Here is a 57,671-nt window from a genome sequence, read left to right as displayed (position 1 = left end):
TCGGCCAGCCCGGTCCACCGATCCTCCGACCTCGGCATCGGAACGAAGGACTCCGCGGACTTCAGCCCGTTCTTGCCAAGGGTCACCTGCAGTTCGTAGCGCCACCGGGTGCCGAACGCCTGCCGCCAATCCGGTGGAACCGATCTGCCCCACGCCCGGTCCGGGTCCACGATCAACTCGACGCCGAAAGTCATCCTGTCGGTCCGGGACCCATCTCCGAGCTGCCTGAACAGACCCACAGCATCGCCGCGTACCGCATCGACCGCGTCGTACACGTCCCCACGCACGTGCGCGGAGAGAAATCGCAACGCATCGAACAGATTGGACTTGCCGCTGGCGTTCGTGCCGATGACCGCGAGGAACGGCGGCAGATCAATGCTGAAGTCCGCGAAGGACTTGAAGCCGTCGATCTCGATTCGGGTGATCATGCCGCCGTTTCCTCCTCTCGGTTTACAACGTGGGCGCCTTGGACAGCAGGCCGCCGCCCCAGCGCTCTTCCAGGGCCCGCTCGACGGCGGCGCCGACGCGGTAGCAGCGGTCGTCGCCGAGGACCGGGGCCATGATCTGCAGGCCGACCGGGAGGCCGTCCTCGTCGGCGAGGCCGCAGGGGACGGAGATGGCGGCGTTGCCCGCGAGGTTGGCCGGGATGGTGCACAGGTCGGCGAGGTACATCGCGATCGGGTCGTCGGCGCGCTCGCCGATCGGGAAGGCGGTGGTCGGGGTGGTCGGGCTGACCAGCACGTCCACCTGGTGGAAGGCGGCTTCGAAGTCGCGCGCGATGAGGGTGCGGACCTTCTGGGCCTGGCCGTAGTAGGCGTCGTAGTAGCCGCTCGACAGGGCGTAGGTGCCGAGCATGATGCGCCGCTTGACCTCGGGGCCGAAACCGGCGGCCCGGGTGAGCGCCATGACCTCCTCGGCGCTGCGGGTGCCGTCGTCGCCGACGCGCAGGCCGTACCGCATCGCGTCGAAGCGGGCCAGGTTGGAGGAGCACTCCGAGGGCGCGATCAGGTAGTACGCCGGGAGGGCGGTGGTGAACGACGGGCAGGAGACCTCTACGATCTTGGCACCGAGGGATTCGAGCAGTTCGACCGACTCCTGGAACCGGGCCAGTACTCCCGGCTGGTAGCCCTCGCCCGCGAACTCCTTGACCACGCCGATCCGCAGCCCCGCCACGTCACCCTGCCTGGCCGCCTCGACGACTCCGGGAACGGGAGCGTCGATCGAGGTGGAGTCCATCGGGTCGTGTCCGGAGAACGCCTCGTGCAGCAGCGCCGCGTCGAGCACGTTGCGGGCGAACGGGCCCGGCGTGTCGAGGGAGGAGGCGAAGGCGATCAGCCCGTACCGCGACGAACCGCCGTAGGTGGGCTTCATGCCGACGATGCCGGTGACGGAAGCCGGCTGACGGATGGAGCCGCCCGTGTCGGTGCCGGTGGACAGCGGCGCGGCGTATCCGGCGACCGCGGCGCTGGACCCGCCCGAGGAACCGCCGGGGACCCGGCTCAGATCCCACGGGTTGCGCGTCACGCCGTACGCCGAGTTCTCCGTGGAGGAGCCCATCGCGAACTCGTCGAGGTTGGTCTTGCCGAGGATCACCAGCCCGGCCGCGCGCAGCCGGCGGGTCACCGTCGCGTCGTACGGCGGGCGCCACCCCTGGAGGATCTTCGAGCCGGCCGTGGTCGGCATGTCGATGGTGGTGAAAACGTCCTTGTGCGCGATGGGGACGCCGGCCAGCGGGCCGAGGTCGTCGCCCGCCGCGATCCGGTCGTCGATCGCCTGGGCCTGCTCGATCGCCGACTCGGCGCCGACGTGCAGGAACGCGTGGAGCTTGCCGTCGACCTCGGTGATGCGGTCGAGATGGGCCTGGGCGACCTCGACCGCGGAGACCTCTCCGCTGCCGATCAGCGAGCCCAGTTCGGCGGCGCTCTTGTGGATCAAGCTCATGCCTCCTCCCCGAGGATGCGCGGGACGCGGAAGCGTTCGTCCTCCACGGCCGGAGCGCCGGAGAGCGCCTGTTGCGGTGTGAGGCCGGGCCGTACCTGATCAGGGCGGAAGACGTTGGTGAGCGGCAACGCGTGCGACGACGGCGGGACATCCTCAGCGGCGATCTCGGCCACCCGGGCGACAGAACCGATGATCACATCGAGCTGCGTGGCGTAGTGATCGAGTTCGTCGTCGGACAGCGCCAGCCGGGACAACCTGGCCAGGTGTGCGACCTCGTCGCGGGTTATGGCGGACATGAGTCGTTTAACCCGTTTCATCAATGGCGATTGGACACTGCCATCCTAGGGCGCTCCCCCCAGCCCAGCCGAACGCATAAGCACGCCGACCGCACAGCGTCACCTCGCACCCGCCGGCGCGGACATCGACGCCGGAGCCGCCATTCGGCGCGCGCGTCCACCCGACGGGTCGCCATCCGGCCTCGCCGTACCGGTCCCGGAGTCCGAAGGTGCGGACATCCGGCCGTTCGGCGAGCACCGGGCTGAAGCCCGCACCCCGCCAGCGCGCTCCTACATTCTGGTGTCGACCATGGCCAGGTCGTCCGGCAGGCCGGCGGCTTTGGGGCCCGCCGCGGTGTAGACGCCGAGCGGCCCCTGGGCCGGGGCGAGGAGGGAACGGCGGGCGTTCAGCCAGAGGGTGGCGTCGGCGGACGGCATGGCCTCACAGAACCACCAGCCCTGGCCGACGTCGCAGCCCATCGCGGACAGCGACCTGGCCACCTCGTCGGTCTCCACTCCCTCGGCGACCGAGCGCAGGCCGAGCGAGCGGACCAGGTCGACGATGGAGCGCACGATGCGGTCGGCGTCGCCGGACTCGCCCAGCCGACGCACGAACGAGGCGTCGATCTTGACTTCGGAGACCGCCAGACGCTGGAGCCTGACCAGGGAGGAGTAGCCGGTCCCGAAGTCGTCGAGGGCGAGGGGGACGCCGAGCGCGGCGAGCGCCCTGACGGTGTCCGCGGTGTACGCCTGGTCGGTCATCAGGATGCGCTCGGTGACCTCCAGCTGGATGGCGGTCGGGGGCAGGTCGTGACGGGTCAGCCCGGCGGCGAGGCGTTCGGGGAGGGCGTTGTCGAGGAGGTCGCGGGCCGAGACGTTGACGGAGACCGGGGTGCGCAGGCCGGCGTGCCACCACTGGGCGGCCTGTTCGAGCGCGGCGTCGATGACGTACTGGGTGAGCTGGCGCATCAGGTACGACTGCTCGGCGAGGGGGATGAAGTCGTCAGGGGGAATCATCCCGCGGACCGGGTGCCGCCAGCGCAGCAGCGCCTCCAGCCCGACCACTCGCCCGGTGCCCAGACCGACCTTGGGCTGGTAGTGCAGGGTGAGCTCACCCGCGTCGAGGCCACGCCGCAGGTCACCGAGGAGATGCAGCCGCTCGGGCGAGTTGCGGTCCTTGCCGGCGACGTAGAGCTCCACGCCGGTGCGGCCTTCCTTCGCGAGGTACATCGCCACGTCGGCGCGCTGGAGCAACAGCTCGAAGTCGGGGGCGTGGTCGGGATGCAACGCGATGCCCACGGAGGCGTCGAGGTCGAAGGTCATCCCCTCCAGGCGCACCGGCTCGGTGAGCGCCACCCGGAGTCTGGCGGCCACCTCGCGCGCGGCGACCGCGTCCCTGATCGAGGGCAGCAGCACGGCGAACTCGTCGCCGCCCAGCCGGGCGACGACGTCGCCCGGACGCACGCTGTGGGTGAGGCGGTGCGCGACGATCTGCAGCAGCCGGTCGCCCACCGCGTGGCCGAGGGTGTCGTTGACCTCCTTGAACCGGTCGAGGTCGAGCAGGAACAGCCCCACCCGCTCCGCGCCGCGCGACTCCTCGAGCGCCTCCTCGGTGCGCAGCACCAGCAGCTTGCGATTCGGCAGCCCGGTGAGGCCGTCGTGCATGGCCTGGTGGTCGCGGCGCATGGACAGGGTGGCGGTGAAGTAGACGGCCACCAGCGGCGCCACGAAGAGGGGCACCAGGGCGGGGGTGTGCGCCATGACGACGACGACCAGCGGGGCGAGGCCGAGCAGCCCCGCGTAGACGAAACTCTGGTGGGCGATCGTGGTCCTGATCACCCGGAACATGGAGCGGCGCTCGTGCAGCGCCACCGCCGCGCACACCAGCATCGCGCGCGCCACGAAGTAGGCGCCGCCGGCGAGGCAGATCGCCAGGAGGTCGCCGCCCGTGGGCACCCAGGGCGTGACGGGACCCGGCCGGATGTCGAACAGTCCGAGCACCACCGTGCTCGCCGTACCGGCCAGGGTGACCTGGGCGATGTTGAACATCACCCGGTGCCACGCCTTCCTGGTCACCACGCCGTTCACCACCACGGCCACGGCCTGCAGCAGCACCGCGACGGAGAGCCCGTAGTGGAGCAGCGCCGCGAAGGCGAACATGGCCGAGGGATAGGTGCCGCCGACCACGGCGGAGGAGGAGACGACGACCGGGCGCAGCTCACCCAGCACGACCAGCACACCGATCACCCAGAACAGCGGCATCGCGGCGAGGCCCGTCAGCTCGTCTGCGCTGAGGACCAGCAAGGCCACGATCAGCACGGTGAAGCCGATCGTGGTGACGCCCGCTAGATAGGCCCACAGGGGTGAGCCGATGCGAGGTCCGGTATCGCGTGTATCGGTCGGGTCGGTCATGAGTAACGAAACCCCCAGGAGGTCACTATGGGAGAGTACGACCTTTGTGCCACTTCGCGAAACCGTTTGGGTACGTTGCGTCACTGGCGATTTGCCGCGATCATCACTGTTGAGTTGACAATGGTCACACACCGTGCTCGCGCCCCGGCAATCGGGGGCATCAGATCACGCAGGGTGTCTACCGGAAATATCAGACTTTGACGGCCAGCTCGGCAGCCGCCTCGGGACCTTCGTCGAGCAGCACCCGGAAGCCGTCCCCATCGAGGATCGGCACGCCGAGCTGGGCTGCCTTGTCGTACTTCGACCCGGCGTTCTCCCCCGCCACCACGAAACTGGTCTTCTTCGAGACCGACCCGGCGACCTTGCCGCCACGGCTGGTGATCTCCTCGCCGGCCGAGTCGCGGGTGAATCCCTCCAGCGTGCCGGTGACGACGAAGGTGAGGCCCTTGAGGGTCTGCGGCCCCTGGCCCGCGGGCGGCTCCTCCGTCATCCGCACGCCCGCCCGCCGCCAGCGATCGACGATCTCCCGGTGCCAGTCGACCGCGTACCACTCCTTGATGGAGGCGGCGATCGTCGGGCCGACCCCCTCGACCTCGGCGATCTCCTCCTCGGTCGCCTCCAGGATCCGGCCGAGGTCGCGGAACTCGGCGGCGAGCTCCTGCGCCGCCTTCGGCCCGACATGCCTGATCGACAGCGCCACGATCACCCGCCACAACGGACGCTGCTTCGCCATCTCCAGCTCCGCCAGGAGGGTCTCCGCCGTCTTCTTCGGCTCGCCCTTGAGATTGGCGAACAGGGTGACGACAGTCTGCTCCCCGGTCTCCGGATCGGTCTTGGGCAGGCCGGTGTCGAGATCGCGGACCACGGTCCTGATCGGCAGCAACTGCTCCATCGTCAGGTCGAACAGGTCGGCCTCGGTGCGGATCGGCGGCTGCTCCGGCGGCAGCGGCTGGGTGAGCGCGGTCGCCGCCACCTCGCCGAAGGCGCCGATGTCGAACGCCTTCCTGCTGGCCGCGAAGAACAACCGCTCACGGAGCTGCGCGGGACACGACTTGGCGTTGGGACAGCGGATGTCGACATCCGCCTCCTTCATGTGCCGCAACTCGGTGCCGCACCCCGGACAGTGCGTCGGCATCTCGAACGCCCGCTCGGACCCGTCGCGCAGCTCGGCCACCGGCCCGACGATCTCGGGGATCACGTCGCCCGCCTTGCGCAGCACGACCGTGTCACCGATCAGCACGCCCTTGCGGGCGACCTCCGTGGCGTTGTGCAGGGTGGCCCGCTCGACCGTGGAGCCGGCGACGATCACGGGCTTCATCACCGCGTACGGCGTGACCCTGCCGGTGCGGCCCACCCCCACCTGGATGTCGAGCAGCTTGGTGTTGACCTCCTCCGGCGGGTATTTGTAGGCGATCGCCCAGCGGGGCGCCCTGCTGGTGGACCCCAGCTCGCGTTGTACGGCGATGCGGTCGGTCTTGACCACCACACCGTCGATCTCGTAGGCCGGGTCGTGGCGGTGCTCCCGGTAGTACTCGATGTAGTCTGCGACGCCGGCGAGATCGTCCACCACCCGGTAGAGCTCGCTGACCGGCAGGCCCAACTCCCGCAGCCGCCCGTAGACCGCCGACTGGGTCTGCGGCGCGCCGCCACCGCCCTGCCAGACCCCGACCCCGTGAGTGATCATCCGCATATCCCGCTGGGCGGTCACCCTCGGGTCCTTCTGCCGCAGCGAGCCCGCCCCGGAGTTGCGCGGATTGGCGAAGGGCGCCTTCCCTGCCTCGACGAGCTGCTCGTTGAGCCGCTTGAAGCCCTCGATCGTGAGGAAGACCTCTCCCCGCACCTCGATGAGGTCGGGCACGTCGGGCCCGCTCAGCCGGTGGGGCACGCCGTCGATCGTGCGGACGTTGGGCGTGACGTCCTCACCCGTGGCGCCGTCGCCCCGGGTGGCCGCCCTGACCAGGCGGCCCTTCTCGTAGACGAGGGCGATCGCCAGGCCGTCGATCTTCAGCTCGCAGAGGTAGGGCCCCGCGTCGCCCTCGGCCAGCTTCTCCGCCCGTGCCAGCCAGGCGGCCAGCTGCTCCTGCTTGAAGGCGTTGTCGAGGCTCTCCATCCGCTGCAGGTGGTCGACGGGGGTGAACTCGGTCGAGACGGGCGCGCCGACCCGCTGCGTCGGCGACTCGGGCGTACGCAGACTCGGGTGCGCCTCCTCCAGGTCGTGGATCTCCCGCATCCACCCGTCGTACTCGGCGTCGGTGACCGTCGGCGCGTCGTGCACGTAGTAACGCCAGTTGGCCTCGTCGATCAGCTCGGTCAGCGTCGCGTGCCGCTCCAGAGCCGCCACCGGAACACCTTCGACCTCGGCGCTCATCGACCCACTCCCCTCTACTCACCCAGGGAGAACGCTATCGCCGACCACCGACATTCGGCCGCCTTGGGAACCCCTGTTCACGGTCGGGGAGCACCTCTCCGGCACCGGGGACGACGGCTCGCGGGCCGAGCGCGGTCCCGATCCGCAGGACGAACTCCCCGGTTCACCCCGAGAACGGGCACGGCTCACCCGAGCGTTTCTTGACGGTTCCCTTACCCCGCCGCCCCCGCGCTCCGGGGATCGGCACGACGCGACGACTACCGCTCCTCCGGATCGTCCCGCAGCACGACGGCCGACTCGCGGCACCTGGCAAGGGCGTCCCTGACGTAGCGGGGCGAGGCGCCGGCCAGCCCGCACGCCGGGGTCAGCACGACCTGCCCGGCCAGCGTCGCGGGCGGGAACCCGAGCCTGCGCCACAACTCCAGCGCCGGCTTGGCGACCACCCCGACGTCGGGCAGCCGGGTGTCCACACCGGGCACCACACCCAGGAACAGCGCGATCCCGGCCTCCACCGTCTCACCGATGGCGTCCTCGTCCCGCCGCCGCAGCAGGCTCGCGTCCAGCGACACACCTCTCGCCCCCGCCTGGCGCAGCACGCCGTACGGCACGCCCGGCGCGCAGCAGTGCACGATCGGGAACACGTCCGCCGCGCTCAGCACTGTGCTCAGCCGCTCCACCACGACGTGCGGCTCGACGGCGGGCAGGCGGCCGAACCCCGAGGCGGTGGGCACAGAACCCGCGAGTACTCCCGGCAGGCCCGGCTCGTCGATCTGCAGCACGATGGCGCTCGCACCGGGCACGCGCCGCCGTACGTCGGCGACGTGCTCGGCGATGCCCTCGGCCAGCGACGCCACCAGGTCACGCACCGCGCCCTCGTCGGCGAGCGCCTTGTCGCCGTAGCGCAGCTCGATCGACCCCGCCAGCGTCCACGGCCCGCAGACCTGGATCTTCAGCGGCCCCGCGTACCCCTGCGCCGACTCCTCCAGCCCGTCGAGGTCCCTGATCAGATGGTCACGCCCCCGGCGCGCGTCGCGGCCCGGCCGGTCGGCGAACCGCCACCCGGACGGCTGCACCTCGACGGGCAACTCCACCAGCAGCGAGGCGCTCCGCCCGACCGTGTCGGCGCCGACGCCACGCCCGGGCAACTCCGGAAGGTACGGCAGGGCGGGCAACTCGCCGAACACGACCCGCAGGGCCTCGTGGTGGTCCTCGCCAGGGTGCGACCCGATACCGGTCGCCGCCGCGTCACTCCAGGGATACTCGCTCACCCGGCTAGCGTATGACCCATGGAGCTCACCAAATTCGGACACGCCTGTGTGCGACTGGAGCAGAACGGCAGGGTGCTCGTCATCGACCCCGGCGCGTTCAGCGAGGAGTCGGCCCTCGACGGGGCGGACGCCGTGCTCATCACGCACGAGCACTTCGACCATCTGGAGCCCGGCCGGCTCGCCCGGCTCCCCGCCGACGTCGAGATCTGGACCTGCCAGGCGGTCGCCGCCCAGCTCGGCGACGTCACGGCCAAGGTCCAGACGGTACGGCACGGCGACGGCTTCGAGACCGCCGGTTTCCGGGTGGACGTGGTCGGCGAGTGGCACGCGCACAACCTGCCCGACGTGCCCGTCGTGCAGAACGTCGGCTTCCTGGTGGAAGAGGATGTCTTCTACCCCGGCGACGCCTTCACCCCGCCGGGCACCGAGATCGGCACCCTGCTCGTGCCCACGGGCGCGCCCTGGCTGAAGGTCTCCGAGGTGATCGGCTACCTCCGCGACGTACGACCCGCCCGCGCCTACTCGACCCACGACGCCCTCTACAGCGAACTCGGTCTGAAGCTGGTCGACAACTGGCTCGACATGGAGGCCGGCAAACAGAAGGCCGAGATGCGCCGCCTCGCCGTGGGCGAATCGGTCACGGTCTGACGACCACCTGGACGATCGCCACACCGCCATCGCAAAGGCCCAGCCATCCCAGACGATCCAGCTGAACCGCTCACCATCCTTGACCACCGGCCACCCCGGTAACGGACGGCCGAGCCGTCGGCAACCGAACCGCTCACCATCCTTGAGGACCGCCTGACCAGCGGTCATCCCAGTGACGGGAAGGCCGAGCCGAACTCGGTCTTTAACCACCGCCGCCTGACCACCGGCCACCCCGATGACGAACAGCCGAGCCGCTCACCGTCCTTGAGCGCCGGTCCCCGTGGTGAATGGTCGAGCCGGCTCAGGCGGCTGAGGCGATCGTGGCCGAGCCGATCACCGTGTCACCGTCGTAGAGGACGGCCGCCTGACCGCCGGCCACGCCTGTGGCGGGCGAGTCGAGCTCGATGTGCAGGGTCTCGCCGGAGAGCTGGGCGCGGCAGCCGTACACCTCGCCGTGCGCGCGGAGCTGCACCATGCAGGACCGCTGTTCGCGCAGCTCGGCGACCGGGCCGTTCCAGACCGGGCGCTCGCACGTGACGGAGGTGACCTCCAGGGCCGAACGCGGGCCGACGGTCACCGTGTTGGACACCGGCTCGATCGACAGCACGTATCGGGGGCGGCCGTCGGCGGCCGGGCGGTCGATGTGCAGGCCCTTGCGCTGCCCGACGGTGAACCCGAAGGTGCCCTGGTGGTTGCCGACGACCTCGCCGGACAACGCGTCGATGATCGGTCCCTCGGCCGCGCCGAGCCGCTCGGCCAGGAAGCCCCGGGTGTCGCCGTCGGCGATGAAGCAGATGTCGTGGCTGTCGGGCTTGTCGGCCACGGCCAGCCCACGCTCGGCGGCCTCGGCCCTGACCTCGGCCTTGGTGGACCCGCCGAGCGGGAAGATCGCGTGCGAGAGCTGCTCGCGGGTGAGCACGCCCAGCACGTACGACTGGTCCTTGCCCTCGTCGACGCTGCGGCGCAGCACGCCGTCGTCGAGGCGCGCGTGGTGCCCCGTCGCGACCGCGTCGAACCCCAGCGCCAGCGCCCGGTCGAGCACCGCCTCGAACTTGATCTTCTCGTTGCAGCGCAGGCACGGATTGGGCGTACGGCCCGCCGCGTACTCGTTCACGAAGTCTTCGACCACTTCGCGGTGGAACCGCTCGGCCATGTCCCAGATGTAGAAGGGGATGCCGATCACATCGGCCGCTCGCCGGGCGTCCCGCGAGTCCTCGACCGTGCAGCACCCTCGCGCGCCGGTCCGGTAGGACTGCGGATTCGCGGACAGGGCGAGGTGCACGCCCGTCACGTCGTGCCCCGCCTCGGCGATGCGCGCGGCGGCCACGGCGGAGTCGACGCCGCCCGACATGGCGGCAAGCACTCGAAGACCCATAACGCTTCGAGCCTACCCGCCTCCGGGACACTCGCAGCCTCACCCGGCCGCCGCGCACCCGTACACGGATCCGAGAACCCCCGCACCAGTACGCAGATCCGGACAAGACACGCAAAGGACCGCGCCCAGTCGACCCCGCCTCGGTACGCCACCACGAGGGCCGATCACGCGCTACGGCCGGCTTCCTCCCGTCGCGAAGCCGTCGGTGAGAGGGGGGTGAGAGGACGGCGGTGAGAGGACACGACGCACGACGCGTGCCGTTCCGCGTTGGCGTGCGGGTGCCGGGGCTGGGAGAATGCCGGTCCATGCGACTGTTCGGCCGCAAGAGCGAAGACGCGGATCCCCAAGCGGCCGGGATCGAGGAGTTCTGGGCGTGGTGGAAGGAGGCCAGACCCGAGCTTGACGCGCTCGGGGAAGCCGGGGAGGCAGCCGATCCGGCCGGCCGGATCAGGCCCGCCGTGGAGTCGATCAACCCGGCGCTGGTCTGCGAGGTGGGCCCCGGGCGCACCGCCCGGCGGGCCCTCGTGGTGACCGCCGCGGGCGACCCCGAACTGCGTGCGCTGGCGCACAGATGGGCCAGGGCCGCACCGCCGGCCGACGCCGCCTGGGAGTTCCACCCGTCCCGGCAGGCCGACCCGCGCGCCGGGGAGCTGACCTTCGACTTCGACGGCTACGACGTCGACGTCGAGCACCTGGTGCTCGGGCTGCGGGTGCCCAGGGGCAAGCCGCGCGTCGACGTCACCGCCTACCACCCGATCTACACGCTGCTCGACGAGGACGCCCGGGTGGAGGCCACCCTGCTGGCCCTCGACCGGGTGCTCGGTGAGGACGAGGTGGCCCGCTGGGTCGGCGAGATCGCGGCGGCGGCGTTCCCGCCGATCGACGCGGTGGCGGCGGCCTTCCTGCCCAGTGTGGTGGCCGACCTGGCCTCCGGTTTCGAGGGCGAGCAGTGGGCTCTCATGGAGGGCCAGACCGCGGGCGGTTCCAGGCTGATCGCCACGGTGCGCTACCCGCTGCGCCCCGTCGACCATCCCTTGTTCGATCAGCACATCGCGATCGCCTTGCCGTACGCGCACGCCGACGCCGAGGGGTTGCCCGCGGAAGCGTCCCTGAAGGCGCTGCGCGGCTTCGAGGAACGGCTCGCGAGCCGGCTCCGCCTGCTGGAGGGCAGCGCCGTGCTCGCCGCGCACCTCAGCGCCGAGAGCCTCCGTGTGATGCACCTCTACGCCGATCCCACGAGCGAGACGGCCACCCAGGCGAAGAAGCTGGCCGCGAGCTGGAAGGAGGGCGACCCGGAGGTCGAGATCGCCGCCGACCCCACCTGGAGCGCCGTCTCGCCGTTCCTCAGCTGATGGCGATGATCACGTGAGCGCGTTCCGTCGAGGTCCGACCTGTCAGCTGACACTGTCGTGGTCCCGTCAGCTGACACCGTGGCCGTTCCTCGGCTGACACCGTCTTGGTCCCTCAGTTGACACCGTGGCCATTCCTCGGCTGGCACCGTCGTGACAGGTTCGACGCCGGCCTCGCACCGCCGAACGGCGTTCCTCGACCGTGGTCCGCCCAGACGCCATCCCAGACGGGCGGCGCCGTACCCGCAGGCAGCGCCGTACCCGCAGGCCGACACGGACGCGCCCCACCACAGGGATCGATCACCCGGCGGCCGAAGCGAGCGTCTCGGCTGATCAGGGTGGTTCGTCAGCTGAGGCCGGCGCGACGGGCGCGCTCGACGACGGGGGCGATCACTTCGACGAGGCGGTCGACGTCGGACTGGGTGGAGGTGTGGCCGAGGGTGAAGCGCAGGGAGCCGCGGGCGGTGGCGGCGTCGGCACCCATGGCGAGGAGCACGTGCGAGGGCTGGGCGACGCCCGCCGAGCAGGCGGAGCCGGTGGAGCATTCCACGCCCTTGGCGTCGAGCAGCATCAGCAGGGCGTCTCCCTCGCATCCGGGGAAGCAGAAATGGGCGTTGCCGGGGAGCCGGTCGACGGGGTCGCCGTTGAGGACCACGTCGGGGACGGCCGCGCGGACCCGGCGGATCAGGTCGTCGCGCAGGGCGGCGAGCCGCTTGGCGTGCTCCTCCCGGCCGATGACGGCGGCGCGGACCGCGGCGGCCATGCCGGCGACCGCGGGGGCGTCGAGGGTGCCCGAGCGCACGTCGCGCTCCTGGCCGCCGCCGTGCAGCACGGGCACGGGGTCGACGCCCCGGGCGAGCAGCAGGGCTCCGACGCCCATCGGGCCGCCGACCTTGTGACCTGACAGGGTGAGCGCGTCGACCCCGGCGGCGGAGAAGGAGACGGGGAGCTGGCCGACCGCCTGGACGGCGTCGGTGTGGAAGGGGACGCCGTGCTCGTGGGCGACGGCGGCCAGCGCGTGGACCGGCTGGACCGTGCCCACCTCGTTGTTCGCCCACATCACGCTGGCCAGCGCGACGTTGCCCGGGTCGCGCTCGATGGCGGCCCTGAGCGTGTCGGGGTGCACCCTGCCGAACTCGTCGACGTCGAGCAGTTCGACGCTCGCGCCCTGCCGGTCGCCGAGCCAGTGGGCGGGGTCGAGCGCGGCGTGGTGCTCGACCGCGCTGACCAGCACGCGGGTGGCACCGGTGGCGCGCCGCGCCCAGTACAGACCCTTGATGGCGAGGTTGTCGGCCTCGGTGCCGCCCGAGGTGAACACGACCTCGCTGGGCCTGGCTCCGAGGGCGTCGGCGAGCGCCTCGCGTGCCTCCTCGACCACCCTGCGGGTTCGCCGGCCGGCGGCGTGCAGCGAGGAGGCGTTGCCGACTCTGCCGAGCTGAGCGGTCATCGCCTCGATGGCTTCGGGAAGCATTGGCGTGGTCGCCGCATGGTCGAGATAAGCGGGCTCCAAGGCCGCACTCCCCTCCTTCCAGTACACGATTTTCCAAGCGTAGCCGCGCTTGCGAGAACGCCAACCGCCAGGCTTGCTACTGTACCGTCCGGACGGTATAGTGCCCTGGTGAGAAGAGATGAGCTCCTGGACGCGGCTGAGCGACTGCTCGCCGATCAGGGCGGGCACGCGCTCACACTCGCGGCCGTCGCCGATGAGGCGGGAGTCAGCAAGGGTGGTCTTCTCTATCACTTCAGCAACAAGGACGCCCTGATCCGCGCCATGGTCGAGCGGCTGATCGCCGACTTCGACGAGCTGATGGCCGAGCAGAAGCAGGAGTCCTACACCCGGCGCTACATCTGTGCCACCTTCGCGGCAGTGCGGAGCGGGCGGCTGAGACGGTGGGCGGTGGTGACCGGCGCGGCCGGCGACCCCTCGCTGCTGGAGCCGTTGCGCGAGGCGATGACCCGCTGGCACACCGAAGGGCTCGACGACGAGCCCGATCCGATGGCGGCGCAGATCGTGCGCCTGGCCTGCGAGGGCATCTGGGATGTCGGCTCGCACGCCCCCGACCTCCACTCGGCCGAGCACCTCGGCGAGCTGGAGCGACGGCTGCTCACGCTGCTCGCCTGACACCCCTCTGGTGGTCGCCCCTTCCGGCCTACGCCGGTCGGGGCAACCTGATGCTGTTTTCCCAACGCCCACACTCTCGAAACTTCTTGGAAGGAAAGAGCGATGACGCGCGCCCTGAGGACCGCCCATGCGGGGGCGATCCTCACTTTTGTCCTGGCCGGCCTGCTGTGCGGCACCTTCACCGTACGGATCCCCGCGCTCTCCGACAGGCTGGGCCTGACGGAGGCGTCGGTCGGCACGCTGCTGCTCGCCTGGGGCGTGGGCGCACTGGTGACCATGCAGTCGATGCGCGGTGTGATGGCCCGCGCGGGCAGCCGTGCCGTCCTGCGAATAGGCGGGCCGCTGTGCGCCGTCTCGCTGATCCTGCTCGCGGTCGCGCCGAGCTTCCCGACGGCGCTGCTCACCGCCGCGCTGTTCGGCATGGCCTTCGGCACGGTGGACATCGCGATGAACGCCCAGGGGTCGGCGGTCGAGCGGGCCGCCCGCAGGCCGCTGATGAACGGCATGCACGCCGGCTGGTGCGTCGGCGCGATCTCCGCGGGTCTCCTCGGCACGCTCGCCATCGCCCTCGGCCTGCCGTACGGCGTGCATCTGTCGGTGGTCGCGGTGGTGGCGCTGCCGCTGCTGGTCCTCGTCGGGCGGACCTATCTGCCCGAGCCTCCGGTCGTGCTCGCGGCGGACGGGACCCGTGCCCGTCGCCGGATGCCGCCGGTGGTGTACCTGCTCGGCGTGATCGCGTTCTGCGCGTTCATGGTGGAGGGCACGGTCGCCGACTGGAACGGCCTGTTCCTGCGTGACGTCCTGGGTGCGCCCGAGGCGCTGGCCGCGCTCGGTTACCCGATCTTCGAGGCGGGCATGCTGCTGGGCCGGCTCGCCGGTGACCGGCTGCGGGCCCGGTTCGGCGCGGCTGGCCTGATGGCGGTCTCCGGGCTGGGCACGGCGGCGACGTTCGCCATCGTGATCACGGCCTCCGCGCCGCAGGTGGCCATCTCGGGCATGCTCTTCGTCGGGATCGCGGTCGCGACGATCTCCCCGATGGCCATGTCCCTGGCCGGCACCGCGACGGACTCCCCGGGCCCGGCGATCGCCCAGACGGGCGCGATGGGCTACGCGGGGCTGCTGCTCGGCCCGGTCGTGATCGGCTACCTGTCCGAACACGCCTCGCTGCGCACGGCCATGTTCACCGCCGTCGTACTCGGCGTCCTGATCACCCTGGCCACCCGCTTCCTCCCCCGCACCCGTACGGCGGCCGCCACCCCGTCCCACCCCGAGGAGAAGGAACTGATGGCCGCCTGACGACCGGAAACGTACGGCGAGCAGCACCGAATCCGTACGGCGTCCCTTGCTCCACGGAACGAGGGGCGCACAGGAGAAGGCCCAGCGCCGAAGCCTGCGGTCGGCGCGACCGCAGGACTGGGGGCAGACGTCACCGGCCGCGTCGAAGGCGGCGACCGGTGAATCGTCCGGAGGTCGACCGGCAGGGCACCTGTGCACGCCCGCCGGCCCGACCTCCGCAGACCGGCTCGGTGGTCGACCGGCGAGGCATCCTCGCCGGCCCCACCTCATCCGCCCGGCCTACTTGCGCTTCTCGACCTCGTCCGCGAGCTGCGGGACGACCTGGAACAGGTCTCCCACCACGCCGAAGTCGGCGAGCTCGAAGATGGGCGCCTCGGAGTCCTTGTTGATCGCGACGATCGTCTTGGCGGTCTGCATCCCCGCGCGGTGCTGGATGGCACCGGAGATGCCCGCCGCGATGTAGAGCTGCGGCGAGACGGTCTTGCCCGTCTGGCCGACCTGGAACTGATGGGGGTACCACCCGGCGTCGGTGGCGGCGCGTGAGGCGCCGACGGCCGCGCCGAGGGAGTCGGCGAGCTTCTCGATGATCGCGAAGTTGTCCGCCGAGCCGACCCCGCGGCCACCGGAGACCACGATCGCGGCCTCGGTGAGCTCGGGGCGCGCGCCCTTCTCCTGCTTGACCCGCTCCACGATCTTCGCGCCCTTGGCGGCGTCGGACACCGTGAAGCCGACCTCCTCCTCGGTGGCCGCCGCCGAGGAGGCCTCGGGGGCGGTGGAGTTGGGGCGGACCGCCACGATCGGGGTGCCCTTGGTGACGCGGGACCTGACGTTGACGCCACCGCCGAAGATGGACTGGTCGGCGACGAAGCCGTCGGCGAGGCCCACCGCGTCGGTGATCACACCGGAGTCGGTCTTGATGGCCAGGCGGCCCGCGATCTCCTTGCCCTCGGCCGTGGCGGCGACGAGCACGGCGGCGGGGGACTTCTCCGCCACCAGCGTGGCCAGCAGTTCGGCCTTCGGGGCGACCACGTAGCCGACCAGGTCGTCGCCGGAAGCCAGGTAGATCTTCTCCGCGCCGTACTCGGCCAGCCTGGCCTTGGCGTCGCCGGAGTAACCGGGACCCGCCCAGACCGCGGCCGGGGTGCCCAGCGAGCGGGCCAGGGTCAGCAGCTCAAGGGTGACCTTCTTGACCTCGCCGTCGACATGCTCGACAAGAACGAGTATTTCCGACATATCAGCAAAACCCCCGTTCTTAGATGAACTTCTTCGACGCGAGGAAGTCGGCGGTCTTCGTGCCGCCGTCGCCCTCGTCCTTGACGATCGTGCCCGCGGCGCGCGGCGGGGCGGCGGCGAACTCGGCCACCTCGCTCCAGGCGCCGGCCAGCCCGACCAGCTCGGCGGCGATCTCGGCGTCGGCGATGCCGAGCGTCTCCACCTTCTTCTTCTTGGCCGCCATGATGCCCTTGAAGGACGGGTAACGCGGGTCGTTGATCTTCTCGACCACCGAGACGACGGCGGGCAGCGTGGCCTCCACCTTGTCGAAGCCGTAGTCGGTGACCCGCTGGATCGCGATGGCCGTGCCGTCCACGTCGACCTTGTTGGCCAGCGTGAGCTGCGGGGTGCCCAGGCGCTCCGCCAGCATCGCGGCGAGCACGCCCGTGCGGGCGTCGGTGGACTCCGAGCCGAGGATGACCAGGTCGAACCCGATCTTCTTCAGCGTCTGCGCCATGGCGTAGGAGGTCGCGAGCGCATCCGAGCCGTGCAGCGCGTCGTCGCTCAGGTGGACGGCCTTGTCGGCCCCCATCGCGAGCGCCTTGCGGATGGTCTCGGTGGCTCTGCCAGGACCCATGGTGAGGACGGTCACCTCACCCCCATGAGCCTCCTTGAGCCGCAGCGCCTCCTCGACCGCGTACTCGTCGAGCTCGTTGACGACGCCGTCTGCGGCATCGCGGTCGAGCGTCTTGTCATCGGACCTCAGCTTGCGCTCGGTCGCCGTGTCGGGGACCTGCTTCACGCAGACGACGATGTTCATGGCCGGTGGCCGACCTCCCGTGGTTCACGCGCGCCACCGCTTTCCTGCGGCCGGCGCCGGATGCTAGGCACGTGCACGTGGGGCACGTACACGTGGTGTAAAGACTGCCAGGTGCCCGGCTGGGCGTCGACAGTGGGTGGCCCGGGTGGATGGTGTCACCCTGGTCCCCCGCCGCAATGTTACCCACCGGTAGCTTGCGCGCAAACCTCCTGATCAGTCCCACGCCGCCAACAATACCGAACTATATTCCGGAGAGGGCGGGCGGCCCTCCTCAGCCCGCCACGACCAGCACCACGAGCACGAACAACACGGTGGACAGCGCGAGCACCAGGGTCAGCGTGCTGAACGCGGCGCTCAGCAGGAACCACAGCGCCGCCGTACCCACGCCGCTGCCCACGTCGACCAGCACCCGCGTCCGCTGGGTCCCCGCCCGTGAGAAGAGCCCGATGCCCGCGTCGACGAGCACCCCGCACGTGTAGATCGCCAGCACCAGCAACGACACCTCGGGCAACGGCTGCTGCGCCGCCGCCGCGGCCAGCGCCGCCACCAGCCCCGAACCGATGACCCACCGGGTGCGGATCTTCGCCGTGTGCCGGGCCCGCGCCTCGTCGGGCGACAGCCGCCCGGCGGGACGCGTCGCCCGGCCCACCTCGCGGGTCAGCAGCGCGTGCACCCCGTCGTCGTCGCGCACCACCGGGATCTCGCCCACGACCGTCGCGTCCGGCACCGGCACGGCCGTGCTCGCGACCCCGAGACGGGCACAGAGCTGCACGGCGGTCGGCCGCACCGCGGGATCGCGCGCCAGGCACTCGCGCAGCAACGGCGCCAGCCAGTCGGGCACCCCGTCGAGGTCGGGCTCCTGGTGCACCACCCGGTAGGCGACCGCCGTCGGCGGTCCCACCCCGTACGGCTGGCGGCCGGTGGCGGCGTAGGCCAGCGTGGCGGCGAAGGAGAAGACGTCGGCCTCGGCCTTCGACTTGGCCGTCGCCACACCCTCGATCACCTCGGGCGCGAGATAGCCGGGCGTGCCGAGCACCGCCCCCGAGACCGTGACGGCGGCGGAGTCGAGCGCGAAGGCGATGCCGAAGTCGATCACCACGGGCTCGCCGTCGGCCACGATCACGTTGGCCGGCTTCAGATCACGATGGATCACACCCGCGCCGTGGACCGCGGCCAGCGCGGCGGCCAGCCCTCTGGCGAGCCGCAGCAACGCGTCGCCCTCGACCGGACCGTCGGCGGCGACCAGCGTGCTCAGCGGCCGGCCCTGGATGTATCGGGTCACCAGGTGGGGACGATCGCCGGTGAGCGACGCGTCGAGCACCTCGGCGACATGCGGACCTCGGACCCTGCGCATGGTCTCGACCTCGCGGGCCAGCCGGGCGAGCACCCCGGCGTCGCCGGCCACATGCGGGTGAAGGATCTTCACGGCCACGGTGTGTCCCTGGGCGTCGAGCGCCAGATGCACCGCACCGAACCCCCCGGCGCCGATGAGCGAGAGCAAGCGATAGGAGCCGAGCTGTTCTTCGGCCGGTGCCCCCATGCCTCTCCTTCCGTCTCCTGCTCTCATCGTGCCTCAGAAGCACGCGATCCGCACGTGAGCGCGGCCTTCCGGCCGGGCGGAAAACGATCCGACGCGGTGATCAGGACCAGAAGGTCAGGAATCCGAGTCCGAGGCTGCTGAGCAGATCGTCGACCAGGCCGGTGACCAGATCGACCACGCCCATGGAGGCGGCGTCGGTGCGCTCGCGGAAGGCGTTCGTCACATCGTCTATCACCACGGACGGCGGTCGCCACGGCGCGAACGACGGATGCGTGCCGATCGCCATCAGCACCGCGAAGAACGCCAGCACGCCCAGCACGATCGCGACGACCATGGCGGCGCCCGGACTCCTGACGACCCCGGTGAGCGCGCGTGCGACCGCCTTGCGCGGCTTGCCACCGCCCGGCAGCAGGAACAGCCCGCCGGTGAACGCGCCCGCCGCGTAGGCCGCCGCCCCGTCGGTGGTCAGCCCCACGCCGTAGGCCAGCACCCCCCACACGCACATGCCGAACATCGCGGCCAGCGGCACGTGCACGAGCGTCGCGAAGGACGCCTTGATCAGCGCCCACGGCGTGCCCAGCACCGCGAGCACCGGATCGGCGCCACTGCTGCCACGGACCTTGCGACGTTCGGCGAGATCACCGAAGAGGTACTCCCCCACCCGCAGGCACAGCACCGCGACGATCGCGATCGCGCTCACGGCCACCGGCAGCGCGCACGCCCCCGCGACGAGCAGCACCAGCAGCAACGCCCCGAGCAGCGGATGGCCCACCCGGTAGGGCGGCCGCTCCTGCCGTTCGGCCGGCGGAGTGTACGGCTTGGGCTGCGGCGGCGGCGCGTACGGCCTGGGCTGACCCGTCGGCTGCGGCGGCGGGCCCGCCACCCGCTGGTCGGGATAGGGCGCGGGCGTGTACGGCGGAGCCTGGACGGCCGGCGGCGCGGGCGGCGGCGCGGCGGAGGCCCGCCTGGGCTGGGGACGGGCCGGGCGTTCCCGCTCCTTGCGCTTGGCCGGCTGGTTGTACTGCACCGGAGGCAGCAGGTCGGAGAAGGAGTCGTCGTGCGTCAGCACGCGGGTGCCGTTGCGCGCCGGCGCGTCGGCGTCGAGCACCTGCGTCTCGCCGTAGACCTTGGTCGCCTCGTGGGGCGTCTCGTGGAAGGAGGTCAGCGTGGGGTCGAGGACCCGCGCCATCCGGTGCAGCTCCTGCGCGGTGGGCCGGGCGGACGCGTCGACCTGCAGTGCCGCACGCAACCAACTGCGCAGCCACGCGGGCGCCTTGTCGACCTGCGCGTGACCGTTCATGATGTTGAAGCAGATCGCCTCGAAGGACCCGGTGCCGAACGGCGGCCTGCCCGTCGCGCCGAAGAAGACCGTGGAGGCCAGCGCGTGCACGTCGGCCGCCTGGGTGATCTCGCTGTCCCTGATGATCTCGGGGGCGAGGTAGCCGGGGGTGCCGACGAACATGCCGGTCTGGGTGAGCCGGGTGGCGTTGACGAGATGGGCGATGCCGAAGTCGATGACCAGCGGCTCACCGCCGATGAGGATCACGTTCGACGGCTTGAAGTCACGGTGGATCACGTCGGCCGCGTGGATGGCGACCAGGGCGGCGGTGATGCCCCTGGCCAGCCGCAGAAGCTCGGGAGCCGCCAGGGGGCCGTCGCTGAGGACGGTCTCCTCCAGCGTCTTGCCGGGGGCGAAGCGGGTGACGATGTACGGCTGGGGGCCGGTCAGCTCGGCGTCGAGGACCTCGGCGACGTGCGGGCTGCGCACCCGGCGCATGGTCTCGACCTCGCGGGTGAGCCGATCGCGCGCCTTCAGGTCGGCGGCCACGTGCGGGTGCAGGACCTTGACGGCCACCTCCCGTCCCTCGTCGTCGATCCCGAGGTGGACCACGCCCATGCCGCCCTCGCCGATCTTGCGGATCAGCCGGTACGGGCCTGCCCTCTCCGGTGCCTGCGTCTCCCCCGAGCTCATTGATCAGCCTTCTTTCGTAGGTCATCGAGTCGTGTCTCCACGGCGTCGACGCTGATCGGCGCCCACTGCGCCCTGGCTCCCTCCCCAAGGGTGCCGACCGCCAGCACGGTCATCAGCGCGGCCACCGCCGCGAGGACTCCGACGACTGCAATGATCACGTTTCTCGCCGGCGCCAGCGAGGCCAGCGTCCTGCGCATCTGGCGGCTGGGGCCCTCCACTCCCGGTCCGGCGGCAATGGTCACCAGGGCCACCGCCGTGCCCCAGCTCAACGCGTTCGCCACGGGCATGCTCCGGACCAGCACGGTGAACAGCAGCGTCACGGGCAGGCCGAGAATCAGCCCGTACGGCACCAGCGCCAGCGTGATGCCCGCCGACCTGACCAGCGCGGCCGGCTGGGAGAGGACCCGGATGACGTCGAGCGCCGCGGCCCCCGCCGGGCGGCTGCCGCCGAACTGCGGCTGCGCGAGGTCGGCCGCCCGCAGCACGACCACCAGCGGGATCGCCAGCACCACCACGATCATCGGCGCCAGGATCGTCAGCGCCGCCATGATGACCAGCAGCACGACGCTCGCCACGCCGTACGCCTTGGACCGCTGCAACCCCATGTTCGGCGGCTGCGGGTAGCCCTGCTGCGCGGGACCCTCCTGGCCCGGACGCCCCGGCTTGGCCTGCTTCTCCTGTCCGGGATAACCCGCCTGGACCTGCGGCGGGTACGGCGCGGCGTAGCCGGACCCGTACGGCGTGGCGGCCTGCGGCTGCCCGCCGTAGGCCTGGCCGGGCTGGCCGGCGCCGTAGTTCGGCGCCGGCAGGCCGAACGGACCGGCCGGCTGGTTGCGGATGTACTCGGGAATCTCGTTCGGCCGGACCCGCTGGGTCGGGATGTCGCCGTCGCTCGACGCCGGGCGGCCGGGCGGCACCGGCGGGCCGTGCCCCTGCCGCCGCGCCGGGTTCTGGCCGGGCCGCTGGGCGGGTTGCGCCGCCCCGTCGGCCTGGGCGCGCACGTCCCAGGGCTGTGAGGGGCCCGCGGAGGCGTCTGTGCCGTCCCGGGCGGGCGGCTCGGGCCGGGACCGCTGCTGGGACGGCGCGGCCGACAGGTCGGCCTGGGTCGCGACGTCCCATGAGGGTCCGGACCCGGTGGCCGGCGACTGCGCGCGCTCGCGGGCCTGGCGGAGCTCCTCGGGAGTCACTCGCCGGGTCGGCCAGGGGTCGGCGGCCCCCGGCGGCGGCTGCTCGCCGAGCAGCGACACGTATTCTTCCTTGTCGCCGCCGGGCCGCCCCGCGTCGGCGGGTGAGCCGGGGCGCCGGGGATCGACCGGGGCCGCCGGGTGGCCCTGGGTGGACGGGACTTGGCCGGGTGGCAGGCCGACGCCGGGGATCTGGGATCGGGAGGGCCCGACCGCCGGAGTCGGAGCCTCCGAGTCGGACCTGCTGTCAGGCCGGTTGCCGGATCGACTGTCGGGCCGGCTGCCGGACTGACTGTCGGACCGGCTCACCGCGTCCATCTCGGGCACCGTGGTGATCTCGTCGGGCCGCCGCGGGCGGGTACCGGTCCGGTGCATCAGCCGGGCGACCTGCTCGGCCAGCTCGGCGGCGGACGGCCGCTTGGCCGGATCGCGCTGCATCGCCGCCCGCAGCAACGGCTGGAGCGGCGCGGGAGCGGCGTCCACGTTGGCCCGGCCCGCGGTGATGTTGTAGAAGATCATCTCCAGCGTGCCCTTGCCGAACGGCGGCTGGCCGCTGCACGCGAACAGCATGGTGCCCGCCCACGCGTGCACGTCGACCTCGGGCCCCGCCTCCTGCCCCTCGATGATCTCCGGAGCGAGGTAGCCGGGCGTGCCGATGAACATGCCCGTCTGGGTCAGCCGGGTCGCGTCGACCGCCTGCGCGATGCCGAAGTCGATGAGGACGGGCTCGCCGTCCAGGATCAGCACGTTGCCCGGCTTCAGGTCGCGGTGGATCACGCCGACCGCGTGCACGGCGGCCAGCGCGGAGGCGACGCCCCCGGCGACCTTCAGCACCGCCGCCAGATCGAACGGTCCGTCTTGTTTGACCACGTCGTCGAGGGCCTGCCCGGCCACGTAACGCGTGACGATGTACGGCCGGTGGCCGGTGACGTCGGCGTCCACCACCTCGGCGATGTGCTCGCTGCGCACCCGGCGCATGGTCTCGACCTCGCGCGCGAGCCGCCGCCTGGCGACGTCGTCGCCGGCGACCTCGGCACGCAGGACCTTGACCGCCACCTCCCGGCCTTGCCGGTCGACGGCGAGATGGACAACGCCCATGCCGCCTTCACCGAGCCGTCGGAGCAGACGGTACGGTCCCAGTCGGTCGTCCTGATTCATGGCATGAAGCACCATACCGGCTCAAACACCGCCCCTGAGATGAACCATGAGGCCACATTCCCCGCTACTACAACGTTCCGGCGGCCTCAACGGTTTCCCAATCGAGGGAGACAAACAAGCTCGAATCGGCCTCAGTTCGCGAGCGCAAGCACCTCCACGCCCTTCAATCCAGCCAGCGCGGACCCGGCCACGGCCAGCTTCGACCGCCGGAGCCCGCTGCCGATCACCACCCCGGGATGCACGGCCACCGCCTCGTCCACCAGCACCGGCCATTCGTCGGGCAGGCCCAGCGGAGTGATCCCCCCGTATTCCATCCCGGACAGGGCGACCGCCTCGGCCTGCGGCGCGAACGACGCCTTACGCGCCTCCAGATGCCGCCGGACCACGCCGTTCACATCGGCCCGCATCGTCGCGAGGACCAGGCACGCCGCATAACGCGTCTCGCCGCCCCGTTTGGCGGCCACGATCACGCAGTTGGCCGACTCGTCCATCGTCACGCCGTAGCGCTCGCAGAAGGCGGCGGTGTCGGCCAGATCGGGATCGATCTCCGCCACCCGGATGCCCGCCGCCACGTCACCGAGCGCTCGCACGGCCCCGGCCACGGGTTCTGCGACGAGATCCAGCCGCCCGGCGACCGGCACCCAGTCGAGCGTCCCCGGCCCCATGTCCTCAACCCCCATCGCGATCGCCCTTCGGAAACCCTACGCTCTCATCTTCCCCCGCGAGCACCCATCCGCCTCATCTCGCTCCCGGCGTCGGCCGGAAGCGACGATGAGTCACCACCTTCCCGGCGAAACCCACGATGCCGTACGTGCCGGCGAGCATCCAGGCGCCGTCAGCCGGCCCGAAACCCCGCGAGCATCCGAACCCATGAGCACCCGGACGCCGCAAGAACCGGCCGCGTCGAGCACCCAGCCGACGTGATCACCAGGCCACCGTGATCCCGCCGCGAGAACCCAGCCACCGTGATCACCCGGCCGCCACAAGCACCCGGACGCCGTGATCCCGTCGCAAGCACCCGGCCGCGCCGAGCACCCACCCACCGCGAGAACCCAGCCACCATGATCACCCGGACGCCGTGTTCCCGTCGTCACCCGGCGGAGGCGAGCACCCGGTGGTGGAGGTCGGTGACGACCTTCCGGGCGGATTCCATGGCGCCCGCCTGCCAGGCGATGAGGTGGGTGAGCCAGTCGCCGGCGAAGTAGACGCGGCCGGCCGGGCGTTGGAGGAGTTCGAACGCGCCGGAGAAGGAGGGCCAGCGGACCCAGCCGCCCTCGATGTGCTGCTGGCGCTGCCAGGCGATGGAGACGGACGACACCACCTCGGAACGGTACTTCTCACCGTGGATCTTCTTTCCCTGGGTGAGGGCACGCCGCAGCCGGTCCCGGTGCGCGAGCCGGCCGTACAGTTCGGCGTGCTCGTCGGTGTTGTAGTAGCCGACGATCAGGCCGCGGGGGGCGTGGTAGCCGTAGGACGGATACCAGATGTGGGTGAGGTCGAGGTCGGTCTCGGTGATGCCGCCGTAGATCCGGTCCTCGGTCTCCCACCAGCGCCTGCCGTACTCCAGGCCGATCTTGCCCGCGGCCACGGGGCGCGGGGTGGCGAGCGCGGTCACGACGGGCGTGCCCAGGTTGCCGGGGATCTTGGCGAGCAGGTGCGGCGGGAGGGCCGCGACGCAGTAGTCGGCCCGTACGGCGGAGCCGTCGCAGATCACCTCCACCCCGTCGGGCAGGTTCGTGATCCTGGTCACCCGGGTGCCCGTCCGGATCCGGTCGGCGCCGACGGCGGCGGCCAGCGCGGTGACGATGGCGTCCATGCCGCCGACCGGCTGGAACATCGGGGACGCCTGTTCGTAGCCGAAGTCCATGGTCACGGCCCTGCCGATGCCGCCGGCCAGCACCTCCGCGAGGCCGGCGGGCGGGGCGAGGGGGGTGCCGGGGCCCGTCCGCGGGAAGGCCGCGAAGCCGCGCCGGGGCGACCCCTCGTAGCTGAGTCTCTCGCCGATGTCGCCGAACCGGCGGAGGAAGGCGATGAGATGGTCCTTGTCGTCGGCGGTGAGCCGCCTGTCGAGGGCGCCCGCGTTCGTGGCCTTCGCCAGCAGTTCGGCGACGTATCCGTAGACGTCGGCGCGTGCCGTACGAGCGCGGACCGGGGCCGTCGCTCCGGCCGGATAGACGTACGCCGAGGAGTTGTTGTTGACGAAGGTCTCGATCGGCACGCCCAGTTCGCGGCAGTAGTCGAGGGTGACCATCCACTGCGCGATGCGCCCCGGCCCGGCGTTGAAGTAGACGCCCTCGCCGAAGTCGGCGCGCTGGGTCTCGCCCGACATTTCGCTGATCCGCGTCCCGCCGCGCAAGGTCAGGCTCCGCCCGCCGACCCGGTCACGCGCCTCGATCACCGTGCAGTCGTATCCCGCCTTGCCCAGCTCGTAGGCGCAGGTCAGCCCGGCGATCCCGGCCCCGAGCACGACGACCTTCGCCGCCGCCCGCCCGCGCAGCCGGAAGTCGGACGCCTGCGGGGGCACGAAGTCGGACCGCTGCTCCGCGGGGGCCAGTCCCAGCGCGCCCATCGCGGCGAACATGGCGCCCGCGCCGCCCGCCGCCCCCACGCCCACCAGTAACGCCCGCCGCGTCGGCCCCCGCGGCTCTCTCTCGCTCACACCTCAGCCGTAGACGCCGCTGCCGCACGCGACCTGGCCGCCGATCATCGCGAAGATCCCGAACAACGCCATGATCTGCGCGAAGTCGTCGGTGACGAACTCGATGTGGCGCGGCCCCACCGTCTTCACCCCGGGGATCAGCGCGCAGCCGGCGGCGATCGCGGTGGAGTTCCACTCGATGCCGAGGGTGTACGGCGGCGCGGTCTGGTAGGGGGTGAAGTCGGGCAGCCGGTTCAGCGCCCGGCGCGCCCCGTCGCCGATCCGCGCCTGGGCCACGCTCGGCGGCAGCAACTCGGCGGCGAACTTGTCGATGCCGTCCTTGACCGCCACGGTCTCCACGTCGCCGAGCAGCGAACGGGCCTCCTCGCAGACGGCCTCGTCGCCGGTCACGAGCACGACGGGCACACCGAGGAACCCCGCGTAGCTCGCCACCACCCGGGTCTCGCCGCACACCTCGCCGTTGAGGTAGACGTTCTGGATCTCCTTGCCCATCCAGGTGTGGTTCAGCACGCCGTGCTGGACCCCCGCCATAGCGTGGTAGCCGACGAAGCAGGCCGCCCGGTGACTCGCGTCGAGCCCCTGGCCCATCCGCATGGGCTTGCCCGGCCCCCTGATCAGGGTGGCGCGCGGGTCGAGCAGGTCGATCCTTAGGTTCTTGGTGGACCCGTGCGCATCGTTGACCAGCACGGACTCGGCTCCCGCGGCGAAGGCGCCGCCGATCACGGCGTTGGCGTCGGCGGTCATCAGCTCGCAGCCGCGTTCGTAACCCCGGCCGCCCGCGCGCATCTCCTCCGGGTCGGTCAGCCCGGTCACACCCTCCATGTCGACCGACATGTACACCTTCACGCCTGCCCCCAGTCACGCACGCGGCGTTCCTCGTCCTCGGTCATGAACCCGACTTCCTCGGCCATGAAGTCCGTCACCTGCTTGCGCCACGGGTCGGGGATCTCCTCAAGCGCCGGACGGTAGCAGTGGTCGAGCCAGCTCGTTGACTCCACGGTGGCCCCGAGGTGACCGGCGGCGACGCCGAAGGGCGTGGTCTCGATGCCCGGCACTCGCGCGCAGCCGTACTCGATCATCTCCTGCCCGCCGTACGGCGGCGGCTTCTGCCACTTGGCGGCGACCGGGCGGGCGGCGGTGATGGCGGTCTTGAGCGGGCGGCGTTCGACGGCCGCGTGGATGAGCTCCTTATAGAGGCACTTGCCGCACTCGCCGCACGGGCCGCCGTCGCCGCGCAGGCACCAGCGCACGTACGGGCGGAGCTCGGAGGTGAGCGCGAGGCGCATCGTCATCGCCTCGCTGACCCCGCCGACGGGCAGCACGATGGGCAGTCCCGCCGCCTGGAAGAGCCGTCCCCACCGCCCGTCGCCCGACCACATCGGGTTGTCGGGGGTGTAACGGAGCAGGTAGCGCCCGCCGCCGAGCCAGCGCGAGCCGAGTTCGTAGCCGAACGCCAGCCCGCCGAGGTCGAGCTCGTCGGCCATCAGGGCGGCTCCGGCGGTGACCGCGTGGTGCTCGGGGTAGCCGGGGCGCGGCTCGGCGAGCGTGAACTCCAGGTCCGACCGGGTGATCGTCAGCTCCCTGCCGGTCCGCGCGGCCAGTTTGGCCAGGACGTCGGAACGGTAGTGGGTCCAGCGGTTGGGCACCCGTGGGTGCGGGACACGCTGGAAGTGGACCAGCGGGGAGTCGGGCAGGATCGCGGCCACGGCGGCGGAGTCGGCGCCGCCGCTGTAGGAGATCGCCAACCGGCCGCCCGCGCGCGGCCCGCCGCCGACCGGGCCCACCTCGATCCCCCAGCCCCGCTCGACGGCCGCCGCCAGATCGGGCGAGACGGGCCGGTCGAAGGTGATCCTTCTGGTGGTCCAGGGCGCGACGACGGTCCAGGCCGCCAGGGCGAGCAGATCGGGATGAACGTCGGCGACCCGTCGCGGCAGCTGTATCCGGCAGGAGTTCGTGGCCAGCCGTACGGCCTGCCCGTCGGTGACCGTGCCGTCGAGGCCGTCTTCGGGATCGAGCCGGAAACCCAGGTGCCAGACGTCGCCGTCCGGCTTCCAGGTCACCCTCATGTGGCACCTTCCAGGTCTATCCGGTCCACCGCCTGCCAGAGCAGGATCTCGTTCTGCAGCAGATGGTCCACGGCCGAGGCCGTCTCGCTCGCGAGCCGGTGCGCGTCGTCCCACCGGGCCGTCTGGCGCGGGTCGGGCACCTTCACGGGCGCTGTCACCGGCGCTGTCACCGGTTTGGCGAGCCGCGCCCGCATCGTCTCCACCTCGCGTCTTAGCTCGGCGAGCTCACGGCCGGCCGCCTGAACCTCCCACAGGATGTCCCGGACGGCGTCCCGGTGCTCGGCCCGCGGAATGTAGCGGGCGTCGAACCAGGCACGCACGGCGCGCCGGAGTCGCTTTGCCATGAGTCGTAAGATAGCGCCAAATCATGATCTAGCTTGTCGATCCGACCGGCAAAGCATCAGTGGCCGGAGAATTCGGCCCGGGTCTTCTCCGTGAAGGCGCGCATCCCGGCCTTCGCGTCGTCGGTGGCGAACAGGCCGGAGAAGTGCAGCCGCTCGATTTCCAGGCCGGTGCCGAGGTCGGCGTCGAGGCCGTGGTCCACGGCCTGCTTGGCCGCGCGGAGCGCCAGCGGCGGGCCGTCCGCGTAGGAGGCCGCCAGGTCGCAGGCCGCGCCGTACACCTCCTCGTCCGGCACCACCCGGTCGACCAGGCCGATCGCGAGGGCCTCCGCGGCGGTCACGTGCCGGCCGCTGAAGATCAGATCCTTGGCCCGCGCCGGGCCGATCAGGCGGGGCAGCCGCTGGGTGCCTCCTGCGCCGGGGATGATGCCGAGCAGGATCTCCGGCTGGCCGAGTTTGGCCCCCTCGCCGGCGACCCGGAAGTCGGCGCAGAGCGCGAGCTCGCAACCGCCGCCCAGCGCGTAGCCGGTGATCGCGGCGACGACGGGCTTCCCGATCGCGGCGACGACGCCGAAGGACGCCTGGAGCGCCGCGCAATACGCCGACATTTCGGCATATGTCATGCCGGACATCTCCTTGATGTCGGCCCCGGCCGCGAAGACCCGCTCCCCGCCGTAGAGCACGACCGCGCGCACCTCCGGATCGTGATCGACCGCACGCGCGCACTCGGCGATCTCCTGGTGCAACCGGGCGTCGATGGCGTTCATCTTCGGCCGATCGAGCCTGATGGTCGCGATCTTCCCCGACCTCTCGACCCGCACGATCTCACCCATCACACGCCCTCCTCGTCAACGGCACCCACAACATACGTGACGGACGATCAGCCGACGGTGAGCGGGTTCACCCATTCGAGCTGCGGGAAGCGCGCGAAGTCGGAGTCGACGGAGCACACGCCGACGCCGTGCTCAACGGCGAGCGCCGCGAGGTGGGCATCGGTAACCAGGTTTCCTCTTAAATCTCCCTTTATCAAAAGCTGTTTCAGCACCTGCGCATGCCGTGCGGTCGGCACCGGAATCCAGGCAGGCTCGGCGCCCAGCCAGTCGTCGACGAATCCCCAGGCCCCGTCCACAGTCAACGGGTTGGCCGAAGCGCGCGGATGCGTTGCGATTCTGACGAATGCGCACAACGAATTCCACGGAAGCCCTATCCGCACCGGCCCGTTGAGAGCACGTTCCAGCCATTTCCTGGACGGCTCGTGAAAAGGGCTGCCCTCGTCCACGGCGTAGAGCAGCACATTCGCATCAACGATCATGTTCCAGCCCGTCGAGGAGGTCGAGCGCCTCCGCCACGTTGGAGACGTCCACCCGCACTCCCATGGCATGGGTGCGTTGTCGGAAGACGCGACGCTCAGGACGAGCGCGCAACCCCGCCCGGACGAGCTCGTTGACGGCTTCGCTCAGCCCTATGTGCCTTTCGTGTCGCAGCCGCTCCACAGCGGAGGCGACATCCTCATCGAGACGCACCGTTGTCCTCACATTTTCAGCGTGACATCAGAGATGCGGCGTATCAAGCATCACGATGCTCACCCAAGGCTACACCTTGCCATCACTTTGCGCGTTCACTCGATGACTTTAAGCAGTCTCCTGGTCACCGCGTCGGCCCATCGAGCGTGAAGGATTTCTTCGACGATTTACCGCGTAAGAAGAAAAATATTGACAACTCGATCACGACTGCTCACGCTGGCTGCACGAACGCCCCCAGCCCAGGAGCACCCCCATGCGATCACGCCTGCGCGCGGCCCTCGCGGTCATCGCCGGCCTCACCCTGCTGACCCCCACTTCCACCTCGGCCGCAGCCGACGACGCCGACCGCCAGCGGTTGTTCGCCGAGGCGGCCCGAGCCTTCGACGTGCCGGAGAGCGTGCTGCTCGGCGTCTCCTACCTGGAGTCGCGCTGGGACGCCAACGCCGGGCTGCCCAGCACCTCCGCCGGTTTCGGTCCGATGCACCTGACCGACGCGGCCGCGCTGATCGCCGGGAGCCACCATCACACCGGCGCCGAAGAGGACCCGCGCGGCGACGACTCCCGCCCGGCGAAGCACCCGGCCGCCCAGCCCGCGCAGCCCGCCGTGACCCCCTCGATGCGCACCCTCGAACGCGCGGCCGAGCTGACCGGCGAGACCCGTGACCGGCTCCGCACCGACCCGGCGGCCAACATCCGGGGTGGCGCGGCCCTGCTCGCCGACTACCAGAAGCAGCTCGGCGCGCCGCTGGGCGACGACCCCGCCGAGTGGTACGGCGCGGTCGCCCGCTATTCGGGCGCCGCCGACACCGCCGCCGCCAAGTCCTTCGCCGACGAGGTCTACGGCGTGCTCCGCGAGGGCGCCGACCGCGTCACCGACGACGGCGAACGCGTACGGCTGGCCGCCTCGCCCGGCCTCGCGCCGCTGGAGAAGTGGCTCGACCGGCTCGGATTGCGCAAGTCACGGCCCGACGGCGTGGAATGCCCGCGCACGATCTCCTGCGAGTGGATCCCCGCCCCCTACCAGGACCTGGGCGCCGGCGACTACGGCAACCACGACCTGGCGGACCGGCCGGTCAGCCAGAAGATCGACTACATCGTCATCCACGACACCGAGACGCTGTACGAGCCCACCCTCCGCCTGGTCCAGGACCCGACGTACGTGAGCTGGCACTACACCCTGCGCTCCCAGGACGGGCACATCGCCCAGCACGTCAAGACCAAGGACGTCGGCTGGCACGCCGGCAACTGGTACGTCAACGCCAAGTCCATCGGCCTGGAGCACGAGGGATTCCTGGCCCAGGGCGGCTCCTGGTACACCGAGGCGATGTATCGCACCTCGGCCAAGCTGGTGCGCCATCTCGCCGCCAAGCACCGCGTTCCGCTCGACCGCGCCCACATCATCGGCCACGACAACGTGCCGGGCACGATCCCGTCTACCGTGCGCGGGATGCACGAGGACCCCGGCCCCTTCTGGGATTGGGCGCACTACTTCAAGCTGCTCGGCGCGCCCCTGCGCGGCTCCGGCGGCCCGCACGCCGAGTCGGTCATGATCCTCCCCGACTACCAGCGCAACCGGCCCTACTACTACGGCTGCGACCCGGCCGACCCGACGGCCGCCTGCGCGCCGCACGGCTCCTCGTCCGTCTGGCTGCGCACCGAGCCCCGCGACGACGCCCCGCTGGTCAAGGACATCGGCAAGCACCCCACCGGCGACTCCCTCTACAGCGTCTACGACCACAGCGCCCGCGCCGCCACCGGCCAGCGCTACGCCCTCGCTGACCGCGCCGGCGACTGGACGGCCATCTGGTACCTCGGCCAGAAGGCGTGGTTCCACAACCCGCCGGGCAACCCCACCGCCGTTCCCGCCCGCGGCCTGCTCATCACCCCCAAGCCGGGCCGCGACACCATCCCGGTGTACGGCAGGGCCTACCCGGAGGCCGAGGCGTATCCGGAAGGCGTGCCCGCGCAGGTGATCACGCCGCTCCAGTACACGCTCGCCGCCGGGCAGAAGTACGCACTCGGCCTGTCGGCCAGGAGCGAGTACTACCGCGCGGTGACCTTCGACGCCACCCAGCACACGGTGGTGCGCGGGAAGCTGAAGTACTACCAGATCCAGTTCGGCCACCGGGTGATGTTCGTCAACGCCGACGACGTCACCGTCTCCGCCGCCTGACCTCCGCCGGCGCGCGGCCCTTTTCCACGCCGCGCGCCGGCGATTACGGCAGCCTCACGCTCCCACCCGGCTCCCCCCAATGATCGCCTCGCCCCGGAACGCCCTGCCAAAAGCCCCGGGAACGCCCCGCCGGTACACGACCATTAGCGCGGCAAGTCAGGCCGGCTTTCCGGATAAGTGAGAAAGCCCGCTCCTCTCACGAGGCGCGGGCTTTCTCTGTTTCGTCCGGCCTCAGCGAGCCTCGTACTTCTCCACAACGCTGCCGGCGATCCGGCCGCGCTCGCTCACGTCTATCCCGTGCTCCTTAGCCCACGCACGGATCTCCTTGGCCTTGTCCCTGCCAAGGGTGTTACCAGCGGCGGATTGGCCGCGCCGCACCACACGCTCACGCCGAACCGGGCGAGCGGCATTGATGTACGGCGCAAGCGCCTTGCGCAGCTTCTCTTCGTTATTCTCGGACAGATCGATCTCGAACTCGGCGCTATCCAACCCGAATCGGGTGGTTCCTACGGCTTCGCCGCCGTCGAGGTCATCAGTGAACGTTTCGACGATCTTCTTTGCCATACCAGCGCTCCAAGGGAAGTCGTGAGGTTGCGCGTACTATAGCGCTTCCAGGAACCACTATCCGCCGTTCAGTGCGTCCGGTTCCCCATCTGGGATCGAGTGCGGAGTCGCCATGGGTTGGATCCGCCCTATCGACGGCGTCCCTGCTCATCCACCGGATGAACGCAGATCCACTGGCCCGCTTCCTGTCGTGTCCCCCGGCCGGACGGTCGCAATGTGTCTGCGTGACGCCATTGGACACGACGCATTCCCGCCAGGCCGGAGCATCGGGGCAGGCCCCGCCATCCGATGGGCACCGACAACAGTGAATCATGACACTTCCATGACAATCGCCCGTTAGCGAAGCGCTTGCCCGCAAGCTCGCCCGCCCGGACTTCTGATAGTCGCACGCGTATCTCCGCGAGAGTAGACACTGCTACGAATAACTTACTGATCTGTCCTCGACAGCGCACGGTAAACCAATCCACCGCCGCCGGTCTGCCCAGGATCGACAACTCCCGCATCCACTCCATGACCATCGGAGACGCCGAGCCGGTTTCACCCGCGGCAATGCCGCCCGGCCCACGCGGGGAGACGCCGCCTCCCGCCCATATGGCAGAACTCGCGGAAGGCGGCCCGGCGGTCGCACGGGTGGCGACAAAACCTGATCCATTGACCCGGCTTGCGCTGATTCAGGCAGTCGTGCCGTCCCTGAACGAGCACCGGATAAAATACCGTTCCAATTAACCACACCCGGACAAAGAACGCCGCCTCGCCACACCGCGCGGAACGGGGCTGCACGCCTCGCCGCACCGCGCGGAACGGGACTTCAGCCGGGCGGCGCCCCGGTCAGCACACCGCCCGCCGCCGCAGCCGGGAGGTCGTCCGGCACCCGTTCCAGTTCGGCAAACAGCCGGAGCGACGCTCAGTTCGTCCGGCGGAGCAGCAGGGTGACGAAACCGAGGATCCCGCGGTAGCCGTACAGCCACATGTCGCGGTGTGCGAGGGCGGCGGCGAGGGCGGCGTCGCCGTCGGGGCCCGGGTGGTCGAGGGCCCAGCGGATCAGGGAGCCGGTCCAGGACCATTCGTACTCGTCCCATTCGCCGAGTTCGCTGGTATGCCCGTAGACGGCGCGGAAACCGGCCTTCTCGGCGACCGCGAGGGTTCCCGGGAGATCCGCGTACTCGTCCGGCTCGGCGTCGAGCCTGGCCAGCGCCTCGGCGGTGGGCGGCGACTCCCAGAAACCCTCCCCGACCAGCGCCAGACCGCCGGGCCGCAGGAACGCGCGGACGCCGTCCAGGGTGGCGGCGAGCCCGCCGAAGGCATGCGTCGCCCCGACACAGAGCACCAGGTCGTACGGCTCGGCGGCGCGGTAGTCGGCGGCCGGGGACTCGTGCAGCCGGAGGCGGCCCGCGAGCCCCCGTTCCTCCGCCGCCTTCGCCGCGGCGGTCAGGCCGGAGACGGAGATGTCCACGCCGTCCGCCGTCGCCCCGGGGCAGAGCTCCAGCGCCCGCAGCGCCCAGGCGGCCTCCCCGCAACCGAGGTCGAGAATCCGCGCCCCCGGCCGGAGCTTCGCCCGGCGAAGCAGCCGATCCAGATTGGCCTCGGTGATGGGGGTGGCGATGGGATGGTCAAGATGCGCGATCGCGCTGATCAACTCTCGATGCATCCGGACAATCTCCCCCGAACATGACGTTCTGTCACCCGGTTATCCCGGGCAAGGAGAGGATCAGCCAGGACTCTCCACCGGAGGCTCGCCTAGACCGTCTTGATCGAGCCGCCGTCGATGAGGTAGTCGGCGCCGGTCACGCTTCCCGACAGCGGGGAGGCCAGGTAGGTGACCAGGGCGGCGACCTCGGCGGGTTCGACGAGCCTGCCGGTGGTCATCCCCGTGGCGGCGGGCAGCCCGGCGAGGAACTGCTCCAGGTCCACGCCCATGGCGCCGGCGACGGCGGCGCCGTACCCGGACGGGTCCTCCCACATGGAGGTGCGGACGGTGCCGGGCGAGACGGTGTTGACCCGCACGCCCCGGGGCCCGAACTCCTCCGCGAGGGCCTTGCCGAAGGCGGTCAGGGCCGCCTTGGCGGTCGTGTAGGTGATCGGGCCCACGTGCGGCATCCGGGCGCCCAGGGAGGAGATGGTGACGACGGCTCCGGAACGGCGGAGCAGGCTGGGCAGGGCGGCGCGGGTGGTGCGGACGGCGCTGAGGTAGTTCAGGTCGAAAGCCTGCTGCCACTGGTCGTCGTCGAAGCCGAGGAACCCGCCGAGTTGCCCCTCGCCCCCATCGCCGCCGCCGACGTTGTTGACCAGCACGTCGATCTCGCCCAGCTCGGTCAGCGCGTGGTCGATCAGCGTGGCCGCACCCGCCGAGGTGGACAGATCGACCGGCACGGCGATCGCGCCGGTCTCCTTCAACTCGGGCGAGACGGTGCGCGACCCCGCCACCACCCGCATCCCCTCGCCCGCCAGCGCGGTCACGATCGCCAGCCCGATCCCCCGGCTGGCCCCGGTCACCACCGCGGTCTTGCCGGCAAGTCGCATGTCCATGAGAACCTCCTGAAGTTGCATCAACTACGATGCGCTCAACCTAGTAGATGCAACACCAATGTTGCAACTAAGGCTCGAGGTGGAACTTTCCTGTAGTCTCGGTGGGCAGCGGAAGGGGTACGAAGTGGTGAGTGGCGGGCGGGCGTTGCGTGCCGATGCCGAGCGGACCGTGCAGACGATCCTGGAGGCGGCCGAGCGCGTCCTCAGCAGGAATCCGGCCGCGTCCATGGAACAGATCGCCGAGGCCGCCGGGGTCGCCCGCACGACCGTCCACCGGCGCTTCGCCTCACGAGACGCGCTGGTCGACGCCATGACGGCCTGGGCGACCCGGCAGTTCGCCACGGCCGTCGAGGCGCAGTACTCCACCACCGCCCCGCCCCTGGTCGCGCTCTACCAGGTCACGGCGAGCGTGCTGCGCGTCAAGATCGACTGGGGGTTCGCGATGAGCCGGGCGTCATCGGCCGATCCCGAGGTGGCGCGCGTCCACGCCGACGTGCAGGCCAAGTGTGAGCAGATGTTCCGCCGGGCCCAGGAGACGGGCGTGCTCCGCCCCGACGTGGACGTGACGTGGGCCCGCCGGGTCTACTACGCGCTGATCCACGAGGCGGCCCAGAGCGACGGCGACGACACCGACGCCTTGGCCGCCCTCCTGGTGGACACGCTGCTCCGCGGGGTCGGCACCGACCGCACTCTCTGACACCGCCGAACACGGCGGACAGGCGCGGGCGGCGGCCTCAGGCGCGGTCCGGCGGCGACTGCCGGATCGTCGTCACCTCTTCGTAGCCGGCGGGAACAGCTCCGCGTGCGCCTGCGCCCACCGCTGGGCCGGCGGTGACCCTGGTCAGCGCGGGTCCCCGGGCACGGTCAGGCCGCCTTCGTACGCCGCGATCACCGCCTGGGCCCGGTCGCGCAGCCCGAGCTTGGTCAGCACGTTGCTGACGTGCGTCTTCACGGTGTGCTCGCTGACCACCATGGCCTGGGCGATCTCCGCGTTGGACAGGCCGCGCGCGATCATCCGCAGCGTCTCCTGCTCGCGCGCGGTGAGCGCGGTGAGCTGCTCCGACGTCTTCGCGGCGAGGCGGGGCGCCGCCCTGGAGGTGAAGTCGGCGATCAGCTTCGTGGTGACCGACGGCGCGAGCAACGACTCTCCGGCCGCGACCACGCGTACGGCGTGGACGAGGTCGTCGCGGCGGACATCCTTGAGCAGGAACCCGCTCGCCCCCGCGCGCAGCGCGTCGTAGACGTAGTCGTCCAGGTCGAACGTGGTCAGCATGAGAACGCGGCAGCCGCTCTCCGCGCACACGATGCGGGCCGCCTCGATGCCGTCCATGACGGGCATGCGGATGTCGAGCAGCAGCAGGTCTGGGCGGTGTTCGCGGACGGCCTCGACGGCTTGCGCGCCGTCGCCCGCCTCGGCGACCACCTCGATGTCCGGCTGGGCGTCGAGGATCATGCTGAACCCGGCGCGCACCAGCTCCTGGTCGTCGGCGACCACGACACGGACGCTCACGCGGCCCTGCCTTCATACGGCGCCCGGGGCAGCGGGAGCCGTACGAGAACGCGGAAGCCGGGCCCGTCGGTGCGCCGGCCGGCCGTGGCGGTGCCGCCGCAGGCCGCGGCCCGCTCGCGGATGCCGATCAGGCCGTTGCCGCCTGAGGGGAAGGCCGATCCGCCGCCGCGGCCGTCGTCGGTGATGTCGATCACGAGGGTGTCGTCCTGCCAGGTGAGGGTGATGTCGGCGCGAGTGGCGCCCGCGTGCTTGACGATGTTGGTGAGGGCTTCCTGGGTGATCCGGTAGGCGGCGATCTCGGCGTCGGGAGACAGCGGCCCCGGCTCGCCCGAGGTGGAGTATGTCACTTCGAGGCCGGTGGCCCGGACCTGGCCGGCCAGGACGGGGAGCGCGGCGATCGTCGGCTGCGGGGAGCGCGGGCCCTCATCCTCCTTGAGCACGCTCAGCATGCGGCGGAGCTGGACCATGGCGTCGCGGCCCGCCGCGGCGATCGCGTCGAAGGCGGCCTCGGCCCTGGCCGGGTCGCTCCTGATCACCACCGGCCCGGCCTCGGCCTGGACCACCATGAGGCTGACCGCGTGGGCCAGGATGTCGTGCATGTCGTGGGCGATCCTGGCCCGCTCGCGTTCGGCGGCCCGCTCGGTCTCGGCCTGGCGCTCGCGGGCCAGCTGGGCGGCCCGCTCCTCCAGCGCGGCGGCGTGGGCCCGGGAGGAGGCGGCGGCCCGGCCGATGGCGTAGGCGGCGACGAAGAGCACGATGCCGCGCAGCGCGGTCTCGGACGAGCCCACGATCAGCAGGCCGCCGCCGATCGCGCTGACGAGCATGATCACGCGGGGCCACCGGGCGGAGTACGCGGCCACGGTGTAGAGCGCCATCAGCCCGCCGTACCAGATGGGCTGGTCGGCCACCTCGTCGACGACGTCGTAGAGCGCTGTCGCGGAGAGGGTGGCCAGCAGGACGGTCACCGGCGCGCGGCGCCGCCAGATCAGCGGCACCGCGGCGGCGATCACGACTGCGTATCCCCACCAGTGCCAGGGACTGGCGAACGGGCTCTCGCGGGAGAAGAACGGCCACAGCTGCACGACCAGCACCAGCACCGCCAACCCGGCATCCAGCCAGATCGGTGGAAGCGAGCGCGACCACCGGCGAACCGGGTCGAAGAACTGCAGATCGGACACAGCGTTCAATCTTGCCGCCTGCGTCATGCGAGGGCCGCGGCGGGCCTGGCCGTGGTGGTGGCGGCCTGGCGGGCGAGCGGCACGAACGAGATCAGCAGGAAGACCGCGCCGACCGGGATGAAGTCCTTGTCCGCGAACGGCAGGACGAGGTAGATGAGGACCAGGACGGGCGTCCACACCTTGACCCGGCGGATGACCGCGAGCTGCACGACCAGGGCCAGCTGTCCGACATAGAACAGGGCCGGGCCGCCGTCGTAGACCGCGATCGACACCCCGGGCACGTCCTGGATCCGGTCGAACAACACGCCCATGCCGGCCCTGTCGGCGGCCAGGAACCCGACCACGATGTCGATGCCGAACTGTGCGAGCAGCGCCACGATGCCGACGATCCCGACCACCGCGCTCACGGTGGACAGCGCGTTCCGCCCGGCCATCCGCCGCATCTGCCAGAAGATCTGGACGAAAAGGACGAGTGCCGCGATGAAGGCGAGATGGCCGGTGGTCCACGCGAGGCCGGGGCCGCGGCTGCCGTCGAGACCGTCGAGGATGCGGATCACGCCGTAGGCGAGCACGAGCAGGGGAGCGGCGATGAAGGCGGTTCGGGAGTTCATGGGGAAAATCCTCGGCCCTGCGCGGGGTCGGGGACATCGCCGGTAGGGGCGATTACGCGGCTCACTCGTACGAGTGAGGACGAATCAGTCGCACCGGCGATCCGCCGCGGCGGCGTGATCGACAGGATTGACCCATCGCACCAGAATCCCTCTCACCTGGAGATACTCCATGAAGCTGGCTGTCGCCTGCCTCGCCCTGGCCACCACCGTCGTGGCCATGCCCGTCGTGGCCATGCCCGCACAGGCGGCCACCCCGTGTCCTCCGCCGGCCGTCATCCAGCCCGATCCCGGCGCGCGGATCCCGCCGATCAACTCCGCCGCGCTGGAGAAGGCCATCGCGAACCTGCCCGCCGCCGACGCCACCGCCGCGATCGTCCGGGTGGGCGGGAGCAAGGGCTCGTGGAAGGGCGTGACCGGCGTGGCCGACCTCGCCACTCAACGCAAGGCCGCGGAGCACGTACGGTTCCGGGCGGGCAGCGTGACCAAGATGTTCACCACCGCGGTCGTGCTGCAACTCGTGGCCGAGGGCAGGATCTCGCTCGACGGGGCCGTCCAGGACTACCTGCCCGGCCTGCTGCCCGGCTCCTACCCCGAGGTGTCCGTCGGCCAGTTGCTCAACCACACCAGCGGCCTGCCGGCCCCCACCCTGCCCGGCACGTTCGACTGGGTCTACCAGACCAGGTTCAAAACCTGGACGCCGCTGGAGTACGTCGCGCTGGCCGTCCGGAACCCGATCGAGTTCCCGCCCGGCAGCAGGCAGCACTACCTCAACACCAACACGTTCGTGGCCGGCCTGCTGATCGAGAAGATCACCGGCCGCTCGTACGAGCGCGAGGTCACCGCCAGGATCCTGCGCCCGGTCGGTATGCGGGACAGTTACCTGCCCGGCGACTCGACGCGCATCCGCGGCCCGCACCACAAGGGCTACCAGGTGGTGCCCGCGGGATTCGACGACGCGGTCCCGTACGGCGACGGCCAGGTGGTCGACATGACCGAGACCAGCGTCACCTCGACCTGGGCCTCGGGCGACCTCATCTCCACCACGGCGGACCTGGAGAAGTTCGTCAAGGCGCTGTTCTCCGGCAAGGTCGTGCCGAAGGCGCAGCTGGAGCCCATGTTCACCGTGCCCGACGTGAAGACGCACGACGAGTGCGGCAACCAGCCGGCCGTCTACACCTCCGGCATGACGCGGCTCGTGCTGCCGGGCGGCATCGTCGCCTACGGCAAGACCGGCGCCCGCTACGGGTACGCGGCCGGCGTCGGCGCCACCCGCGACCTCAGCCGCACCCTGGTGTACTCGGTCAACTCCACGGACGCCAAGGCCTCCGGCCGGAACGACCGCACCCTGAACATCGCGATCGCCTCCTTCTCCTGATCACGCCCTGCCGGCGACATCAGGGGCGCGCCCGGACCGTCCGGCCGCACGCCGATCGAGCACGCGGCCCGTTTACCCCGGGCACGAGCCGCACCTCAGGCATCCGAACACCGACCGTGCCGGCACCGGTCACACCTCAGACGCCCGGCATGGCGGAACGCCATGCCGGGTGCCCGTGCGCGGAGGCGGGGCTGGTCAGTGCGGGCGGCGGGGGAGGCTCGCCGGGCCCTGGCGGTTCGCGGAGTCGAGGGCGGTGACGTAGTAGGTGGCCCCGCGCGGGGCGGCGGGGTCGGTCCAGGCGGCGAAGCGTTTGCCGGGAACGACGGCCACCAGGTGGCGGGCCGTGCGGAAGTCGGGTCTGCCCGCGACGACCCGGTAGACCGCGTAGAGGCGGGGGACGTCGCGGCCGGTGGCGTGGAAGCGGAGTTCGACGCCGGCGGAGGTTCGGCGGGCATGGGTGAGGGCCGGGCGGCGCGGAGCCGTACCGTGGGCGAGGCGAGGGAGCAGGGGAGGCAGGGCGGGGGCCGGGTAGTGGTCGGCCACGACCTTGGTGACGGAGCCGATCCGGTCCTCGCGCACGTCGTTCGCGTTGTAGAAGATGTCACCGCCGACCTGGGGATGGTCCCGGTTCAGGGTCAGGTGGGCGGTCAGTTCGCCCGGCTGGAACCATTCGGCGGGCTGGCCCGCGGCGGTGACCTTGTAGGCGGCCTGACCGATCCACAGTTGCACGTCGGTGCCCGCGGCGACGCCCGCCCACCACGGGGTGAGCTTGGCGTAGTCGGCGACGGTGAAACCGATGTTCCAGTAGATCTGCGGCGCGATGTAGTCGAGCCAGCCCTTCTTCACCCAGCCCCGGGTGTCGGCGTGCAGGTTGTCGTACGACTGGCCGCCGTTGGTCTCGGAGCCGAGCGGGTCGGTGGCCTTGTTGCGCCAGATGCCCGAGGGGCTGATCCCCCAGGCGATCTCGGGCTTGGCGTCCCTGACCCGCTGCCGCATCTCCTGCACCAGGAGATCGACGTTGTTCCGCCGCCACGCGGCCAGGTCGGGGAACCCGCCGCCGTGTTCGGCGAAGGCCGCGGAGTCGTCGAAGGCGGTGCTGTTGACCGGGTAGAAGTAGTCGTCGAAGTGCAGGCCGTCGAGGTCGTAGCGGGTGACCGCGTCCATCATGGCGTCCTGGACGAACGCGCGGACCTCCGGCATCCCCGGGTTGTAGTAGAGCTTGCCGCCGTAGGGGACGATCCAGTCGGGATGCCGGCGGCCGGGGTGGTCGGGGTGCAGCTTGGCCGGGTCCGCCTGCATCGAGACGCGGTAGGGGTTGAACCAGCCGTGGAAGGCCAGCCCGCGCTTGTGCGTCTCCTCGACCGCGAAGCCGAGCGGGTCATAGCCCGGGTCCTGCCCCTGGGTCCCGGTCAGATACTGCGACCAGGGCTCGTACGGCGAGGGCCAGAAGGCGTCCGCGGTCGGCCGGATCTGAACGAAGACGGAGTTGAGCTTCCTGGCGACGGCCAGATCGAGCCAGGCGAGATATTCGGCCCGCTGCGCGTCGGGCGTGAGGCCCGGCTTCGACGGCCAGTTGATGTTGACCACCGAGGCGATCCACATGCCTCGCATCTGGCGTAGCGGCGGCGGGTCGGCGGAGACGGCGTGGGCGGCGAGGGGAAGCAGCGGCGTCAGCGGCACCGCGGCGGCGGCGGCGAGGCCACGCAGGACGGTACGACGTTCCATGGCCATGGGGGAACTCCTCGGGGGTGCACGGGCCTTCTCGGCGGAAGATGGCAGAAATCTCCCGGCTAGTCAATGACCATGAAGAAAATCGCCACCACCGACCGGCCGACCCCCCGGATTCCACCCCACCGGAAACCGGCTGAAGGGCCCGGTTCCACCTAGGGATCACGCCAGGTCGGAACCATCCGCCGGGACCGGCTGAAGGAGCCCGACGGATCACCCCATACCGTCCGGCCGACAGGGCGCACTCACCGAGGACGCCGGTGGACGCCGGTGCCAACGCCTTTCGCTGCGAGCCGGCGAGCTGCGCTGCGGGAGCGACGTCAGGCCTTTCTACGGCCTTCGCGGAGAAATTCGTCGAGGGCGTGGCGGCTGGCCTGAACAGCTTCCTGGGCGGTGTCGAAGGTGCGCTGGGCGACGCCGACGAAGATGCAGTCGACGAGGAGGAGCTGGCTGATCCGGCTGGCGAGCGCGCCCGGCCGGAAGGCCGATTCGCGGCCCGCCGAGATCAGCGGATGGTCGACCAGCGCCGCCATCGAGGACCGGGGGTTGTTGGTGATCGCGACGGTGGTGGCTCCGGCGTCGCGGGCGTTGCGGAGCGGGGCGAGCACGTCGGGGGTCTCGCCCGTGGTGCTCACGCCGACGGCCACGTCGCCCTCGCGCAGCAGCGCGGAGTTGGTGAGCGCGAGGTGGACGTCGGTGAAGGCGTTGCTGGACATGCCGATGCGCAGCAGCTTCTGGGTCAGGTCGCTGGCGACCAGCCCGGAGGCGCCGACGCCGTACACGTTGGTGCGCCGGGCGCCGACGATCGCCTCGACGACCAGGCCGAGGCGCTCGGAGGTGAGCTGAGCGACGGTGTCCTTGATCGCCTCGGACTCGGCGCGGGCCACCTTCACGATGACCTCGGACAGCGGGTCGTCGGGAGCCAGGTCACCCGGGACCAGGCGGTCGGGCGGCCGGGCGGCCGAGGCGGCGGCCAGCGCCAGCCGCAGCTGGGGGTAGCCCGCGAAGCCGAGCACCCGCGCGGTTCTGACGATGGTCGCCTCGCTGGTGCCCGAGGCGGCGCTCAGCTCGGTGATCGTGCTGCGCGCGACCATCCCGGGATCGTCGAGGATCAGGCGCGCGACGGTCCTGGCGGCCGGGGTGAGCGAGGGCAACACGCCCCGCACGGTGGCCACCAGTGTCTCGACGGGGGGATCACTATCGTCCATGGCCGCCCATCTGGGTCACTGCAAACGCCCGTCACTTCGGGCCCAACGGTGAAGGAAGCCTACCCAACCACACATCCTGCTCGCGATAGCCGTCACACATGATCGAAACACCCCACAGGCCCCACCGGCAAAGGCCGCCACGCCCCACACATCCGCACCAGATGGGGGGTGCGCACCAGCTAAGACATGGCGGAGCGCCCCACGACCGGCGCGAGGGCGACCCGGCGTCCGCCGACCTCCCACCACAGCGGCGTGAACCCAGCGGAGACGGCCCGGCGCCGCTGGAGCAGCGTGGACCCCACGGACCGCACCACGAACGGCGCGCGGGCCTGCCCGGCGTGCCGCACACCTCCCACCACAGCGGCGTGAAACCAGCGGAGACGGCCCAGACGCCAGGCGATACGGCGGCACGCCAGGCGCCACTGGAGCAGCGTGGACCCCACGGACCGCACCACGAACGGCGCGCGGGCCTGCCCGGCGTGCCGCACGCCTCCCACAGCGGTGTGAAACCAGCGGAGACGGCCCAGACGCCAGGCGTTACGGCGGCACGCCAGGCGCCGCTGGAGCAGCGTGGACCCCACGGACCGCACCACGTACGGCGCGCGGGGCTGACCTGGCGTGCCGTACGTGCAACGGATCAGCGGCCGGTCTGGCGTGCCGTACCGGCTTCAGGTCAGCGCAGGGTGCCGTTGGTCATGCCGGCCGGTTCTTCGGGGAGCGCGATGAGGCCGAGTTCGGCGGGTGAGGCCATCAGCGGGTGGGCGGGGACCACGCGGATGGTGTAGCCGAAGGCGCCGGTGCGGTCGAGCGGGACCTCGCCAGTGAAGTGCGCCTTGCCGTCGTCGCCGACCGAGGCGATCCCCAGACTGGTGTAGCGGGGATCGACCAGTTCGTCGTGCGGGCCGACCCTGCCGTACGCGGCCTGCACGCTGACGTCGGCGGGTTCCAGCTCGCCCAGCGCGATCGTGGCCCGCAACTCCAGGGCCGCGCCCACCTCGGGAGCCTCCCCCACCCCGGACGCCTCCACGTGCTCGACCCGGACGCCCGGCCAGGCCCTGGTCACGCGCAGCTTCCAGTCGGCGAACGTCCGGGCGGCGGTGTGGCCGTCCGCGGACAGGGCGCGGGCCGAGGCGGCGGCGGGCGTGTAGAGGTCGACCACGTAGTCGCGCAGCATGCGCCCGGCCAGGACCTTGGGGCCGAGCGAGGTCAGCGTGTGCTTGACCATCTCCAGCCAGCGCCGGGGCAGGCCGTCGGCGGCGCGATCGTAGAACCGGTCGGCGACCTCGTGCTCGATCAGGTCGTACAGCCCGTTGGCCTCCAGTTCGTCCCTGCGGTCGGGGTCGGCGACGCCGTCGGCGGTGGGGATGGCCCAGCCGTTGGTGCCGTCGTACCACTCGTCCCACCAGCCGTCGCGGATGGACAGGTTGAGGCCGCCGTTGAGCGCGGCCTTCATGCCGCTGGTGCCGCACGCCTCCAGCGGGCGCAGCGGGTTGTTCATCCACACGTCGCAGCCCTGCACCATGAGCTGGCCGAGGTTCATGTCGTAGTCGGGCAGGAAGACGATCCGGTGCCGCACGCTCTCGGAGTCGGCGAACTTGACGATCTGCTGGATCAGCTTCTTGCCGCCCTCGTCGGCGGGATGCGCCTTGCCCGCGATCACGATCTGGACCGGCCGTTCGGGGTGCAGCAGCATCGCGCGCAGCCGGTCGGGGTCGCTGAGCATGAGCGTGAGCCGCTTGTACGACGGCACCCGGCGGGCGAAGCCGATGGTGAGCACCTCGGGGTCGAGGGCGTCGTCGATCCAGCCCAGTTCGGCGGTCGAGGCGCCCCTGGCCCGCCAGGACTCGCGCAGCCGGCCGCGCGCGGCCAGGACCAGGCGCTCCCGCAGGCGGCCCCTGATCGACCAGAGGTCGACGTCGGACACGTTCCGGACGCTGTCCCAGCCCTGGGCGGGCTCGATCAGGGTCGGCAGCTCCCGCCCGGCCAGTTCCATGAACTCGCGGCCGACCCAGGTGGGCGCGTGCACCCCGTTGGTGATCGACCCGATGGGCACGTCGGCGAGGTCGAAGCCCGGCCACAAGCCCTGGAACATCCCCTTGCTGACGTCGCCGTGCAGCCGCGAGACGCCGTTGACCCGCTGGGCGAGGCGCATGCCCATCACGGCCATGTTGAAGACCGCCTTCTCGCCCTCCTGCGGGTCGGGCTCCGCGCCGAGCGCGAGGATGCGGTCGACCGGGACGGTGGGCCAGGCGTTGTCGCCGCCGAACTGCCTGGCGATCATGTCGGCGGGGAACCTGTCGATGCCGGCCGGCACCGGGGTGTGCGTGGTGAACACCGTGCCGGCGCGGACGGCCTCCAGCGCCTCCTCGAAGGACAGCCGGCTCTCGGTCAGCTCGCGGATCCGCTCCAGGCCGAGGAAGCCCGCGTGACCCTCGTTGGTGTGGAAGACCTCGGGCTCGGAGTGGCCGGTGGCCTCGCAGTACGCCCTGATCGCCCGGACGCCGCCGACGCCGAGCAGCAGCTCCTGCATGAGGCGGTGGTCGGTGCCGCCGCCGTACAGGCGGTCGGTGATGTCACGGGCGGTGTGGTCGTTCTCGGCCACGTCGGAGTCGAGCAGCAGCAGCGGCACCCGGCCGACCTGGGCCACCCAGATCTGGGCGTGCAGCGTGCGGCCCTCGGGCAGGCCGATGCGGACCCGTGCGGGCGCGCCGCCGCCCTCCTTGAGCAGGGTCAGCGGCAGGCCGCCGGGATCGAGGCTCGGGTAGTGCTCCAGCTGCCAGCCCTCGGGCGAGAGCGACTGGGTGAAGTATCCGTGCCGGTAGAGCAGGCCGACGGCGAGGATCGGCACCCCGAGGTCGCTGGCCGTCTTGAGGTGGTCGCCGGCGAGGATGCCCAGGCCGCCGGAGTACTGCGGGAGCGCGGCGGCTATGCCGTACTCGGGCGAGAAGTAGGCGACGGCGTGCGGCGCCTCCGGAAGCGTCTGGTACCACCTGGGCGCGGTCATGTACTCGCGCAGGTCGTCGGCGGCGTCGGCGAGCCTGCGCAGGAAGCGGCGGTCGGCGGCCAGCTCACGCAGGCGGCCGGACTCCACGGCGCCGAGCAGCGCGACGGGGTCTCCGCCGACCTGTTCCCAGACGACCGGATCGACCTCGGCGAACAGGTCCAGGGTCTCCGGGTGCCAGGACCAGCGGAGATTGTGCACGAGCTCACCGAGTGCGGCGAGCTCACCAGGCAGAACGGTACGGACGGTGAACCTGCGGATTGCTCTCACGGTGCCAGACCCTAGTTACTCAGCGCCACGACGCGCGACCGAAACACACTTGCCGGGGAGACGGCTCTCATCCGTCTCACCTTCACCTTGAACAAACCACCTCAAACCGGAATCCTGCTGATCTTTCACACGGATGCCCACCACCTTCGCCCCCCGATCCTGTCCGGCAGGCGGAGGGCAGGGCAACTTGCCCGGGAGGAAGAGATCTCCACTCTTTCCTCCGCACGCATGAAGCGGAACTATTGGGGCACCTTATTTTGATGTACGACCCGGCTCCATCCAGGCGCATGATGAGATCTCAAGGTCGCGCTACGACGCTGCCTTCCCGCTCTTGACGAACCAGAGATCGTTTCTTGCCGCACAACCTCCGACGGCACCGAGTGCGCCGTCGCTACCTTGAGATGCGATGATTGGAAGAATCCCCATACAGGACATCCATCCGGTGGTCGACTGCGGCGGCAGACCCGCCAAGGCGGCAGCGGGTGAGACCTTCGACGTCGAGGCGACCGTGTTCCGTGAGGGACACGACGCGGTCGCGGCCGGGGTGGTGCTGACCGACCCCGGCGGCGCGCGCGGGCCGCTGCTCGCCATGCGCGAGCTGACGCCGGGCAGCGACCGTTGGGGGGTCGTGGTCACGTTGCCCACCGAGGGCTTGTGGCATTTCCGGGTCGAGGCGTGGAGCGATCCGATCGCCACCTGGCTGCACGACGCCGGCATCAAGATCCCGCGCGGCATGGACGTGGACCTGATGTGCGAGGAGGGCGCCCGGCTGTTCGACCGCGCCGCGAAGGCCGTCCGGACCGCCGACTGCCGGCACGCGGGCCGTACGGCGGGCGAGGGCGAGGAGTCGCCGGACACCCGGCCGAACGGCAACGGCAACGCCTGCGGGCACCGGGCGGCCCTGCAGGCCATCGCGGCCAGGCTGCGCGACGGCGACGTCGATCCCCGGGCCAGGCTGGCGATGGCCCAGCTGCGCGAGACCGCCGCCCTGCTGTCCGCGCACCCGCTCCGCGAGCTGGTCACCCGGTCGCCCAGGTACCAGGTGCTCGTGCACCGGCGCAGGGCGCTGTTCGGGTCGTGGTACGAGTTCTTCCCGCGTTCCGAGGGCGCGATCGTCGACGACGTGGCGGCCCCCAAGTCCGGAGACTTCCGTACGGCGGCCAAGCGGCTCCCCGCCGTCGCCGCCATGGGATTCGACGTCGTCTACCTGCCGCCGATCCACCCGATCGGGGCGACCTTCCGCAAGGGGCGCAACAACACCCTGCAGCCCGAGCCCTACGACCCGGGCTCGCCGTGGGCGATCGGCTCCGAACTCGGCGGGCACGACGCGATCCACCCGGACCTGGGCACGTTCGACGACTTCGACGCGTTCGTGCAGCGGACCCGCGAGCTGGGCATGGAGGTGGCGATCGACTTCGCCCTGCAGTGCTCGCCGGATCATCCGTGGGTCAAGGAGCATCCCGAGTGGTTCAACATCAGGGCCGACGGGAGCATCGCCTACGCGGAGAACCCGCCCAAGAAGTACCAGGACATCTACCCGATGAACTTCGACAACGATCCCGAGGGGGTCTACGACGAGGTCAAGCGGGTGGTGCGGCTCTGGATGGCGCACGGGGTGCGGATCTTCCGGGTCGACAATCCGCACACCAAGCCGGTGGCCTTCTGGGAGCGGCTGCTCTCCGACATCAACGCCACCGACCCCGACGTGCTCTTCCTGTCGGAGGCGTTCACCCGGCCGGCCATGATGCGGACCCTCGCCAAGGTCGGGTTCCACCAGTCGTACACCTACTTCACCTGGAAGAACTCCAGGGAGGAGGTGGAGGAGTACCTCGCGGAGCTGGCCCACGACACCGCGCATTTCCTGCGGCCGAACCTGTTCGTCAATACTCCGGACATTCTGCATGAGTACCTTCAGCACGGCGGGGTCCCGGCGTTCAAGATCAGGGCGGTGCTGGCCGCGTTGATGGCGCCGTCGTGGGGGGTGTACGCGGGCTACGAGCTTGCGGAGAATGTCCCGGTTCGCCCCGGTAGTGAAGAATACCTTGATAGTGAGAAATATCAGTACAAACCACGGGATTGGGTGGCTGCTGAGCGCGAAGGGCGCAGCCTGGGGCCGTTCATCACCCGGCTGAATTTGTTCCGAAGAGCCCATCCAGCACTCCAGGAATTGCGTAATCTACGGTTTCACGACGTCGACCAGCCCAACTTGATCTGCTTTTCCAAGCGGCTTCCTGGTCCCTATGACACGGCCACACGACGGCACGGCCTAGGCGACGTGGTTCTGGCGGTCGTCAATCTCGACCCGCACAACACCCACGAGGCGACGGCGACCCTCGACATGCCCGCTCTCGGTCTCGACTGGCAAGCCGAGTTCGTCGTGGACGACGAACTGTCGGGCGAGTCGTACCGATGGCGGAGCTCCAACTACGTCCGCCTCGATCCGCACATCCACCCAGCCCACATCTTCACCGTGCGAGCGACACCGGCACCATCACGGTAGGCCGGCGGAGCGCGCGAAAGGCACAGCGGGGAGTCCATAAGGTGAGCTCGACACCACAGCCCGTCCCGAATACGTTCACCCACGAGAAGCCGAACGACCCTCATTGGTATAAAAGGGCCGTTTTCTACGAGGTGCTCATCCGGGGCTTCGCCGATTCCAACGGAGACGGCACAGGAGACATCCGCGGGCTCATCAGCAAGCTCGACTATCTTCAGTGGCTCGGCGTGGACTGCCTCTGGCTGCTCCCGCTGTACGAATCGCCACTCCGCGATGGCGGGTATGACATTTCCGACTATATGAAAATCCTCCCAGATTTCGGCGATCTGGGAGATTTCATTAAGCTGGTCGACGAGGCCCACAAGCGCGGCATGCGCGTCGTCGCCGACCTGGTGATGAACCACACCAGCGACCAGCATCCCTGGTTCCAGGCGTCCCGGCACGACCCCGAGGGCCCGTTCGGCGACTTCTACGTCTGGTCCGACAACGACGAGCTGTACCGCGACGCCCGGATCATCTTCGTCGACACCGAGACCTCCAACTGGACGTACGACCCCGTCCGCGGGCAGTACTTCTGGCACCGGTTCTTCTCCCACCAGCCGGACCTCAACTTCGAGAACCCCGACGTGCAGGACGCCATGATGGAGGTCCTGCGCTTCTGGCTCGACCTCGGCATCGACGGTTTCCGGCTCGACGCCGTGCCGTACCTCTTCGAGGTCGAGGGCACCAACTGCGAGAACCTCCCCGCCACGCACGCGTACCTCAAGCGGGTGCGCGCCGAGGTCGACCGGATCTACCCGGACCGGGTGCTGCTCGCGGAGGCCAACCAGTGGCCGAGCGACGTGGTGGAGTACTTCGGCGACCCGGTCACCGGGGGCGACGAGTGCCACATGGCCTTCCACTTCCCGCTCATGCCACGCATCTTCATGGCCGTGCGCAGGGAGTCGCGCTACCCGATCTCGGAGATCCTGGCCCAGACGCCGAAGATCCCCGAGCACTGCCACTGGGGCATCTTCCTGCGCAACCACGACGAGCTGACGCTTGAGATGGTCACCGACGAAGAGCGCGACTACATGTACTCCGAGTACGCCAAGGATCCCCGGATGCGCGCCAACGTGGGCATCCGGCGGCGGCTCGCCCCCCTGCTGGAGAACGACCGGAACCAGATCGAACTGTTCACCGCGCTGCTGCTCTCGCTGCCCGGATCGCCGGTGCTCTACTACGGCGACGAGATCGGCATGGGCGACAACATCTGGCTCGGCGACCGCGACGGCGTCCGCACCCCCATGCAGTGGACGCCCGACCGCAACGCCGGGTTCTCCGACTGCGACCCCGGCCGTCTCTATCTGCCGGTGATCATGGATCCGATCTACGGCTTCCAGGCGATCAACGTCGAGGCGCAGCAGAAGAACGCCGGGTCGCTGCTCCACTGGACCAAGCGGATGATCGAGATCCGCAAGCGTCACCCGGTCTTCGGCCTGGGCGCGTTCACCGAGCTCAACTCCTCCAACCCCAGCGTCCTCGCCTTCGTCCGCGAGCTGGGCGACGACCGGGTGCTGTGCGTGAACAACCTGTCCCGCTTCCCGCAGCCGGTGGAGCTCGATCTGCGGAGGTTCGAGCGCGCGGTCCCGGTGGAGTGCATGGGAGGCGTTCCATTTCCACCGATCGGTGAGCTTCCGTATCTTTTGACGCTTCCTGGGCATGGGTTCTACTGGTTCACCCTGCCGCCGACCGCCTCGACCAGTCCCACCACCAATTCCAACGCCGGTTCCACCACCAGTTCCAACGCCGGTTCCAACGCCGGCTCCGCCGCCACAGGCACCCCGACCAAGGAGGCGTGACGACTTCCTTCGAGCAGCTCCTCACCGGCTGGATCGCCCGTCAACGGTGGTTCGCCGGTAAGGGGCGTGCCATCGAAGGACTCACCGTCGACTCCGACATCGAGCTGGCACCCGGGCTCCGCCACCTGGTCGTGGCCGTCCACCAGAACGGCGCCCGGGACCGCTACCAACTCCTCGTCGGCTCGCACAAGGAACTGCCGGCCCGGCTCAAACACGTTCAGATCGGGCCGGATGAATACGACGCCGCCCACGACTCCGAACTCACCGGCGCCCTGCTGAGCGGAATGGCCGAGAACACCGACCTCGGCCCGCTGCGCTTCCGGCACCTTCCCGGCGTAACCATCGACGTCTCCGCCCGGAGCCTGGTGATCGGCGCCGAGCAGTCCAACACCTCCCTGGTCTACGGCGACACCTACATCTGCAAGCTGTTCCGCCGCCTGACCCCCGGGGTCAACCCCGAGCTGGAGATCGTCACCGCGCTGGCCCGGCGCGGCTCTTCGCACATCGCCCTGCCGTACGGCTGGATCGAGATCGACCTGGACGGCCAGAACACCACGCTGGCGATCATGCAGGAGTTCCTGCCCGCCGCCAGCGACGGCTGGGCGCTGGCCCTGGCCAGCGTCCGCGACCTGTACGCGTCGCTCCCCGAGGTCTCCGCCGACCAGGCGGGCGGCGACTTCGCCGCCGAATCCTTCCGGCTCGGTACGGCGACCGCCAGCGTCCACCAGGAGCTGGCGGCGGCCTTCCCGACCAGCGTCGTCGAACCGCCCGAGGTCAAACGGATGACCGAGAGCTTCCGGCGGCGGCTCGACCGGGCCATCGCCGAGGTGCCCGAGCTCGCGGGCTGCGCCGGGGTCGCGCACGACGCCTACGACCAGCTCGCCGACATCGCCGGCTCGATGCCGGTCCAGCGGGTGCACGGCGACTACCACCTGGGCCAGGTGATGCGCACGCCCACCGACTGGATCGTGCTCGACTTCGAGGGCGAGCCCGGCCAGCCCCTCGCCGAACGCCGCGCCCTGTCCTCGCCGCTGCGCGACGTCGCGGGCATGCTCCGCTCCTTCGACTACGCGGCCCGGCACATGCTCGCCGGGCACCCGGACGCCGCCTCCCTCGCCCACCGCGCCGAGGAGTGGTCCGCCCGCAACCGCGCCGCCTTCCTGGCCGGCTACTCCGAGGGCGGCGGCAGCCTGCACGGCGACGACGCCGCGCTGCTGCACGCCCTCGAACTCAGCAAGGCCGTCTACGAGGTCGTCTACGAGTCGCGCAACCGCCCGACCTGGGTCCCCATCCCGCTCTCCGCCTTCGGCTGAGCCCGCCTCCGCCTGCCTCCGCCCGCCTCTGAGCCCGCCTCGACCGCAGGCCGACGCCCTGCGGCGGCGCGTCGCGAGCCGGATCGCGGACCGTGGCGGGGGCCCTGCGGCGGCGCGTCGCAAGCCGGATTGCGGACCGTGGCGGGGGCCGCACCATGCGCCGGCGCGGAAAGTCAGGCAGATCTTTCTTGACGCGTGGCCGGAAAGGGTGGGTTGAAGCGCATCGCTCGGGCAGGGTAAGGGGCATGCGGGACAACACGGAGCTCGACCGGCTGGCAGGTGGCGCACACCACGATCCCCACTCGGTGCTCGGCGCCCATCTGGGGCCCGACGGGGTGACATTCAGAACATTGCGGCCTCTTGCCAAGCGGGTCGAGGTGGTGCTCGACGACCAGTCGCACAACCTGACCCACGTGGCGCACGGGGTGTTCTCCGTCACTGTGCCACGGCTCGACAAGGTCCCGTCCGACTACCGGTTCCGGGTGACCTACGAGGGCGCCGAGCCGTACGAGTGTCAGGACCCCTACCGGCACTGGCCCACGCTCGGGGAGGTGGACCTGCACCTGATCGGCGAGGGCCGGCATGAGCGGCTCTGGGAGGTGCTGGGCGCGCGGGTGATCACGCACGAGGATGTGACGGGCACCGCGTTCGCCGTCTGGGCGCCCAACGCGCGCGGCGTGCGGGTCGTCGGCGACTTCAACCACTGGGACGGCGTGGGGCATCCGATGCGCTCGCTCGGCCGTTCCGGCGTGTGGGAGGTCTTCATCCCGGGGCTCGGCGACGGGGAACGCTACAAGTTCGCCGTGCTGGGCGTCGACGGCGTCTGGCGGGTCAAGGCCGACCCGATGGCGCGCCGTACCGAGATTCCGCCCGCGACCGCGTCGGTGATCGACACGTCCGAGTACGGCTGGCAGGACGAGGACTGGATGCGCGCGCGGCCGGCCAGACAGCCGCTGGCCGAGCCGATGAGCGTCTACGAGGTGCACCTGGGGTCCTGGCGGCCCGGACTGTCGTATCGGGAGCTGGCCGAGGAACTCGTGGCCTACGTCAGCGACCTGGGTTTCACGCACGTGGAGCTGCTGCCGGTGGCCGAGCACCCGTTCGGCGGGTCGTGGGGGTACCAGGTCACGTCCTACTACGCGCCGACCGCGCGGTTCGGCAAGCCTGACGACTTCCGCCACCTGGTCGACGCGCTGCACCGGGCGGGCATCGGGGTGCTGCTCGACTGGGTGCCCGCGCACTTCCCGATGGACGAATGGGCGCTGGCCCGCTTCGACGGCACTCCCCTGTACGAGCACGCCGACCCTTCGCGCGGCGAACATCCCGACTGGGGCACCTACGTCTTCGACTTCGGCCGCCACGAGGTGCGCAACTTCCTGGTCGCCAACGCCGTCTACTGGCTGAAGGAGTTCCACATCGACGGGCTGCGGGTCGACGCGGTCGCCTCGATGCTCTACCTCGACTACTCCCGGCGCGAGGGCGAGTGGACCCCCAACGCCTACGGCGGCAGGGAGAACCTGGACGCCGTCGACTTCCTCAAGGAGATGAACTCCGTCTGCTACCGGGAGGCGCCCGGCATCGTCACCATCGCCGAGGAGTCGACCGCCTGGCCGGGCGTCTCACGTCCGGTGCATCTCGGCGGGCTCGGGTTCGGCTTCAAGTGGAACATGGGCTGGATGCACGACACCCTGGCCTACCTGGCGCACGAGCCGGTCTTCCGGCAGTACCACCACCATCAGATGACCTTCTCCCTGATGTACGCCTACTCCGAGCACTTCGTGCTGCCCATCTCCCACGACGAGGTCGTGCACGGCAAGGGGTCGCTGATCGGCAAGATGCCGGGCGACGAGTGGCAGCGCTTCGCCAACCTGCGCGCGCTGCTCGGCTTCATGTGGGCGCACCCCGGCAAGCACCTGTTGTTCATGGGATGCGAGTTCGGCCAGGGTTCCGAGTGGTCGGAGGAGCGCGGGCTCGACTGGTGGATGCTCGACTTCGACCTGCACAAGGGGACCCAGGGGCTGGTCCGCGACCTCAACCGGGTCTACACCGACACGCCCGCCCTGTGGCAGCAGGACTCCAAGCCCGAGGGCTTCCGCTGGATCGACGCCGACGACGCCTCCGGCAACGTGTTCTCCTTCCTCCGGTACGCGGCCGACGGCTCGGCCCTCGCCTGCGTGGCCAACTTCTCCGGCGGCCCGCACGAGGACTACCACCTCGGCCTCCCCTACCCCGGCACCTGGGAGGAGGTGCTCAACACCGACGCCTACGACTACGAGGGCAGCGGCGTGGGCAACCTCGGCGCCGTCCAGGCCACCGACATCCCCCGCCACGGCCTCCCCCATTCCGTACGGCTCCGCGTCCCGCCGCTGGGCACCGTGTGGCTCAGGCACCCCGCCCCCGACATCGCCTGACCGGCTGCACTACGATTTGATCACTCGGCCCTCCGTGCGCTAAGACCGCGGAGGGCCGAGCCAACTCCGGATGCCCCGCACCGCCGCGCCGCCCCTTCGACCTGGCCGGCGCCGGGCCATCGAGGTCCGTGTCCCAGTGCCTCAGCCTCCGCACCTCGAAGTCCGGCCGGCGACGGCGAAGCCCATGGCTCTTCGTCGCGGTGATCGTCTCGGGGACGCCCCGGCGGGCGTGCCCTTGGTCTGACGTTGGTCGGAGGCTGGACGATCGACCAGGTCAGCCCTTGTGAGGACGGACCGGCCCCGGTGTTCTTGGGGCGAGCAGTCGCTCGATCCCCACCACTCCCGATCACGGAGGAGCCATGTCCTTCCACAAGATGGCCCGCAAGATGGCGCTGTTCGGCGCCGGCACCCTGGTCGTCCTGTCCGGCGTCTCACTCACCGCGCCCCCCGCGTCGGCCGGCGACCGTGTCAGGGCGGGGTGCGACGGCCAGGGCTGCAACGGCCGCGACCCCATCCAGGCCGGTTGCGTCGCGGGTTCGTACACGGCAGCCCGGGTGTCCACGTACGAAGGGCTCTTCGAGCTGAAGTACAGCCCCGCCTGCCACGCCAACTGGGCCAAGGTCTCCGGTTCGTACCCGGGCGTGGGCCTGTGGGTGCAGAACACGAACGGCGACGTAGAAGTGTTCAACGTCCCCAAGGGGCACAACAACGCCTACACCGACATGGTCAACGGCTATCCGCGTGCTCGGGCCGGCGGCGCCAGCGGGCACACCGCCTGGGCGTAGGGGCGCGGGTCTGACAGGGAGCGACCGAGCTCCCTGTCAGACCGCAGCTCACACCAGCAGCTCACACAGCTCAGACCTGCAGCTCACACCGGCAGCTCAGACCGGCAGCTCAGAGTCCGCACCTTCAGCAGCAAGGAAGACGTGGCGATGGCGCCCGCCCAGGACATGTGGGCGCCCTTCCTCGACGGGCCGGCAGCCCACACCGATAGCTCACACACAGCTCAGACCGGCGGCTCAGACCGGCGGCGGGGTGCAGGGCGTCTCCACGATGCCGGACTGGGCGCCGTCGATGGCGATCGCGCCCCTGACGGCCACACATCCGCGCTTCATGTCGAGCATGCCGCCCCAGTGCTGGTCGCGGATGAACGGCTCGTCGATCCGGCTGGCCACGCCGTCGGCGGGGCGGAACGTCTCCAGCCGGACCCGGATGGCGGCCGACGTGTGGTTGATCAGCACGCCGTAGGGGCTGAGCCGGGCCCAGCCCATCGCGCAGTCGGCCGAATGCCTGAGTTCGAGCACCCCGAGCCGCACCTGGCCGATCCAGATGTCCGCGGTGGCCAGGGTCGTCACGTTTCCCTTCCCGCAGTCGGTCCGCGCCGGGTCGGACCCGTCGGCGATCGACTGGGCGGCCCCGGTGGGCAGGGGCCTGACGCTCGTGGCGGACGACCACGTCATCGGCGGCGGCTCGGCCGGCCTGAGCACGACCCAGGCGACGGTCCCGGCCGCCAGGAGTACGGCGAGCAGCGCGGCGACGGTGAGCACCCGGCGGCGGCGTCCGGCCGGTGCGCGGGACTCGCCGGACTCACCGGGCACGCCCGGTTCGCGGCCGGACACCTCCGGGGTGGGCGCCAGCAGGTCCTGCGCGGCCTTGGCCGCCTTCTCCTCCAGGTCCTGCCGGTGCCAGCGCTGCAACTCGCCGTCGGGCAGACCGAACAACCGCTCGTAGCTCTGCAGCGTCTTCAGCGAGGGCATGCGCCTGCCCTGCTCGTAGTCGGCGACGCTGCTGTGCGAGCTGAGATGGAGGTCCTTCGCCTGCTTGCGCTGCGAGTGGCCGTGCTCGATGCGGAGGCGGCGGAGAAGCGCCCCGAGTTCGGCCGAGGGACGGGCGTTGGGTCCCGTCAACGAGGCACGGTCCTCATCCATCGGCGATCTCCAATGCCGGGGCGTCGGACGCAGAATATCCGGGAAGATTTCGCTGCGGTAGGCCGAACACGGCGGTGCGGGAGCCGGCGCGGATCACGCCGCGCGAGCGGTGATCTTATGTCCGCGATCACGACATATGGCTTCCCTCGGGCGGAAGATCCCACCTAAACTCACAAATGTCGTGTGTGCCCCTCCTGCCCCCCGGAGGACGTGTGCGTCTTCGCCGCCTCGTCGTGTGCTCGATCGTGCTGGCGCTCATACCGATCAGTCCGGCGTTCGCCGCGGAGCCGCCGGGGGCGGGCAAACTGGAGGCGGGGCTGTCGGCCGACTTCGACAAGGTGCGGGCGATCGTCGAGGTCCGCGATCCTGCGGCGGCGGCGCCCGTGGCCGCGCAGGCCGGTGAGGTGACCGACGTCGTCCTGACCCCGGAGAGCCAGCCGTTCATCGTGGTGGAGGGCACCGGCGAGTCGCTGACCGAGCTGGCGGACGATCCCCGGGTGGTCTCCATCCACCGCGACCACGCCTACCCGCCCGCGCTCGCGTCCAGCGTCAAGGTGATCGGCGGCGACCGCGCGCACGCCGACGGGGTCACCGGGGCCGGTCAGACGGTCGCCGTGCTCGACACCGGGATCGACCGCGACCATCCCGCGTTCGCCGGCCGGATCGTCGCGGAGGCGTGCTTCTCCTCCACAGGCGAGGACGGCGTGCCGCTCGAATCCCTCTGCCCCAACGGGCAGAGCAGCCAGATCGGGGAGGGCGCCGCGGACGCGGAGACCGCCAAGTGCCTCGACGGCGCGGTCAACCTGTGCGACCACGGCAGCCACGTGGCCGGGATCGCCGCCGGCGCCGCCGGGAACGGGTCTCCGGGGGCCGGGGTCGCGCCCGGCGCGAACCTGATCGCGGTGCAGATCTTCAGCCGGGTCAACGACCCGGAGTACTGCGGGGCGGCGGCCTGTCTGCTCGCCTTCGAGTCCACGCTGCGCCTCGCGCTCGACCACATCGCCACGCTGACGGGCACCCACAAGATCGCCGCGGTGAACCTCAGCGTCGGCGGCGGGCTGTCCGACACCTCGTGCGACGACACCGACGAGGGCCGGGGGCTCAAGCCGAAGATCGACGCGCTGCTGGCCCAGGGAGTGCCCACGGTGGTGGCGGCGGGCAACGAGGCCGTCGACGGCGCGGGCTTCCCGGGCTGTGTCTCCTCCGCGGTGACGGTCGGCGCGACCGACGACGGCGACGCGATCGCCGACTTCTCCAACCGGGGACCGCTGCTCGACCTGTTCGCCCCCGGCCTGGAGATCGACTCGGCGGTGCCCGACGACGGGTACGCCTCCTTCAGCGGCACCTCGATGGCCGCCCCGCACGTGGCGGGGGCGCTGGCGCTGCTGAGGCAGAAGTCCCCCGACATCCCGGCGACCGCGCTGGTGGAGACCTTGAAGACCACCGGACGGAAGATCGTTTACGGCAGCGCGCAGACACCGAGGATCGACGTGTACGCGGCCCTGACCGGGACCGCGCCCGCTCCCCCGATCACGCAGGCGCCGTCGCCCGACGACCCCGGCACCGGCGATCCCGAGCAGCCCGGCGACGACCCCACCCCCACCCCGACGACCGATCCCCCGCCGCAGCCCGCTCCCGAACCGACCCCCGTACCGGTGCCGACCGTGACCGTCACGGTGACCGTGACCGTGACGCCCACCCCCGCCCCCGCGCCGGAGGTCTGCACCCGAGGCAAGGCGAAGACGGGGATGACCGCCGCGAAATGGGCCGCCGAGCTGGGCAAGGGCCGGGGCGCCCTGTCCGACGCGACCCTGACCTGCTACCTCAGCCTGGTGAAGAAGGCCAGCAAGGTCTTCCCCGAGGTCGTCGGGATGTCCACCTTCGGCACGGCGTCCAAGGTCCTCAAATCCAAGGCGCGGCTCGGCCGGGCCCCGCTCACCCGCGAACTGCTGGCCGCCTGGCTCAACTGGGCGTACGGCGCGCGCGACCTCACCGCCAAGGCGGACGG

At 70.8% G+C, this 57,671-nt stretch carries 45 protein-coding genes (2 of these 45 cut by a window edge); 13 read left to right on the top strand and 32 right to left on the bottom strand.

The features are described from left to right. The 6 genes from MBA17_RS14200 to MBA17_RS14175 all read right to left on the bottom strand — a co-directional run. Nucleotides 1-428, bottom strand: the beginning of a protein-coding gene (locus tag MBA17_RS14200; RefSeq protein WP_238496903.1) for an AAA family ATPase. The gene continues 925 nt to the left of window position 1, outside the view; 428 of the gene's 1,353 nt are visible here — the first part of the coding sequence; it begins with the start codon at nt 426-428; the stop codon falls past the left edge of the window. A 22-nt stretch (nt 429-450) separates the two neighbouring features. Next, on the bottom strand, nt 451-1,941 hold the full coding sequence (gene gatA / locus MBA17_RS14195; RefSeq protein WP_238496902.1) for an Asp-tRNA(Asn)/Glu-tRNA(Gln) amidotransferase subunit GatA: 1,491 nt from the start codon (nt 1,939-1,941) through the stop codon (nt 451-453). After that, on the bottom strand, nt 1,938-2,237 hold the full coding sequence (gatC, locus tag MBA17_RS14190) for an Asp-tRNA(Asn)/Glu-tRNA(Gln) amidotransferase subunit GatC (protein ID WP_238496901.1): 300 nt from the start codon (nt 2,235-2,237) through the stop codon (nt 1,938-1,940). Before gatC ends, gatA begins: the two co-directional genes overlap by 4 nt. Before the next feature lie 270 nt (nt 2,238-2,507). Then, a complete protein-coding gene (locus MBA17_RS14185; protein ID WP_238496900.1) occupies nt 2,508-4,628 on the bottom strand; it encodes a putative bifunctional diguanylate cyclase/phosphodiesterase in 2,121 nt (706 codons plus the stop codon). Nucleotides 4,629-4,818: 190 nt separating this feature from the next. Continuing rightward, nucleotides 4,819-6,996 carry an NAD-dependent DNA ligase LigA gene (gene ligA, locus MBA17_RS14180; RefSeq protein ID WP_238496899.1) on the bottom strand — a complete coding sequence of 726 codons (2,178 nt, stop codon included), beginning with the start codon at nt 6,994-6,996 and terminating at the stop codon, nt 4,819-4,821. Nucleotides 6,997-7,253: 257 nt separating this feature from the next. After that, nucleotides 7,254-8,264, bottom strand: a complete 1,011-nt coding sequence (locus tag MBA17_RS14175) for a methionine synthase (protein WP_238496898.1) — start codon at nt 8,262-8,264, stop codon at nt 7,254-7,256. Between the two features lie 18 nt (nt 8,265-8,282). Here MBA17_RS14175 and MBA17_RS14170 point away from each other — a divergent pair, with 18 nt between their 5' ends. After that, nucleotides 8,283-8,912 (top strand): MBL fold metallo-hydrolase, encoded by a 630-nt coding sequence (locus MBA17_RS14170; RefSeq protein ID WP_238496897.1) that lies wholly within the window; start codon nt 8,283-8,285, stop codon nt 8,910-8,912. 301 nt (nt 8,913-9,213) lie between these two features. On the opposite strand, the gene mnmA is transcribed toward MBA17_RS14170, so the two are convergent. Then, entirely contained in the window at nt 9,214-10,287 is a 1,074-nt protein-coding gene (mnmA, locus tag MBA17_RS14165; RefSeq protein ID WP_238496896.1) for a tRNA 2-thiouridine(34) synthase MnmA, read from the bottom strand. Between the two features lie 305 nt (nt 10,288-10,592). On the opposite strand from mnmA, the gene MBA17_RS14160 reads away from it, so the two are divergent. Next, on the top strand, nt 10,593-11,639 hold the full coding sequence (locus MBA17_RS14160; RefSeq protein WP_238496895.1) for a DUF695 domain-containing protein: 1,047 nt from the start codon (nt 10,593-10,595) through the stop codon (nt 11,637-11,639). A gap of 343 nt (nt 11,640-11,982) precedes the next feature. Here the strand turns inward: MBA17_RS14160 and MBA17_RS14155 are convergent, their stop codons facing one another. After that, complete coding sequence (locus MBA17_RS14155) at nt 11,983-13,146, bottom strand: cysteine desulfurase family protein (RefSeq protein ID WP_274385402.1); 1,164 nt, start codon at nt 13,144-13,146, stop codon at nt 11,983-11,985. Between the two features lie 108 nt (nt 13,147-13,254). Between MBA17_RS14155 and MBA17_RS14150 the strand changes: the two genes are divergently transcribed. Then, nucleotides 13,255-13,758 (top strand): TetR/AcrR family transcriptional regulator, encoded by a 504-nt coding sequence (locus MBA17_RS14150; protein WP_238496894.1) that lies wholly within the window; start codon nt 13,255-13,257, stop codon nt 13,756-13,758. Between the two features lie 102 nt (nt 13,759-13,860). Further along, nucleotides 13,861-15,054 (top strand): MFS transporter, encoded by a 1,194-nt coding sequence (locus MBA17_RS14145; protein WP_238496893.1) that lies wholly within the window; start codon nt 13,861-13,863, stop codon nt 15,052-15,054. Nucleotides 15,055-15,333: 279 nt separating this feature from the next. On the opposite strand, the gene MBA17_RS14140 is transcribed toward MBA17_RS14145, so the two are convergent. From MBA17_RS14140 to MBA17_RS14080, 13 genes are all read right to left on the bottom strand, one after another. After that, nucleotides 15,334-16,287 (bottom strand): electron transfer flavoprotein subunit alpha/FixB family protein, encoded by a 954-nt coding sequence (locus MBA17_RS14140; protein ID WP_238496892.1) that lies wholly within the window; start codon nt 16,285-16,287, stop codon nt 15,334-15,336. A 19-nt stretch (nt 16,288-16,306) separates the two neighbouring features. Next, nucleotides 16,307-17,086, bottom strand: a complete 780-nt coding sequence (locus MBA17_RS14135) for an electron transfer flavoprotein subunit beta/FixA family protein (RefSeq protein ID WP_238496891.1) — start codon at nt 17,084-17,086, stop codon at nt 16,307-16,309. Between the two features lie 271 nt (nt 17,087-17,357). Then, complete coding sequence (locus MBA17_RS14130) at nt 17,358-18,626, bottom strand: serine/threonine-protein kinase (protein ID WP_238496890.1); 1,269 nt, start codon at nt 18,624-18,626, stop codon at nt 17,358-17,360. Between the two features lie 100 nt (nt 18,627-18,726). Then, nucleotides 18,727-20,598, bottom strand: coding sequence for a serine/threonine-protein kinase (locus MBA17_RS14125; protein WP_238496889.1), 1,872 nt, complete (start codon nt 20,596-20,598; stop codon nt 18,727-18,729). Next, on the bottom strand, nt 20,595-22,940 hold the full coding sequence (locus tag MBA17_RS14120; protein ID WP_274385401.1) for a serine/threonine-protein kinase: 2,346 nt from the start codon (nt 22,938-22,940) through the stop codon (nt 20,595-20,597). The genes MBA17_RS14125 and MBA17_RS14120 overlap by 4 nt, the downstream gene beginning before the upstream one ends. Before the next feature lie 131 nt (nt 22,941-23,071). Beyond that, a complete protein-coding gene (locus tag MBA17_RS14115; RefSeq protein ID WP_238496887.1) occupies nt 23,072-23,620 on the bottom strand; it encodes a YbaK/EbsC family protein in 549 nt (182 codons plus the stop codon). A 410-nt stretch (nt 23,621-24,030) separates the two neighbouring features. Next, a complete protein-coding gene (locus tag MBA17_RS14110; protein ID WP_238496886.1) occupies nt 24,031-25,599 on the bottom strand; it encodes a flavin monoamine oxidase family protein in 1,569 nt (522 codons plus the stop codon). Between the two features lie 3 nt (nt 25,600-25,602). Further along, nucleotides 25,603-26,433: a M55 family metallopeptidase gene (locus MBA17_RS14105; RefSeq protein WP_238496885.1), complete on the bottom strand. Its 831-nt coding sequence runs from the start codon at nt 26,431-26,433 to the stop codon at nt 25,603-25,605. 8 nt (nt 26,434-26,441) lie between these two features. After that, nucleotides 26,442-27,665 carry a DUF6395 domain-containing protein gene (locus MBA17_RS14100; RefSeq protein WP_238496884.1) on the bottom strand — a complete coding sequence of 408 codons (1,224 nt, stop codon included), beginning with the start codon at nt 27,663-27,665 and terminating at the stop codon, nt 26,442-26,444. Further along, nucleotides 27,662-28,009, bottom strand: a complete 348-nt coding sequence (locus MBA17_RS14095; RefSeq protein ID WP_238496883.1) for a hypothetical protein — start codon at nt 28,007-28,009, stop codon at nt 27,662-27,664. The genes MBA17_RS14100 and MBA17_RS14095 overlap by 4 nt, the downstream gene beginning before the upstream one ends. Nucleotides 28,010-28,065: 56 nt before the next feature. Further along, entirely contained in the window at nt 28,066-28,839 is a 774-nt protein-coding gene (locus MBA17_RS14090) for an enoyl-CoA hydratase/isomerase family protein (protein WP_238496882.1), read from the bottom strand. Nucleotides 28,840-28,886: 47 nt separating this feature from the next. After that, complete coding sequence (locus MBA17_RS14085) at nt 28,887-29,318, bottom strand: type II toxin-antitoxin system VapC family toxin (RefSeq protein WP_238496881.1); 432 nt, start codon at nt 29,316-29,318, stop codon at nt 28,887-28,889. Continuing rightward, a complete protein-coding gene (locus tag MBA17_RS14080; protein WP_238496880.1) occupies nt 29,308-29,529 on the bottom strand; it encodes a hypothetical protein in 222 nt (73 codons plus the stop codon). Before MBA17_RS14080 ends, MBA17_RS14085 begins: the two co-directional genes overlap by 11 nt. A gap of 253 nt (nt 29,530-29,782) precedes the next feature. On the opposite strand from MBA17_RS14080, the gene MBA17_RS14075 reads away from it, so the two are divergent. Next, complete coding sequence (locus MBA17_RS14075; RefSeq protein ID WP_238496879.1) at nt 29,783-31,702, top strand: N-acetylmuramoyl-L-alanine amidase; 1,920 nt, start codon at nt 29,783-29,785, stop codon at nt 31,700-31,702. 231 nt (nt 31,703-31,933) lie between these two features. On the opposite strand, the gene MBA17_RS14070 is transcribed toward MBA17_RS14075, so the two are convergent. The 3 genes from MBA17_RS14070 to MBA17_RS14060 form a co-directional block, all read right to left on the bottom strand. After that, the gene (locus MBA17_RS14070) at nt 31,934-32,266 is read right to left on the bottom strand and encodes a histone-like nucleoid-structuring protein Lsr2 (protein WP_238496878.1); all 333 of its coding nucleotides are present in this window, start codon (nt 32,264-32,266) and stop codon (nt 31,934-31,936) included. 904 nt (nt 32,267-33,170) lie between these two features. Then, nucleotides 33,171-33,914: an SAM-dependent methyltransferase gene (locus tag MBA17_RS14065; protein WP_238496877.1), complete on the bottom strand. Its 744-nt coding sequence runs from the start codon at nt 33,912-33,914 to the stop codon at nt 33,171-33,173. Between the two features lie 89 nt (nt 33,915-34,003). Next, entirely contained in the window at nt 34,004-34,792 is a 789-nt protein-coding gene (locus MBA17_RS14060) for an SDR family oxidoreductase (RefSeq protein ID WP_238496876.1), read from the bottom strand. Between the two features lie 127 nt (nt 34,793-34,919). Here MBA17_RS14060 and MBA17_RS14055 point away from each other — a divergent pair, with 127 nt between their 5' ends. Next, on the top strand, nt 34,920-35,489 hold the full coding sequence (locus MBA17_RS14055) for a TetR/AcrR family transcriptional regulator (protein ID WP_238496875.1): 570 nt from the start codon (nt 34,920-34,922) through the stop codon (nt 35,487-35,489). A 144-nt stretch (nt 35,490-35,633) separates the two neighbouring features. Here the strand turns inward: MBA17_RS14055 and MBA17_RS14050 are convergent, their stop codons facing one another. The 3 genes from MBA17_RS14050 to MBA17_RS14040 are packed head-to-tail and all read right to left on the bottom strand — an operon-like array spanning nt 35,634 to nt 38,091. Continuing rightward, nucleotides 35,634-36,302 (bottom strand): response regulator, encoded by a 669-nt coding sequence (locus MBA17_RS14050; RefSeq protein WP_238496874.1) that lies wholly within the window; start codon nt 36,300-36,302, stop codon nt 35,634-35,636. Continuing rightward, a complete protein-coding gene (locus tag MBA17_RS14045) occupies nt 36,299-37,480 on the bottom strand; it encodes a sensor histidine kinase (protein WP_238496873.1) in 1,182 nt (393 codons plus the stop codon). Before MBA17_RS14045 ends, MBA17_RS14050 begins: the two co-directional genes overlap by 4 nt. A 23-nt stretch (nt 37,481-37,503) precedes the next feature. Beyond that, nucleotides 37,504-38,091 (bottom strand): hypothetical protein, encoded by a 588-nt coding sequence (locus MBA17_RS14040; RefSeq protein WP_238496872.1) that lies wholly within the window; start codon nt 38,089-38,091, stop codon nt 37,504-37,506. Between the two features lie 169 nt (nt 38,092-38,260). Between MBA17_RS14040 and MBA17_RS14035 the strand changes: the two genes are divergently transcribed. Beyond that, nucleotides 38,261-39,466 (top strand): serine hydrolase domain-containing protein, encoded by a 1,206-nt coding sequence (locus MBA17_RS14035; RefSeq protein WP_238496871.1) that lies wholly within the window; start codon nt 38,261-38,263, stop codon nt 39,464-39,466. A 195-nt stretch (nt 39,467-39,661) separates the two neighbouring features. On the opposite strand, the gene MBA17_RS14030 is transcribed toward MBA17_RS14035, so the two are convergent. The 4 genes from MBA17_RS14030 to glgP form a co-directional block, all read right to left on the bottom strand. Next, a complete protein-coding gene (locus MBA17_RS14030) occupies nt 39,662-41,197 on the bottom strand; it encodes a glycoside hydrolase family 10-like protein (protein ID WP_238496870.1) in 1,536 nt (511 codons plus the stop codon). Nucleotides 41,198-41,514: 317 nt separating this feature from the next. Then, nucleotides 41,515-42,402, bottom strand: coding sequence for a MurR/RpiR family transcriptional regulator (locus tag MBA17_RS14025; RefSeq protein WP_238496869.1), 888 nt, complete (start codon nt 42,400-42,402; stop codon nt 41,515-41,517). A gap of 179 nt (nt 42,403-42,581) precedes the next feature. Next, nucleotides 42,582-42,983, bottom strand: a complete 402-nt coding sequence (locus MBA17_RS14020) for a hypothetical protein (protein WP_238496868.1) — start codon at nt 42,981-42,983, stop codon at nt 42,582-42,584. 92 nt (nt 42,984-43,075) lie between these two features. Beyond that, entirely contained in the window at nt 43,076-45,673 is a 2,598-nt protein-coding gene (gene glgP / locus MBA17_RS14015; RefSeq protein WP_238496867.1) for an alpha-glucan family phosphorylase, read from the bottom strand. A 406-nt stretch (nt 45,674-46,079) separates the two neighbouring features. Here glgP and MBA17_RS14010 point away from each other — a divergent pair, with 406 nt between their 5' ends. From MBA17_RS14010 to MBA17_RS13990, 5 genes are all read left to right on the top strand, one after another. Further along, nucleotides 46,080-48,173, top strand: a complete 2,094-nt coding sequence (locus MBA17_RS14010) for an alpha-1,4-glucan--maltose-1-phosphate maltosyltransferase (protein ID WP_238496866.1) — start codon at nt 46,080-46,082, stop codon at nt 48,171-48,173. A 41-nt stretch (nt 48,174-48,214) separates the two neighbouring features. Further along, a complete protein-coding gene (gene treS / locus MBA17_RS14005; RefSeq protein ID WP_238496865.1) occupies nt 48,215-50,011 on the top strand; it encodes a maltose alpha-D-glucosyltransferase in 1,797 nt (598 codons plus the stop codon). Next, nucleotides 50,008-51,324, top strand: a complete 1,317-nt coding sequence (locus MBA17_RS14000; RefSeq protein WP_238496864.1) for a maltokinase N-terminal cap-like domain-containing protein — start codon at nt 50,008-50,010, stop codon at nt 51,322-51,324. Before treS ends, MBA17_RS14000 begins: the two co-directional genes overlap by 4 nt. Nucleotides 51,325-51,569: 245 nt before the next feature. Then, nucleotides 51,570-53,735, top strand: a complete 2,166-nt coding sequence (gene glgB, locus MBA17_RS13995; RefSeq protein ID WP_238496863.1) for a 1,4-alpha-glucan branching protein GlgB — start codon at nt 51,570-51,572, stop codon at nt 53,733-53,735. 359 nt (nt 53,736-54,094) lie between these two features. Then, complete coding sequence (locus MBA17_RS13990) at nt 54,095-54,520, top strand: DUF2690 domain-containing protein (protein WP_238496862.1); 426 nt, start codon at nt 54,095-54,097, stop codon at nt 54,518-54,520. Nucleotides 54,521-54,754: 234 nt separating this feature from the next. Here MBA17_RS13990 and MBA17_RS13985 read toward each other — a convergent pair whose 3' ends face one another. Continuing rightward, nucleotides 54,755-55,663 (bottom strand): helix-turn-helix domain-containing protein, encoded by a 909-nt coding sequence (locus MBA17_RS13985; protein ID WP_238496861.1) that lies wholly within the window; start codon nt 55,661-55,663, stop codon nt 54,755-54,757. A gap of 212 nt (nt 55,664-55,875) precedes the next feature. Here MBA17_RS13985 and MBA17_RS13980 point away from each other — a divergent pair, with 212 nt between their 5' ends. Beyond that, nucleotides 55,876-57,671, top strand: the 5' portion of a protein-coding gene (locus MBA17_RS13980) for a S8 family peptidase (RefSeq protein ID WP_238496860.1). The gene runs 115 nt beyond the window's last position; 1,796 of the gene's 1,911 nt are visible here — the first part of the coding sequence; it begins with the start codon at nt 55,876-55,878; the stop codon falls past the right edge of the window.

It is taken from the genome of Dolomitihabitans soli, assembly GCF_022213955.1.
Classification (GTDB): Bacteria; Actinomycetota; Actinomycetes; order Streptosporangiales; family Streptosporangiaceae; genus Streptosporangium_A; species Streptosporangium_A soli.
This window is presented reverse-complemented; position numbering and strand designations above follow the sequence as displayed.

Excerpts from the sequence above, each read along its gene's own strand:
- MBA17_RS14085 (WP_238496881.1), bottom strand. The coding sequence starts at position 29,318 with ATGATCGTTGATGCGAATGTGCTGCTCTACGCCGTGGACGAGGGCAGC.
- MBA17_RS14140 (WP_238496892.1), bottom strand. The coding sequence starts at position 16,287 with ATGTCGGAAATACTCGTTCTTGTCGAGCATGTCGACGGCGAGGTCAAG.
- MBA17_RS14115 (WP_238496887.1), bottom strand. The coding sequence starts at position 23,620 with ATGGGGGTTGAGGACATGGGGCCGGGGACGCTCGACTGGGTGCCGGTC.
- MBA17_RS14075 (WP_238496879.1), top strand. The coding sequence starts at position 29,783 with ATGCGATCACGCCTGCGCGCGGCCCTCGCGGTCATCGCCGGCCTCACC.
- MBA17_RS14125 (WP_238496889.1), bottom strand. The coding sequence starts at position 20,598 with ATGAGCTCGGGGGAGACGCAGGCACCGGAGAGGGCAGGCCCGTACCGG.
- MBA17_RS14010 (WP_238496866.1), top strand. The coding sequence starts at position 46,080 with ATGATTGGAAGAATCCCCATACAGGACATCCATCCGGTGGTCGACTGC.
- MBA17_RS14035 (WP_238496871.1), top strand. The coding sequence starts at position 38,261 with ATGAAGCTGGCTGTCGCCTGCCTCGCCCTGGCCACCACCGTCGTGGCC.
- MBA17_RS14145 (WP_238496893.1), top strand. The coding sequence starts at position 13,861 with ATGACGCGCGCCCTGAGGACCGCCCATGCGGGGGCGATCCTCACTTTT.
- MBA17_RS14030 (WP_238496870.1), bottom strand. The coding sequence starts at position 41,197 with ATGGCCATGGAACGTCGTACCGTCCTGCGTGGCCTCGCCGCCGCCGCC.
- MBA17_RS14060 (WP_238496876.1), bottom strand. The coding sequence starts at position 34,792 with ATGGACATGCGACTTGCCGGCAAGACCGCGGTGGTGACCGGGGCCAGC.
- gatC (WP_238496901.1), bottom strand. The coding sequence starts at position 2,237 with ATGTCCGCCATAACCCGCGACGAGGTCGCACACCTGGCCAGGTTGTCC.
- MBA17_RS13990 (WP_238496862.1), top strand. The coding sequence starts at position 54,095 with ATGTCCTTCCACAAGATGGCCCGCAAGATGGCGCTGTTCGGCGCCGGC.
- MBA17_RS14185 (WP_238496900.1), bottom strand. The coding sequence starts at position 4,628 with ATGACCGACCCGACCGATACACGCGATACCGGACCTCGCATCGGCTCA.
- MBA17_RS14070 (WP_238496878.1), bottom strand. The coding sequence starts at position 32,266 with ATGGCAAAGAAGATCGTCGAAACGTTCACTGATGACCTCGACGGCGGC.
- MBA17_RS14170 (WP_238496897.1), top strand. The coding sequence starts at position 8,283 with ATGGAGCTCACCAAATTCGGACACGCCTGTGTGCGACTGGAGCAGAAC.
- gatA (WP_238496902.1), bottom strand. The coding sequence starts at position 1,941 with ATGAGCTTGATCCACAAGAGCGCCGCCGAACTGGGCTCGCTGATCGGC.
- MBA17_RS14120 (WP_274385401.1), bottom strand. The coding sequence starts at position 22,940 with ATGAATCAGGACGACCGACTGGGACCGTACCGTCTGCTCCGACGGCTC.
- MBA17_RS14040 (WP_238496872.1), bottom strand. The coding sequence starts at position 38,091 with ATGAACTCCCGAACCGCCTTCATCGCCGCTCCCCTGCTCGTGCTCGCC.
- glgB (WP_238496863.1), top strand. The coding sequence starts at position 51,570 with ATGCGGGACAACACGGAGCTCGACCGGCTGGCAGGTGGCGCACACCAC.
- ligA (WP_238496899.1), bottom strand. The coding sequence starts at position 6,996 with ATGAGCGCCGAGGTCGAAGGTGTTCCGGTGGCGGCTCTGGAGCGGCAC.
- MBA17_RS14065 (WP_238496877.1), bottom strand. The coding sequence starts at position 33,914 with ATGCATCGAGAGTTGATCAGCGCGATCGCGCATCTTGACCATCCCATC.
- mnmA (WP_238496896.1), bottom strand. The coding sequence starts at position 10,287 with ATGGGTCTTCGAGTGCTTGCCGCCATGTCGGGCGGCGTCGACTCCGCC.
- MBA17_RS14105 (WP_238496885.1), bottom strand. The coding sequence starts at position 26,433 with ATGTCGGTCGACATGGAGGGTGTGACCGGGCTGACCGACCCGGAGGAG.
- MBA17_RS14095 (WP_238496883.1), bottom strand. The coding sequence starts at position 28,009 with ATGGCAAAGCGACTCCGGCGCGCCGTGCGTGCCTGGTTCGACGCCCGC.
- MBA17_RS14090 (WP_238496882.1), bottom strand. The coding sequence starts at position 28,839 with ATGGGTGAGATCGTGCGGGTCGAGAGGTCGGGGAAGATCGCGACCATC.
- MBA17_RS14025 (WP_238496869.1), bottom strand. The coding sequence starts at position 42,402 with ATGGACGATAGTGATCCCCCCGTCGAGACACTGGTGGCCACCGTGCGG.
- MBA17_RS13985 (WP_238496861.1), bottom strand. The coding sequence starts at position 55,663 with ATGGATGAGGACCGTGCCTCGTTGACGGGACCCAACGCCCGTCCCTCG.
- MBA17_RS14160 (WP_238496895.1), top strand. The coding sequence starts at position 10,593 with ATGCGACTGTTCGGCCGCAAGAGCGAAGACGCGGATCCCCAAGCGGCC.
- MBA17_RS14130 (WP_238496890.1), bottom strand. The coding sequence starts at position 18,626 with ATGGGGGCACCGGCCGAAGAACAGCTCGGCTCCTATCGCTTGCTCTCG.
- MBA17_RS14135 (WP_238496891.1), bottom strand. The coding sequence starts at position 17,086 with ATGAACATCGTCGTCTGCGTGAAGCAGGTCCCCGACACGGCGACCGAG.
- MBA17_RS14100 (WP_238496884.1), bottom strand. The coding sequence starts at position 27,665 with ATGAGGGTGACCTGGAAGCCGGACGGCGACGTCTGGCACCTGGGTTTC.